The sequence below is a fragment of the Kitasatospora sp. NPDC088391 genome (assembly GCF_044753345.1).
Taxonomy (GTDB): domain Bacteria; phylum Actinomycetota; class Actinomycetes; order Streptomycetales; family Streptomycetaceae; genus Kitasatospora.
Genome location: NZ_JBIVNB010000003.1, coordinates 694,774 through 748,690, shown reverse-complemented (window position 1 = coordinate 748,690; position 53,917 = coordinate 694,774). Strand labels below are relative to the sequence as shown.

Here is a 53,917-nt window from a genome sequence, read left to right as displayed (position 1 = left end):
CCGGCCAGCTGCTCGCGCAGCTCCGGCAGGTGGGCGAGCTGCCCGACGATCTCGAACTGCACCGTCCACAGGCCGCGGTGCTCCTCGAAGGTGTCCCGGACCGCGTCCCAGCAGCGGACGAAGCGCTCCTTCGGGTCGGTCACCTCCGCCGACCCGGCCAGCGCGGCGCCGATCGACTCGCCCCAGTCCCCCATCGCCTCGATCAGGGCCTGGACCAGCAGGGCGTCCTTGGAGCCGTAGTGGTAGCCGATCGCGGCCAGGCTGACGTTCGCGCCGGTGGCGATGTCCCGGGCGGTGGTGCGCCCGTAGCCCTTCTCTTGCAGGCAGCGCCGGGCGCTGGCCAGCAGGTCTTCGCGGTTTCCCATGGTGGTGATGCTACGGCAGTCCAAGACGGATGTCTCGCTCGAACGTCTGAAACATTCGACTTAGACGCTTGTACTAGACAGGTGTGCAAGACGTCCGTACAGTCCTCCTCATGACCACCGACCACGGCCGCGCCGGCCGACGCGAATGGCTGGGCCTGGCCCTCCTCCTGCTGCCGACCCTCGTCCTCGCGATGGACATGGGCGTGCTGTTCTTCGCCGTCCCGTTCATCGCCACCGACCTGCACCCCAGCGGCACCCAGCAGCTGTGGATCATGGACATGTACTCGTTCCTGCTGGCGGGGCTGCTCATCCCGATGGGCGCGCTCGGCGACCGGATCGGCCGGCGCAAGCTGCTGATCGGCGGCACCGCGGCCTTCGCGCTCGCCTCGCTGGTCGCGGCCCGGGCCCACGGGGCGGACCAGCTCATCGCCGCCCGGGCCCTGCTGGGCGTCGCGGGGGCGGTCTTCGGGCCCTCCACGCTGGCCCTGCTGCGCAACATGTTCCACGACGCCAAGCAGCGGCAGGCCGCGATCGGCGCGTGGAGCGGCGTCATGATGGCCGGTGCCACCCTCGGCCCGGTGGTCGGCGGCCTGCTGCTCGACCACTTCTGGTGGGGCTCCGCCTTCCTGATCGCCGTCCCCGCGATGCTGCTGGTGATGCTCGCCGCGCCGTTCCTGCTCCCCGAGTACCGCGCCCCGCAGCAGGGCCGGTTCGACCTGCTCGGCGCCGCCCTGTCGATCGCCACCGTGCTGCCCGTCGTGCACGGCATCAAGACCCTCGCGGTGGACGGCTGGAGCGTCCGCCCGGCGCTGGTGCTGGCCGCCGGGCTGCTGGTCGGCCTCGGCCTGGTCGTCCGGCTGCGGACCGCCGCGCACCCGCTGATCGACGTCTCGCTGTTCCGGGTCCGCACCTACAGCGGCGCGATCACCGTCAACACCATCGCGATGTTCGCGATGATGGGCTTCACCCTGTTCACCTCGCAGTACCTGCAGCTGGTCAAGGGCTACAGCCCGCTCACCGCCTCGCTCTGGGCGCTGCTGCCCAGCGTCGGCGTCGGCGCGGCGGTCGGCGGCTTCGGGGCGCTGGCCGGGCGGGTCCGGCCCGCGGTGCTGCTGGTCGCCGGGTTCACCGCCAGCGCGGCCGGGTTCGTCGCGATGGCCTTCGTCGACCCGTCCAGCTCGCTCGCCCTGCCGCTGGTCGCGGCCGGCGTGATCGCGGCCGGGTCGGTCGGCACCGTCAGCATCACCGGCGAGATGGTGGTCTCCGCCGCCCCCGCCGACCGGGCCGGCGCGGCGAGCGCCACCTCGGAGACCGCGCAGGAGCTCGGCAGCTCGCTCGGCATCGCGGTGCTCGGCGCGGCCGGCGCCGCGATCTACCGGACCAGGATGGCGGGCGTCCCGGCGCCGGACGCCGCCCACGACACGCTGGGCGGGGCCGTCACCACCGCCACCCACCTGCCCGCCGACGCCGGGGCCGCGCTGCTGGCCACCGCCCGGGACGCCTTCGCCGACGGGATGCACACCGCCGCGGTGGCCGGAGTGCTGGTGATGCTCGGTGCCGCGCTCGCCGCCCACCTGCTGATGCGCCACCTGCCGGCCCCCGGCGGGCAGCCGGAAACGCCCCTCCCGGTGGTACAGACCACATGACTCGGATCACCTGTTTTTCGGCGGCTGTTTGCCGGTGGGTGTATACGTTCGCCGGAAAGGCCAGGCATACTGGCCGAGTCGGGCGAACCGCCCGGCACCGATGACACGACGCGAACCTCACGAAAGGACCGGTGGTCAGGCATGTTCCGTAACGGTCTCGAGCCCTGGCACATCGCCATCATGGTGGTGGTGCTGGTCCTGCTGTTCGGCTCGAAGAAGCTGCCCGAGATGGCCCGCGGCCTCGGCAAGTCGATGCGCATCCTCAAGGCGGAGACCAAGGCGCTCCGCGAGGACGACGCCCCCGCCGAGGCGCAGAACGGCACCGCCGCCTCGCAGGCCGAGCAGCCCCGCCAGGCCGTCGAGCCCACCAACATCACGAAGGCCACCGACGCTTCCAAGTCGACCACGGCCTGACGCCCGGTCGGCCCCGGCCGACGCGCGCGCCCCGGAGCCCCCGGCCCGTCCTCGGACGGCCGGGGGCTCCGCCGTTCCGGCGCACCCCGGTGGCCGTCCGTCCCGTCCCGGTATCTGCTGGTAGCGAACTGACGGCGGATCACCTGGGAGGCACGGATGGCGGCGGACCCCTCCGGCGAGCGGGAGCTCGCGGAGCTGCGCGAGCGGATCGCCGTCCTGGAGAGCAAGGGGAAACCCGTCCCCCGGCACCACCGGGTGCGGTCCTTCTTCGCCGCCCTGCTGATCGTGCTGGCGGTGGTGCTCACCCCGCTGGGCGTGGTCGCCGCGTGGAGCAGGTCGCAGGTCACCGACACCGACCGGTTCGTGGCGACGATGGCGCCGCTGGCCGCCGACCCGGCGGTGCAGGGCGCGGTGGCCGACCGGGTCACCGGCGCCGTGATGCAGCAGCTGCCGATCACCGACCTGCTGAACGAGGCCGCCCCCGCCGACCGGCCGCTCCTGGACGCGGCGCTGGCCCGGCTCGGCCCGGCGCTGACCGACGGGCTGACCGGCTTCGTGCACGACCAGGTGCTGCGGTTCGTCCGGTCCGACGCCTTCGCCACGGTCTGGACGACCGTGCTGCGCGACGCGCACGCCGCCTTCGACAAGGTGCTGACCGGCAAGGGCGGCGGTGCCGTCCAGGTGCAGGGCGACACCGTCAGCCTGGACCTGGCGCCGGTGATCGCGCAGGTCAAGGACCGGCTGGTGGCGAACGGGCTGGGGCTGGCCGCGAAGATCCCCGAGGTGCACACCGACTACACGCTGGTGCAGTCCGACGCGGTGAAGAAGGCGCAGACCGGGCTGCGGCTGCTCGACCTGGCCGGGTTCTGGGTGCCGGTGCTGGCCCTGCTGTGCGCCGTCGGCGGCGTCCTGCTGGCGGTGCGGCCGCGCCGGGCCACCGTGGCGGCGGCGCTCGGCGCGGCCGCCGGGGCGGGGCTGCTCGGCATCGGGCTGAGCGTCTTCCGGGCGATCTACCTGGACAAGCTGCCCGTCGGCGTCGACCAGGCCGCGGCGGCGGCGGTCTACGACACCCTGGTGCGCTTCCTGCGGGCCGCGGTCCGGATGCTGCTGGCGCTCGGCGTGGTGGTCGCGCTGGCCGCCTGGCTGACCGGCGCCGGGCGGCGGGCCGGCTGGGTGCGGCACCTGTGGCAGGAGGGCCTGGGCGCGGTCCGCCGGGCCGCCACCGGCCTGGGGATGCGGCTCGGCCCGGTCGGCCGGTTCGTCCACCGGCGGAAGGGCTGGCTGGGCTGGGGCGCCGTCGTGGTCGCCGCCGTCGTGCTGCTCACCTGGAACTACCCGACCGCGCCGGTGGTGCTCTGGATCGCGGTGGTGCTGCTCGCCGTCCTGGCGGTGCTGGAGTTCCTGGACGGCCCCGCCGACGACGCCCCCGCCGCCCCCGCCGCACCCGGCTCCCCCGGCTCCCCCCACGACGCGGCCGGCCCCGGGAAGGCGACTGCGGCGTGAGGGAGCTGGCCCGGACGTACCTCGCCCTGCTGGCCGGTCCCTCGGTGCTGCTGGTGGCCTACTTCACGGTGCCGCTGGGCTGGTTCGGGCCGCACCACTCGGCGGTCAGCTGGGTCGTGTTCGGCACCCTGCTGACGGTGCTCGGCATCGGCCTGCTGCGCGAGGTGCGGCTGCAGGTCACCGGGCACTCCCGGCACCCGGTGCCGCGCATCCTGTTCCTGCTGTGCAGCGCGCTGGTGGTGTTCTCCACCGCCTACCTGGGGATGTCCCGGCAGCCCGGCGAGCTGGAGGGGATGCACACCAAGGTCGACGGGCTGTACTTCACGGTGATCACCATGGCGACCGTCGGCTACGGCGACATCCACCCCGCCGGGCAGGCCGCCCGGATCGTGGTGATGCTCCAACTCCTGTACACCGTGGTGTTCCTGACCACCGGTGTGACGGCGCTGACCCGGCAGGTGAAGACCCGCGCGGTGCAGCGGGCCCAGCACCGGGGCTGACCCGGCGTCAGAAGCCGTCCTGGGCGGCGGACTGGGCGTGCACCACCGCGATCAGTCCGGTCAGCCGGGTCTGCCAGCCGACCAGCGTGGCGGGGTCGACCGCCTTGCGCCGCTGCAGGTCGCGGACCAGCCGCTGGGCGTCCTTGAGCGAGTCCTCGGCGTCCGACGGCTGCCGGTCGTTGACCGACCGGGTCGCCTCGTCGAGCAGCTTGGTCAAGTCGTCCTGCCGGTCGCGCTCCTTGGCGAAGTTCGTCTGGGCGACGTCGGCGCGCAGCTGGGCGATCTGCGCGACCACCGGGCCCTTGGACGAGGCGGACGGCTTCGGGGTGCCGGACGGCTTCGGCGAGGCGGAGGTGGAGGCGGCGGCCGGGGCGGACGGCGACGGGGCGGGCGCGGTCGCGGCCGGGGTGGTGACGGCGGCGGTGTGCGGGGGCTTCGGGGTGGAGCCGCCGCCGCTGAACGAGAACGCGGCGATGCCCGCCACGCAGGCGAACACCGCGGCGCCCACGCCCGCGTACAGCAGCGGGTTGCGGCCGCGCCGGGACTCGTCCGGCTCCTCGTCCTCGTACCGGGCCGAGGGCAGCAGCGACGGCCGGGGCTCCTCGACCGGCGGGAGCACCGAGGTGCGGTGCTGCTCGGTCCACGGCCGGTGCGGCGGGGGCGCGGAGGGGAAGCCGGCCGGGACGGGCGGCAGCACCTGGGTGGCGCCGAGCAGTTCGGCGGTGCGGTCGGCCGGGCCGCCGGACGGGACGGCGGCGAGCAGTTCGGCGGCGGCGGTCAGCGCGTCGGCGGGCCGCTCGGCCGGGTTCTTGGCGAGCAGCCGCAGGATCGCCACGTCCAGCGCGGGCGGCACGTCGGTGCGGCTCCCGGAGACCGCGGCCGGGTACTCGGTGACGTGCTTGAACGCGATCGCGACCGGGGTGTCGGCGGTGAACGGCGGTGCGCCGGTGAGCATTTCGACCAGCACGCAGCCGACGGCGTACAGGTCGGCGCGGGCGTCGACGTCGCCGGCGGTGGCCTGCTCCGGCGAGAGGTAGGCGGCGGTGCCCAGCACCGAGGCGGCCTGGGTGAGCTGCTGGCCGGAGGAGGAGCCGGCCCGGGCGATGCCGAAGTCCACCACCTTCACCCCGCCGTCGTGGGTGATCATGATGTTGCCGGGCTTGATGTCCCGGTGCACCAGGCCCTGCGCGTGCGCGGCGGCCAGCGCGTCCAGGACGGCGGCGGCGATGCCGACGGCGCGCTCGACCGGGAGTCTGCCCTGCTCGGCGACCAGGGCGCCCAGGGTGGCGCCGTGCACCAGCTCCATCACCAGGTACGGGGAGCCCTGGTCCAGGCCGGAGTCGAAGACCGTGACGATCCGCGGGTGCGAGAGCAGCGCGGCCAGCCGGGCCTCCCGGGCGAACCGCTCGGCGAACCGGGGGTCGTCGGCGAGGCCGCCGTTCAGCACCTTGACCGCGACCGGGCGGCCCAGCTGGTGGTCCAGGCCGCGGTACACGGTGGCCATGCCGCCCACGCCGAGTATCTCGCCGAGCTCGTAGCGCCCGTTCAGCGCCCGTCCGATCATCGGACACTCCCCTCATCGCCCCGGTCGGGCACCCGTGAACCATAGCGGTCGCGCCTGCCGGGCTTCCAAGGGCGGGCGGACCGGGGCCTCACGGGTGCTGCACCAGCAGCAGGGCGGCGAGCGCGGCCAGCGCGACGCGCAGCAGGGTGCGGGCCGACAGCGGGAGGGGGAGGCAGCCGCGCCGCCGGGTGCGGGGGAAGGTCATCGGGCCGTCAGCTCCGGACCGCCGGGGCCCGGCCGTTCACCGTCCGGCGGGACCGGGTCGCTCCGGACCGGGTCGAGGAACAGCGGGCCGTGGAGCGCGAACACGTCGGCCGGCGGGGCGGCGGCGCGGACGGCGGTCGGGGCTTCGGTCACCGGGGAAGGTCCTGGGCTCGGGGCGGGCGGGGCGCCGGGGGGGTGGGCTCCGGACGGACGGTGGACCCGGGGGAGTTCAGCCGTCCGTCCGGAGCGGGGTTCTCCGGTCGGCCGCGGACCCGGGGGAGCCTTGGGCCGACCGGAGCTGTTCCCGGACGGGGCGGGCCCGGGGGAGCCCGCCACCGTCCGGAGTCGGTTCCGGGCGGGCCGGCGGGCTCGGGGGCGCCCGTCGGCCGCCCGGAGGCGGTGCCCGGTCGGCCGGCGGGCCCGGGGGTGCCCGCCGCCGACCGGAGTCGGTGGGTCAGTCCTGGTCGTCCCCCTTGCCGGGGGTCCTGGACTGCGTGGGGTCGGTCCGCCCGCCCTTGCCCGCGGAGGGCGACGGGGACGGGGCGGGCTGCTGGTTCGCGGGCTGGGTGGGCACGGCGGTCGGCTTGCGGCCGTCTCCGCCCGCCCCGGCCGCCCGGGCGGCGAGCAGCGCGCAGTAGCCGGCGACCTTCTCCGGCCCGCCCGCCTCCTGCAGCAGCGCGGCCAGCGCCGGGTCGACCGCCGCTTCCTTGGGCCTGGTCCCCGCCGCGACCCGGGCGGCGAAGCCCCGGCAGAGCGTCGGCAGGTCGGGCAGCTGCGCGGCGCCCGCGGACGCCGACCCGGAGGGCCGTCCGGTGGGCTCGTGGCCGGTGGCCGTGCCGCTCGGCCTGGTGGCGCGGGCGCTCGGGGCCGCCGACGGCGTGTCCGGTCCGGCGGCCGGGTCGGTCCGTTGCCCGTCGGCCGGTTCGGAGGCGCTCGGCCGGGCCGGGGCGGGGCCGCCCAGGACGGTCGGCAGGTGGCCGGTACCGGCCGCGACGGCGACCGAGCCGACGGCGGTCACGCCCAGCGCGACGGCCAGGGCCTTCGCGCTGAGGGCCCGCGCGAGCGCGGTGTCCGCCATCTTTCGTCTCCGGTGCTGTCGGGGGGCCGGCTGGTGACGAGCCCGCCGGAACGCGGCCAGGGCCTCCTCCTCGCCGGGCAGCGGTCCTTCACCGTCCGGTCCGGGTGCCGCCGCTGCCGCGAGCAGGGCGGCGAGCCCGGTCCGGTCCGGCGCGGGCCGCTGCCCGGCGGAGGAGGGGTCCTGACCGGCCGCCGGGACGCCCGCGACACCGTCGAACAGCTGCTCGGCGGCGGCGCGGTCGATCCGGCGGGATCGGTTGGTGCTCATCTCATGTCCTTCAGCGTCGGCACCTGCGCCGGTGTCACACCCTGCGCGGAGATTTTTTCCGCGGTGCCCCGGCGGGGCAGCCCGGCGGCCGCTCCCCCGTTCTGCTCCAGCACCTTGGCCAGTCGGCGCAGCCCCCGGTGGGCGGCCATCCGGACGCTGCCGGCCCGCTTGCCGAGCACCCGGGCGGCGCTCTCCGCGTCCAGCCCGAGCACCACCCGCAGCAGCACCGCCTCGGCCTGGTCCGGCGGCAGCGACGCGATCAGCGCGAGCGCGTCGGAGGTGCCGACGGTGGCCAGCGCCCGGCCCTCGGTGTCCTCGGCGGCGGCGAGTTCGGCCAGGTACTCGACCGGCAGGTCGGCGAGCGGGCGGCGGCGCAGCCGGCGCAGGTGGTCCATCGCCCGGTTGCGGGCGATAGTGGCGGCCCAGCCGCGGAAGCCGTCCGCGTCGCCGCGGAAGCCCGGCAGGTCGCGGGCGATCTGCAGCCAGGTCTCCGACGCGATGTCCTCGGCGTCCCCGTCCGCCCCCGGCCGGCTGCCGATCAGCACCCGCAGGTAGCGCAGCAGGCCGGGCTGGACGGCGCGGAACAGGATCCGGAACGCCTCCTCGTCGCCGTCCTGGGCGGCCCGGACGGCCGGGGCCAGGTCCACCCGGTCGCCGGACGGGCGGCCGGGCGCGTTCGGACGGCCGGGCCGGTCGCCGTCGTCCGCCCCGTGGTGTTCAGCACTGTGCACCCGCCACATGATGGGCCATCCGGGTGCCCCGGCCCAGCCGCGGGGCGGCGCCCGGCCGGTGGCGGAGCCGTGGGCGCGGCGTGTGCGCGCGGTGCGGGGACGGTGCGCGACAGGTGGGCGGCGAGCGGGCGGCGAGCGGGCGGCCGGAACGGGCGGGACGGCGCGGCGCGAGGCGGGGCGGGGCCTTCCGGCGGCGGGACCCAGGGCCCGGGCCGGGCCGACTTTCGTCCCGTCGGCTGCTGTCGTTCGCCCGCGGCCGCGGCCCGCTCCCTCGCCATAGCGTGCAGATACGGGGCATTCCCCGCATTCCGCCCTGCCGCCGAGGAGGCCCGCGCCGTGACGCGCACCGCCCAGGAGCTGTACACCGCGGGACTCCGCGAACACTTCGGGCCCGCCCTGCGCGAGCTCGGCTTCCGGGGCTGGCGGCACTCCTTCGCCCTGCCGGACCCCGACCGGTGGGCGGTGCTCGGCGTGCACGCGGAGCCGGGCGACGGGCGGGTCCGCTACACCGTCAACCTCTCCGTCACCGACAAGGCCGCCTGGGACGGCCGCCGGGTCCGCCCCGACGCCAACTCCCCGAGCGGGCTGGAGCGTTGGCACTCCCCGATCGGCGAGCTGCTGCCGGTCGGCGGCGAGGTGTGGTGGGAGGTCGCGCCCGGGCCGCGCTGGCTGGTCGCGGTCGAGGACTCGGTGGCCGCCGTCCGCGGCTACGCGCTGCCCGAACTGCGCCGCCGGCTGCGCCCCGAGGAGCGCGAGCCGTACCTCGGCCGGGCCGGCCTGGACGGCGTCAACGGGGCGCTGGCCGCCGCCTCGGTCGCCCGCATCCAGCGGGCCGAACTCGTGGACGGCGTCCTGGAGTTGCACGGCGCGTGGAGCCGCCACGACCCGGTCGCCGAGGCGGTGCTGGCCGGTTCGGCGCGCGGCTTCCTGTCCGTCCGCGACCGGCGCTACCGGCGGGTGCGGGTGCTCGACACGCTCGGCCGGACGCTCTGGGAGTTCGAGGGCCACCGGCACGCCGACTGATCGGGGCCGGGGCGGCGTTTCGGCCGGGGAACCGCCGGGAACCGGACTGAGTCTGTGTCAGTAGGGGGGCGGGAGCGCCCCGGTGGGACTTCTCTGGGGGCGGGCATGACGAGGACGGGCGCGATACGCCACGACGAACGGCAGCTGGACTGGGACGGCTGCCTGAACGTCCGCGACCTCGGCGGCCTGCCGGTCCGCGACGGGCGGCGCACCCTGGCCCGGGCCGTGGTCCGGGCCGACAACCTGGACCGGCTCACCGCCGAGGGCCAGAACTCGCTGGTCGACTACGGCGTGCGCACCGTCGTCGACCTGCGCGACCCCGTCGAGTACCGGCCGCTGCTGCCCGCCCCGCACGGCGTCGACCTGGTCCGGGTCCCGCTGGACGCGCTGGCCGGGCCGGACTGGTGGGCCCGGTTCGGCGGCCTGGACGGCACCCCGCTGTCCTTCCGCCCCTACCTCGACCACTGCCGGCCCGCGATCGCCGCCCTGGTCGCCGCCGTCGCCCGGGCCCGCCCCGGCACCGTGGTGGTGCACTGCGGCGCGGGCCGCGACCGCACCGGCCTGGCCGCGCTGGTGCTGCTCGCCCTCGCCGGGGCCGAGCCCGCCGCCGTCGCCGAGGACTACCTGCTCTCCGCGCCCAACCTGCGCCCGCTGTGGACCCTGTTGGACCGCCCCGACGAGGAGGCCGGGATCGCCCGCGTCCTCGCCGACGCCGGGACCACCGCCGAACTGGCGCTGCACGCGGTGCTCGCCGAGTTCGACGCCGAGCAGTGGCTGCCCGCTGCGGACGTCGCCGCCGTCCGGGAGCGCCTGCTCGGCGCGTAGCAGCGCGGCGGCCGCGCGCACCGGCCTCCGGCCGTCCGTCGGTAAATGGTTCGTGCGGGCGGGCGGGCCCGGAGAATACTGCCGGGCATGGTGGATTTCTCGCTGTTCGACACCCGCGGCTACCCGACCGTCGACGTCCGCACCGGCTACGCCGGGTGGGTCGACAGCTACGAGCGGACGGTCGAGGACGCGATGGACGTCGACGTGCTGGCCCGGCTCGCCGTCCCGCGCTGGGACGCGGCCGGGACGGCCGTCGACCTCGGCTGCGGGACGGGCCGCACCGGCGCCTGGCTGCGCGCCCGCGGCGTCGGGGCCGTGGACGGCGTCGATCTCACGCCCGAGATGCTGGCCCGGGCCCGGGCGCGCGGCGCGCACCGGACGCTGACCGAGGGCGACCTCGCGGCGACCGGGCTGGCCGCCGGCTCCTACGACCTGGCCGCCTGCTCGCTGGTCGACGAGCACCTCGCCGACCTCGCCCCGCTCTACCGCGAGGCGCACCGGCTGGTCCGCCCCGGCGGCCTGTTCGTGCTGGTCGGCCTGCACCCGCTGTTCATCATGTCGGCGGGCATGCCCACCCACTACGACGGCCCCGACGGCCCCGTCGCCATCACCACCCACGTGCACCTGGTCAGCGACCACGTCACCGCCGCGCTCGGCGCGGGCTGGCGGCTCGCCGAGATGCGCGAGGAGGTGGTCGGCGAGCGCTGGATCGCGCTCAAGCCCAAGTGGGAGCGCCACCGCGGGCGGCCGGTCTCGGCCGCCTACGTCTGGCGCAAGGAGGGCTGAGCGGGGGGCCGTGCGGGGACTGTGCAGGGGCCGGTCAGAAGCCCGAGTTGGGGGCGGTGACGACCCTGGTCCGGCCGTCCGCCCGGGCGGCCAGGCCGGCCTCCAGGCGCAGCGCCCGGGCCGGGCCGAGCAGGGCCAGCGCCTCGGGGACGGCGGCCCAGCGGTGGTCGTCGAGCTCGCCGGCCGGCAGGACGATCGGCGCGTCGGCCGGAAAGGTGCCGAGGTCGAAGAGGAAGTGGCAGGCGGGGTGGTCGAGTTCACCCGCCGGGTTGGTCCAGGCGACCACCAGCAGCTCGCCGGCCTCCCGGTCCAGCCCGGTCTCCTCGCGCAGTTCGCGGGCCGCGCACTGCCGGGGGTTCTCGCCGAGGTCGACGGTGCCGCCGACGAACTGCCAGGCGTCCCGGTAGCCGGCCTTGACGATCAGGACCCGGCCCTCGGGGTCGGTGATCAGGCAGCCGGCGGCGGCGTACACCCGGTGCAGCGAGGCGAGCCACTCCTCGCGGGAGGCGAACTCGGGGGCTTCGGACGCGGGGGCGTCGGCCATGCTGGCTCCTTCGGCGGGGGCGGGGCGGGACGGGCCCACTCTCCCACCCCCGCCGGGGTTCAGTGCGCCGAATGCCGCTCCGCGCCGCGGTGCCGGTGGCCGGGCAGCTCGGCGTGGGCGGCGGGCCCGTCGGCGGGGCCGGGCGTCATCGGCGCGCGGCGGCCGCCGTGGCTGAACGCGTCGTCCCCGAAGTGCGGGCCGCCGCGGGTCTCCTCCATACCGGCATGCCGGGGTGGCGGGGCGAGGCCCGCCGGATCGGTCTCCATCGCGCGGCTGTCCAGGAGTTCCTGGGCGCCCCTGCGGAACATCGCCGTCCTGTCGGTCGGTAGCTCGGTCATCGCCGACCTCCCTTCATTCGTCCGATATGCCCGGTATGGGGCGTGATACACCCCGGGTGCGCCCGCCGTTCGGGAAAAGGCCCGGGGCGCGCGGCGGACGGTGTGGGACCATGCCGCGTGGCCACGGTGATACAAGCCGACGAATCCCAGGGACCGCGGGCGGCGGCGCCCGTCCGGCCGGTCCGACAGGTCGACCGCGTCCGGCACCCCGCCGCGCTGATCCGCCTGCTGGCCGGGCTGTGCTGGATCGCCCTGGTCCTGCTGCTGGCCGGCTACGCCCGGTCCGCCGCGCTCGGCCTGGACAGCGACGTCGCCCGGGTCGCCGAACTCGTCCCCTGGCCCCCGGTCAAGCTCGCCGCCGCGCTCTGCGGCGGCGCCCTGCTGACCGTGCCGCTCGCCTTCGCCGCCGACCGGCTGCTGCGCGGCGACGGCCGCCGGGTCGCCGACGGCGTGCTCGCCGCCGTGCTGGCCTACGGGCTCTCGCTCGGCCTGGACCTGCTGGCCGGCGACCTCACCACGCTCACCCACGCCCTGCCCGGGCAGCTCGGCCGGACCGCCCCCGTGTACGGGCACCTCGCCCCCGTCCTGGCCTTCATGACCGCCGTCGGCACCGACGGCCTGCGCCGCTGGCGCACCGCGCTCGGCGTCACCCTCGGCCTGTCCGCGCTGTCCGGGCTGATCACCGGGTACGCCACCCCGCTGTCGCTGGTCCTCGCCCTGCTGCTGGGCTGGACCACCGCGCACGCCACCCGCTACGCCGTCGGCGAGCCGGTCGGCTGCCCCACCGAGGCGCAGATCGCCGCCGCGCTGGCCGGCTCCGGCGTCCGGCCCGACATCGTGCTGCCGGTCGGGCCGAGCCGCTACCTGGTCACCCAGCACGGCGACCGCCCCGACCTGGACGTCCACCTGCTCGACCGGCACGCCCAGGCCAGCGGGCTGCTCGGCGCGCTCTGGCTGGCGCTCCGGCTGCGCACCGCGCCCCGCCCGCTCGGCCTGCGCCCGCTGCGCGACGGCCTGGAGCACCAGACCCTGCTCGGCCACGCCGCGTCCGCCGCCGGCGCCCGCACCCGGACCCCCGTCGCCGCCACCGAACTCGGCCCCGACGCCGCCCTCGTGGCGTACCGCCGGATCGACGCCCGGCCGTTCGCCGACCTGTTCGCCGAGGCCGCGGAGGACGACGACCTGGAGGACGGGGCGCGGCCCACCGGCGCGGAGCTGCGCGACGCCTGGCAGCAGTTGGCGCTGCTGCAGCGGCGGCGGATCGCCCACCGCACGGTCTCCCCGGAGAACGTGCTGCTGGACGCGGAGGGGCGGGTCCACCTGGTCGGGCTGGCCCGCGGCGAGATCGCGGCGAGCGACCTGCTGCTGCGCCTCGACGTGGCCGGGCTGCTCGCCGTCCTCGCCCTGTCCGCCGGGCCGGAGCGGGCGGTGCGCTCCGCGATCGACGTCCTCGGGCCCGGGCCGGTCGGTGCGGCGCTGCCGCTGCTGCAGCCGATCGCGCTGGCCCGCGGCACCCGGGCCGCGCTCGCCCGGCGCAAGGGCCTGACCGTCGAGCTGCGGGCCGAGGCGCAGCGGCAGCTGCCGCAGGCCGCCACCGAGCCGGTCCGGCTGGAGCGGGTGCGGCCGCGCGTCCTGCTGACCGTGGCGGCGGTGATCGCCGCCGGGTACGCGCTGGTGCAGTTCCTGCTGGAGGTCGACACCAACCCGGTCGCCGTGGTCGCCGACGCGGACCCGCTCTGGCTGGCCGGGGCGGCGTTCTTCGCCGCGCTCAGCTACCCCGTGGCGACCTTCGCGTTCAGCGGCTTCGTCCCCGAGCGGCTGTCCTTCCGCTCGACGCTGGCCGCGCAGGTGGCCGGATCCTTCGTCAAGGTGGCCTCCCCCGGCGGCGTCGGCGGGCTCGCCCTGAACACCCGCTACCTGCAGCGCGCGGGCATCCCGACCGCGCAGGCGATGTCCAGCATCGGCGTCAGCCAGCTGTTCGGCCTGGTCCTGCACATGCTGCAACTGGCCGTGTTCGCCGCCCTGGTCGGGGCGGACGGCTCCCGGTTCGACGACGGCTCCGCGCTGCCCGACGGCTGGGTGCTCGGCCTGGCCGGGGCGGTCGCGGCCGCCGTCGGGTTCTCGATCGCCGCCGTGCCCGCGCTGCGGCGGCGGGCCCAGACCCTGCTGCGGCCGCTGCGCGCCGAGGTGCTGCCGCGGCTGCTCGACCTGGCCCAGCACCCGGGCCGGCTCGCCAGCGGCGTGGCCGGGCAGCTGCTGGTGTCGATGTGCTTCGTGATGTGCCTGTACTGCTGCACCCGCGCGGTCGGCCAGTACCCCGGGTTCAACGCCGTGGCGGTGGGCTTCCTGGCCGGCAACGCGGCGGGCAACGTCGCGCCGACCCCCGGCGGCGTGGGCGGCGTGGAGGTCCTGATGTCCTTCACGCTGGCGGAGGCCGGGCACTTCGACTCCACCGGGGCGCTGGCCGCCGTCGTCCTGTTCCGGGTGCTCACCTTCATGCTGCCGGTGCTGCCCGGCTGGGCCGCGTTCGCCTGGCTGCAGCGCCGCCGGGCGATCTGACCGGCGGCGCGCTCCGGGCCCCGCTCAGTCCCGGTGGTCCTCGTCGTCGTCCACCGCGACCTCCCGCACCTGCTCCACCGCGTCCCCCTCGTCCGCGGGCTCGGCCCCCAGCAGCCGCTGCTGCCGCAACACCTCCAGGTCGTCCAGCTCCGGCTCCACCGCCGACCGCTCCTGGTCGGCCCCCTCCGGCAGCACCGGGGCCTGCTCGTCGTCCTCGGGAATCTCCGGGTTCTCAGCATTCAGGCGCATACCGCCAGTATCCGGCCGAACCCCCGCGAACTCGACCCTTGCGCCCGGCGGGTTGCGCATCCGCGCCCGGTCCGGGGCCGGTCCGGGCCCGGAGCCGACATCCGGCGTTAATGCCCCCTCATCGCTCCTGCATATCTCTTGCAATAGTGTGGCTGTCGCAACTGACTGTCCGTCGAACGAGAAGGGCCGCTCAGCCATGGGTGCCTACACGCTGCCTGACCTGCCGTACGACTACTCCGCCCTGGAGCGGGCGATGTCCGCCGAGATCCTGGAGCTGCACCACTCCAAGCACCACCTCGCCTACGTCAACGGGGCCAACCAGACCCTGGAACAGCTCGCCGAGGCCCGCGACAAGGAGCAGTTCGGCAACCTGGTCGGCCTGCAGAAGACCCTGGGCTTCCACCTCTCCGGCCACGTCCTGCACTCACTGTTCTGGGAGAACCTCTCCCCCGAGGGCGGCGACCGGCCCGAGGGCGCCCTCGCCGACGCGATCACCGAGCACTTCGGCTCCTTCGAGGCGTTCCGCAAGCAGCTCACCGCCGCCACCGTCGGCGTCCAGGGCTCCGGCTGGGGCATCCTCTCCTGGGAGCCGCTGGGTGGGCGCCTGATCGTCGAGCAGGTCTACGACCACCACGGCAACGTCGGCCAGGGCACCACCCCGCTGCTCGCCTTCGACGCCTGGGAGCACGCCTACTACCTGCAGTACAAGAACGTCCGCCCCGACTACGTCACCCGCCTCTGGGACGTCGTCAACTGGCAGGACGTCAGCACCCGCTACGCCGCCGCCCAGGGCTGACCCCCGCTCCCCCGCCCGCCGGGCCGCCCCGGGCCCGGCGGGCGCTAGCGTGGACGCATGGGCGCGGTGGAGGAGTTCGAGGCGAACCGGCGGCGGCTGTTCTCGCTGGCGTACCGGATGCTCGGGTCGGCCGCCGAGGCCGAGGACGTGGTGCAGGACGCGTACCTGCGGTGGCACGCCGTCGGGGAGGGTGAAGTCGCGCTGCCCGGGGCCTGGTTGGCGAAGGTGACGACCAACCTGTGCCTGAACCGGCTGGGTTCGGCGCGGGCCCGGCGGGAGGAGTACCCCGGGACGTGGCTGCCGGAGCCGGTGGCGACCGGGGGCGGGGCGCTCGGGCCGATGGAGCGGGCCGAGCAGCGGGAGGCGGTCTCGTTCGCGGTGCTGACCCTGATGGAGCGGCTGTCGCCGCCGGAGCGCGCCGCCGTGGTGCTGCGCGACGCCTTCGGCTACGGCCACCGGGAGGTCGCCGGGGTGCTGGACTGCTCCGAGCCCGCCGCCCGGCAGCTCTACAGCCGGGGGCGCAGGCACCTCGCGGACGCCCCGCGCGCCACCGGCCCCGGACCCGACCCCGGGCAGAACGCCGAACTGCTCGGCAGCTTCCTGGCCGCCGCGGCCGAGGGCGCGCTGGACCGGCTGGAGGCGCTGCTCGCCGCGCACGTGGTGGTCTGGTCCGACGGCGGCGGGCGGGCCCGGGCCGCGCTGCGCCCGGTGCGCGGGCGCGGCGACGCCGCGCGCTTCCTGGCCGGCCTGTTCCAGCGGTTCGCGGCGGGCGTCCGGTTCGAGGCCGCCGAGGCCAACGGCGGCGCGGTGCTGCTCTGCTGGGAGGGCCCGGAACTCACCTCGGTGGGCGCGGTCGAGGCCGGGCCGGACGGCATCACGGCCGTCCGGGTCCTGCGCAATCCGGAGAAGCTCGCCCATTTCGCGGCCCGGCACCGGGAGCTGTCACAGAACGGGTGACCGTCCGGTCCTCCCTGGAGAGAACCCACTCCGGAGAGGAACCCCCGACCATGGACGAGAAGGTGCTGCTGGTGACCGGCGCGACCGGCACGCTGGGCGGCGAGGTGCTGCGGCTGGCCGCCGGCCGCCCGGTGCGCGCCCTCACCCGGCGCGACGCGCCGCCGGAGCGCGACGGTGCCGACGGCGTCGACTGGCGGACCGGCGACCTGACCGCCGGCACCGGCCTGGACCGGGCGCTGGCCGGGGTCGACGCGGTGATCCACTGCGCGAGCGACCCGGCCCGGCCCGGGAACGACCTGCCCGCGCTGCGCCACCTGCTGGCGGCGGCCGACCGGGCCGGGGTCCGCCACCTGGTGTACGTCTCGATCGTCGGCGTCGACCTGGTGCCGTTCCGGTACTACCGGGCCAAGCTGGCGTGCGAGCACCTGCTGGCGGCCGCCGGGCCGAACTGGAGCGTCCTGCGCGCCACCCAGTTCCCGCAGCTGCTCGACAGCATGCTGGCGGGGCTGTCCCGGCTGCCGGTGCTGCCGATGCCGGCCGGCACGCCGGTCCAGCCGGTCGCCCCGGCCGAGGTGGCCGCCCGCCTGCTGGAACTGGCCGCGGGCGACCCGGTCGGCCGGGCGGCGGACTTCGCCGGTCCCGAGGTGCACGACGCGACGGACCTGGCGGCGAGCTGGGCCCGGGCCGTCGGCCGCCGCCGGCGCGTGCTGCCGGTCCGGCTCCCGGGGCGGCTGGGCGCCGCGCTGCGGGCCGGCGGCCTGACCGCGCCGGAGCACCGGGCCGGGACCGCGACCTGGGGCGACCACCTGGCGACGAAGGCGGGTTGACCACCGGCCCCGGACCCCGACCCGGGCACGGGCCCGGACGCGGACGTGCCCGGAGGGGGCCCGCCCCGGGATGGCGGGCCCCCTCCGGGGGTTCGGGGGGGGGCAGCTCCCGGACCGGGACCGGGACCGGACCGGGAGCTGCCCGAAGGGACTACTGGAAGGCCGGGCGGGCGGCGGCGGCCCAGTCGGCGAACGGCCGGGCCGGGCGGCCGAGCAGCTTCTCCACGTCGGGGCTGACCAGCTGCTCCTCGGCGAGCGGCGAGCCGAGGATGTCCAGGGTGCCGTCGATGACGGCCTCGGGCATGAACTGCGCGAGGTGCTCGCGGGCCTGCTCCCGGCTGAGCTCGACGAAGGCGACCTCCTCGCCGATCGCCGCGGCCAGCGCCGCGGCCTGCTGCCGGGGGCTGACTGCGGCCGGGCCGGTGAGGGTGTAGACCTGCCCGTGGTGGCCGTCCTCGCGCAGCACGACGGAGGCGACCGCGGCGAGGTCGGCCGGGTCGACGACCGGGAGGGCGACGTCGGCGAAGGGCGCGTAGACGCTGCGCTGCCCGCGCACCGACTCGGCCCAGGCGTAGGCGTTGGAGGCGAAGCCGCCGGCCCGCAGGACGGTGTACTCCAGGCCGCTGGCGGCCAGCGCGGCCTCGAACTCGCGGAGCCGGAAGTGCGAGGGCGCGTCGGGGCGGGTGCCGTTGATCTGCGAGGAGAGCAGGACGACGCGCTTCACGCCGGCCTCGCGGGCCAGGTCCAGCAGGTCGGAGGCGGGCGCGCCGGGGCCGTTCAGCTCGCCGGCCAGCAGGATGAACAGCGCCTCGGCGCCGTCGAGGGCGGACTCCAGGCTGGCGAAGTCGGCGAGGTCGGCGGTGGCGTGCAGCACGCCGTCGGGGAAGCCGCCGGGCTGTTCCTTGCGGGACACCGCGGTGACCTTCGTGCCCGCGGCGGCGAGCAGCTCGACCAGCGGGCGGCCGACGTTTCCGGTGGCACCGGTGACAACGATCATGACTGTGCTCCTCAAAGTCTTTGCGTGCAAAGGGAGTTCGAATCAAGAGAAGGGGGCTGACGCGGGGTTCGCCGGGAACCGCTCCGCCGCGTCTCCGACGTTAGCATCGTGAAGATAGTAGGTACCTAGGGGAAACCGACCCCGGCGCGCCGAGGCCGGGCCGACGAATCAGACAACTCTGTACGGTTTTTCTACAGGGTTCTGCAAAGTCCTCTTCTCGGCCCGCGCGGGCGTCGGGATGCTGAAGTCATGACTGACACCGCGAACTCCCCCGCCCCCGCCGCCACCGACCCGCGGCCCGGCTTCTTCGCCGCCGCCGACGTGCTCGGCAAGGTCCTCGCCGACATCCGCGCCGACCAGTACGACCTGACCACCCCGTGCCCGGAGTACAGCGTCCGCGACCTGGCCAACCACGTCGTCTCGGTGCTGCGCCGGATCGCCGTGATGGGCGCCGGCGGCTCGTTCATGCTGGTCCCGCACTTCGCCGACGACGTCGCCGACGGCGGCTGGGCCGCCGCCTGGGAGGCCGCCGACGCCGACTTCAAGAAGGTCTGGGGCGACCCGTCCGTGCTGGGCCGCACCATCGGACTGCCGTGGGGCCCGGTCCCGGGCGCCGTCGCCTCGGTGATGTGGACCAACGAACTGGTCCTGCACGCCTGGGACATCGCCACCGCGACCGGCCAGCAGGTGCCGTGGCCGGACGAGGCGCTGGCCGCCCCGCTGGCGAACATGAAGCGCGCCGTGCCCGCCGAGCCGCGCGGCGGCCAGGTGCCGTTCGGCCCGGTCGTCCCGGTGCCGGACGACGCGCCCGCCATCGACCGCCTGGTCGGCTGGTACGGCCGCCGCCCCTGATTCACCGTCACTCCGCCTTCCCGTTCGGCCAGGAGGGCCGTCGGACTCCGGTCCGACGGCCCTCCTCCGTCGTGCGGGGCCTCAGGCCCCGACGCCCTGGGCGAAGCGGAACCAGCGGTACGGGTCGTACTGCGCCTTGGCCGCCAGCAGCCGCGGGTAGTTCTCGGCGTAGTAGGACTGGCGCCAGTCGGTCAGCTGGGCATCCATCCAGTTCTGGTAGGACTCGCCGTTGGAGAGCGGGTTGATGGTATTGAACCCGTTGTCCACCCAGCTCTGCCCGGCCGCCCGGTTGGCCGGGTTGTCCTTCGTCGGGTCATTGATCAGCACCCGGTAGTTCACCGAGAACAGCGCGTCCCGGTGGACGTACGCGGTGTCGGTGCGGCCGAGGTCGTTCGCGGCCCCGCCGAAGAAGTGGAAGTCCAGGTAGCGGGCCTGCCCGGCGTACCGGTTGGCGTCGAACGCGGAGAGCACGCTCGCCCAGCCGGCCGCGCTGTACGGGGTCTTCCCGAGCCGGGTGCGCTCCAGGCCGAACGCGGGCCGGCCCAGGGTGCCGGTGGTCGACTTGTTGGGGCGCTGGCACTGGTCGACCGTCAGGGTGGAGCAGCCGAAGATCATCATCATCAGCTGGCGGTACGTCAGCACCGCGTCCTGGCGGGCCACCGCCGCGCCGGTCAGCGCGAGCAGCCGGGCCGTCTCGGTGGCGAGTTCGGCCGGGGTGCCGCGGGAGGCCAGCATCACGTTGAGGTTCGGAACGGTGCCGGGCGCGGCGTCCGGCTGCACCAGGTAGCCGCCGCCGCCGATCGTCCGGGGCGCGTTGACCAGCCACTGGTTGACGCCGTACAGCACGTCGGCGGCCCGGTCGTACGGGAAGATCAGGTTGGTGATCGCCATCTGGTCGCCCACGTGCGGGGTGACGGTGTACTTGGTGACGATGCCGAAGTTGCCGCCGCCACCGCCGCGCAGCGCCCAGAACAGGTTGGGGTTGGAGGTGGCCGAGGCGGTCACCACGCTGCCGTTGGCGAGCACCACCTCGGCGGAGACCAGCGCGTCGCAGGCCATGCCGGTGGGGCGGGTCAGGAAGCCGTAGCCGCCGCCCTGGATGAAGCCGCCGGCCGAGACGGTCGGGCAGCCGCCCTCGCTGACCACCAGGCCGTAGGGCGAGAGCGCGTCGAGGATCTGCACGTTCATCGCGCCGGGGCCCATGGTGGCGGTGGCGCCGCCGTTGTTCACGGTGACCGAGTTCATCCGGGAGACGTCGATCACCAGGCCGGGGCCGGTGGAGAAGCCGCCGAACGAGTGGCCGCCGGAACGGACCGCGGTGGGCAGGCAGTTGTCCTGCGCGAAGGTCAGCGCCGTGGCGACGTCGGCGCTGCTGGCGCAGTACGCGATGCCGCGCGGGCTGATGGTGTCGAACTGGCCGAGCTCCAGCTGCTTGGCCACCGGGTAGGCGGCGTCGCCGGGCCGGACCAGGGTGCCGGACAGGTGCGAGGACAGCGTGCTCCACGGGACGTACCAGGAGGAGCTGTCGGCGGTGTCGGCGACGGCGGTGACCGCGACGGCCGGTGCGGCGACCGCACCGACCGCCGCGGCCGCACCGGCCCCGAGCAGAGACCTGCGAGATATCACTGTGATCCCAGGGTTGCGAGGAGGAAAGGGGATTGACGGAGGATCAGGAGGCGGTCAGGAGACCTTCTTGCCGCGCAGACCCTGCCGGACGACGCCCTTGAGGAAGGACCGGCCCAGGTCGCGCATCTCCTTGGGACCGGAGGTGCTCGCCCACCACATGAACTTCATCATCGTGGGGGTGGTGGCCCGGTAGAACCGGTGGCTCTCGTCGTCCTTCCAGCCGAACGGCGTGTTGACCGACTCGCAGTCGCGGATGCCCTGGAAGACGATGTCGGCGGCGGTGTCGCCGTCGATCTCGCCGGCCTCGAAGCGCTCGCAGGTCTCGGCGGTCAGGTCGATCAGGTGCTTGAACGCGTGGCTGTCCGGCCACCACAGCCCGGTGTACGGGGCGTTCTCCATCTCCTTGAAGTGGCGGTCGTCGCCGTCGAACTCGAAGTTCTGCCGGGCCATGATCTGGCGCATGGTGGCCGGGGTGGTGAAGCAGGCCCAGACCCGGAACACCGCGTTCCAGAGCCGGAAGTGCGAGAAGGCGATGTAGGAGCTGTTGACGATCTTGTCGTTGTAGTCCAGCAGGCCCTGCTCCAGCTTCTCCACGTAGGCGAAGCGCTCCTCGGTGAAGTCGTTCTCGCGCAGCGCGTCCAGCACCCGCCAGGCCAGGGCGTCCACCACCTCGAAGGTGTTGGACAGGCCGCGCGAGTACAGCGGGTCGATGAAGCCCGCGGCGTGCGACATCAGGCACCAGCGGGCGCCGACGGTGCGCTTGGAGGAGTACTGGATGCGGTCGGTGGAGACCCACTCGCGGACCCGGCGCGCACCCTCGAACTGGCGCTTCACCGCCGGGTACATGTCCAGGTACTTGTTGAACTCCTGCTCCGGCGTCAGGTCGGTCGGCTTCGGGTACAGCCGCTCGTCGAAGGTCAGGCCGACGCTGCACAGCGGGTTGCGGGAGTCCTGGTAGTTGTCGAACGGGATGATCCAGAACCAGCCGCGCTCGATCAGGTGGTGCAGGGTGCCGCCGTGGAACGGCGACTCCTCCGGCGGGCGCAGCGCCTGCGGGTAGTTGCACACGTCGTCGTACGGCTTGACGCCGATGTAGTGCGTGAACAGCGAGCGGGCGTGGTGCTTGACCCGCGACGGGGTCTCCCGCAGGTCGAACTTCTGGGCCAGCGGGGAGCGGAAGCCGCTCGCGTCGATCAGGTACTTGGCGCGGAACACCTCGCCGTTCTTGCCGGTGATCGTCACGCCGTCGTCGTCCACGTCGACGTCGGTCGCCCACCAGTTCTGCCGCAGCTCGCAGCCGTACTTGGCGGCGACGCCCAGGTAGTACGAGTCGGTGTCCTGGCGGTAGAGGTGGATCGCCTCGGTGAGCATCTTCGGGATCACGAACATGGTCGCCTCGCGCGGGTCCGGCTCCCGGTCGGGGGTGTGCCGGACGAAGCCGAAGGACTGCTTGCGGCCGTGGTGCGGGCCGATGTTCTCGGTGATCGCCTTGACGTCGAGCATGTACTTGATCTCGGGCACGTCGTAGCGGGTGGCCAGGATGTTCAGCCACTCGACGAGCTGCGGGTTCTGCGACTCGCCCACGGCGAACCGCGGGTGCTGGCCGGCGTCTATCAGGGCGACCTTGACGCCCTGGCGGGCCAGGATCGCGCCCATCACGGACCCGGCCAGGCCGGAGCCCAGGATCGCCACGTCGCACGGGATGGGCTCGGCGGCCTCGGGGGCCGGCTTCTTCGCTGCTTCGGTGTCGGTCGGCACGACGGCACTCCTTCGTCGGGTTCGGTTCGGGCGCGGGCGCTGCGTCCCGCGGTCGGGGGCGGTCGGGTCAGCCGGCACGGCGGGGCTCGCCGAACCAGGTGCCGAGCGCCTCGGCCAGGCCGGCCGGCGAACCGTCCTCGGACGCCCAGGCCACGTAGCCGTCGGGGCGGACCAGCAGGGTGAGCGCGGCGCGCTCGTCGGCGGCCTCGGCGGTGACCACGTCGACCCGGTCGGCCCACGGCGCGGCGACGTCCCGCAGCTCCGTGCCGCCGGTCAGGTCGAGCAGCAGCGGGCGGGCCGCGTGCAGCAGTTCGTAGCGGCTGCTCGCCGCGGCGTCGACGGTCAGCGCGGCGTCCGGGAGGCGGCGGCCGACCAGCGGGTGGTCGCCCTCGGCGGAGCCGTAGTCGATGTCCAGGCCGGTGACCATGCCGACCAGGTGGGTGCGGACGTCCTCCAGCTCGACCAGTTCGGCGAACAGGCCGCGCAGCGGGTCGGCCTCCGGGCCGCCGAGGTACAGGGTCCGCTGGACCAGGGTGTTCCAGACGATCCGGGAGCCGACCAGGTGGCGCTCGGCGTGGTAGGTGTCGAGCAGGCCCTCGGGGGCGTGGCCCTTCAGCTCGGCGGCGAGCTTCCAGCCCAGGTTGACCACGTCGCCGACGGCGGCGCTGATGCCCTGCGCGCCGATCGGCAGGTGGATGTGGGCGGCGTCGCCGGCCAGGAAGACCCGGCCCTGCCGGTAGTGCTCGGCGTGCCGGGAGGCGTCGGTGAAGTAGCTGGTCCACAGCGGCTTCGCGGCGCTGATGTCCTCGCCGGTGACCCGCTGGAACGCCTCGGCGACCTCGGTGAAGGTCGGCGGCTCCTGGGTCGGGCGGACCCCGGCGCCGCGCTCGTACACCACCACGCGGGTGGCCTGCGGGCCGAGCGGCAGCACCACGACCATGCCGGCCTCGCCGACCTCGCCGGTCGGGCGGAGCTTGAGCTGCACGCCCGCGACGTCGGCCATCTTCATCTCCATGGTCGCCGAGGCGCCCGGGAAGTCGATGCCGGCCTGCTTGCGGACGGTGGAGCGGGCGCCGTCGCAGCCCACCAGGTACTTGGCGCGCAGGGTCAGCGGGCCCTCCGGGCCGGCCACCTCCACGGTGACGCCCTCGGCGTCCTGGGCCAGGCCGGTCAGCTCGTGGCCGCGGCGCAGGTCGGCGCCCAGGCCGACCGACCACTTGTGGACGATCGCCTCGGTGCGGGACTGCGGGACGCCGCGGACGCCGAAGTTGCCGCCCTCGACGATCCGGTAGTCGATCGGCAGGCCGCCGAAGTGGCCGAACGGAATGGTCTCCAGTTCACCGAACTCCTGGAGCAGGCCGCGCTGGTCGAATTCCTCGATGGTGCGGGCGGAGAATCCGAGAGCACGGGACTGGAGCATCGGCTCGGTCAGCTTGTCCAGGACGATGACCGAAATTCCCTGCAGACGCAGTTCGCCTGCCAGCATCAATCCGGCAGGACCGGCCCCGGAAATGATGACCTCGGCGTCGAGCGGTTCCATTATTTCCCCTCCGACTGGTGTTTCTCCCAGTATTCCGAGGGGCCCGGCGAGACTGAATAGCCGCCGATACAGGACTCTGACAAGTTCGTCAGAGCGGGCCCAACGCAGTGAGGAGGACGCCGGAATTCCGGCATCCTCCTCACGGTGCGCTGTTCGATCAGTACAGGCCCATCGCCTTCGTGACCGCGATCTCGATCACCGCCATCCGCGGCACCCGGGGCGGCAGCGCCCCGTAGCGGTCGGCGTAGCGGCGCATGCCCTCCAGCACCCGGGCCGGATCGGTGTGGACCTCGGCGGTCCCCTCCAGGGTGATCCACCGGGGACCGGCCAGCTGGCAGACCGACACGGGGGCGGACGGTCCGCCGGCGATCACGTTCCGGGCCTTGCGGCGGTCCTCCACCGTCATCACCCGGGCGGTGCGGGTGACCGGGTCCCAGGTGAAGCGGACCGGCGCCACGTGCGGGGTGCCGTTCGGACGGATCGTGGTGAAGGTGCACAGGTGGTTCTCGGCGAGGAAGTGCTCGGCCGCCCGGGAGAGTCGGAGCGTGGTGGGCATCGCGCCGTCCTCCCGTCAGCCGCGCGGCACCGGCGGCTCGCCGGTGGCCTTGGTGAAGGGCAGCAGGACCGCGGTGACCACGAGGGCGACCGCCGCGAACACCCCGCCGACCAGGAAGGCGTCGTGGAAGACCTCGGTGCGGGCCTGGTTGACCAGCTCCGGGACGCCGTGCGCCTTCTCGGTGAGCTCGGCGACCCGGCGGAAGGCCCAGGTGGCGGCGACCGCGAGGCCGAGGGCGCCGCCGACCTCCTGCGCGGTGTTGATCAGGCCGGCCGCCAGGCCGGACTCCTTCTCCTCGCTGCCGGCGAAGGCCGAGACCTGCACCGGGACGAAGGAGGCGCCGAGGCCGAGGCCCATCAGGGCGAAGGCGGGCAGGATGTCGGTCAGGTAGGAGGCGTCCGCCGGGGCGCGGAACAGCAGCAGCATGCCCGCGGTGGCCAGGGCCAGGCCGACCATCAGGACCGGCTTGGCGGCGACCTTGGTGACCACCTGGGAGGCGACGCCGGCGCCGACCGCGGTGAGCAGGGCGAGCGGCACGTAGGCGAAGCCGGTGCGCATGGCGGAGTAGTTCAGGACCTGCTGCAGGAAGAGCGAGGCGAAGAAGAACAGGGTGACGCAGGTGCCGAGGAGCAGGATGGCGATCACGTTCGCGGCCCGCAGCGACTTGCGGCGGAAGATCGAGAACGGGATCAGCGGGTCGGCGGCGCGGCGCTCGATCACCACGAAGGCGACCAGCAGGGCGATCACCAGGGCGAAGCCGCCGTAGATCCGGGCGTAGGGCAGGTCGCCGTCGGAGACGGTCTGGCCCAGGGTGAAGATCAGCAGGATCAGGGCCGCGGTGAGCGAGACGGCGCCCGCCACGTCGAAGGAGCGGGCCCGCTCGGAGGACTTGCTCTCGCCGATCACCTTGGGGGCGATCAGGGCGCCGATCAGGCCGATCGGGACGTTGATGAAGAAGACCCAGCGCCAGCCGGGGCCGTCGGTGAGGATGCCGCCGAGGGTGACGCCGACGACCGCGGCGAGGCCGGAGAGCGCGCCCCACGCGCCGAGCGCCTTGTTGCGCTCGGCGCCCTCCTCGAAGTTCACGGTGAGCAGGGAGAGCGCGGAGGTGGCGATGAAGGCCGCGCCGAGACCCTGGGCGCCGCGGGAGGCGATCAGCATCCAGGCGTTCTGGCCGATACCGGCGACCAGCGAGGCCAGGGCGAAGAGGACCAGGCCGACCTGCAGCATCCGGCGGCGGCCGATGGTGTCGGCGAGCCGGCCGGACAGCAGCAGGAAGCCGCCGAGGACCATGCCGTAGGTGGTGACCACGTACTCCAGCGTGGTCTGGGAGATGTGCAGCTCGTCCTCGATGGTCGGCAGGGCGACGTTGACGATCGAGACGTCGAGGAAGGTCATGAAGCCGGCCAGGCAGAGGAACGCCAGGATCAGGCCGGGGCGGCGAACCGGCCCGGCCGCGGGGGCGGCCGGGGTCCGCAGGGTCTCTTGCACGGACATCTCACTCCTTGGAGACGCGTAGGGCTGGGTCTGGGGATGGAGCGGGGTCGCTTGCTATTGGAAAGCTAGCACCCTTGGTAAAGTAGGTACCTAGAGGAAAGTGACTAGCGGGAGGATGTGAGGCCGTCATGCAGGACGAACCCACGACGGGCGGGGCGATGACGTTGCGGGCCGGGCACGGTCCGGCGGGCGGCGGCGTGCAGGCCTGTCCGATCACGCCGGTGCTCGACATCGTCTTCAGCCGCTGGACGACGCCGATCCTGTGGACGCTGAACCAGTTCGGGCGGCAGCGCTTCGTCGAGCTGCACCGGAACATCGGCGCCATCACGGCGAAGGTGCTCACCCAGCGCCTGCGCCAGCTGGAGCGGGACGGCCTGGTGGTGCGCACCTACCACCCGGAGGTGCCGCCGCGGGTCGAGTACGAGATCAGCGAGCTGGGCCGCAGCCTGGCCCCGCTGTTCGCCGCGCTCACCGACTGGTCCTCGGAGCACCTGGTGGAGGTGGAACGCGCCCGCGCCGCCTTCGACGGCGCCGACGCCTGACCGCGGCCCGCGCACGCCCCGCCCCCTAGCGCGCCGAGGCGGCGGCCAGGCCCCGCATCGCGCCCTGGAAGAAGATCAGCGGGGCCTCCGGCTCCTCCGCGCTGGCCAGGCCGATCACCTCGCCGAGCAGTATCGAGTGGTCGCCGCCGTCGTACTCGGCGGCCAGCCGGCACTCCAGGTGCGCCAGCGCCCCGTTCAGCACCGGCTGGCCGGACGGGGCGCGGTGGTGGTCCACCTCGTCCAGCCGGGCGGTCTGCTTGCCCGCGAACGCCCAGGCCAGCCGCTCCTGCTGGTGCGTCAGGAAGTTCACCGTGAAGCCCTGGGAGCGCTGGACCACCGGCAGCAGCCGGGAGTTCTCGTGCAGGCAGATCAGCACCAGCGGCGGCTCCAGGGAGACCGAGGTGAAGGAGTTCACCGTGGTGCCGGCCGCGCCCTCGTCGTCGCCCGCGGTGATCACGGTGACGCCGGTGGCGAAGTGCCCGCAGACCTGGCGCAGCGCCGCGCCGTCGATCTCCGGGGGCAGGGGTTCGAGTTGCGTCTCGTGGATCACGACAGACCTCCTGGTCAGACCCGCGGCTCTACGGCGTCCGCGAGGGATTCGGATCGATCGGTGTCGGCCCGCCCCGCCCGGCGCACCGGGACGGAAGGGGTTTCGGCCGCGGGGCGGCGGGACAGCAGCGGCCCGGCCATCGCGGTGGTGACCAGCGCCATGATCACGAGCATGGTGAACATCCGGCCGTCCAGGACGCCCAGGCTGACGGCGGCGTTCAGGATGATCAGCTCGGTCAGGCCGCGGGTGTTCATCAGCAGCCCGAGGTCGAACGACTCCCGCCAGGAGAACCCGGCGAGCCGGGCCGGCAGCAGCGCGCCGGCGAACTTGCCGACGCAGGCCACCAGCACGATCGCGGCCAGCGCGAACCAGTCGCCGGAGGTCAGCGCGCCGAGGTCGACGCCCAGGCCGGTGATGATGAAGAACACCGGCAGCAGCACGACGCTGACGTTCTCCAGCGGGCGGCGGGCGTGCTCGATCAGCACCCGGGCGGGCTCCCGGGGCATCACGAAGCCGAACAGGAAAGCGCCGAAGATGGCGTGGATGCCGATCCAGGTGGTCGCCCAGGCCGACACCATCGCGCCCGCGCAGAGCACCGCCAGCAGCAGCGACCAGCGCTCGGCGGCGGCGAGCCGCCACATCAGCCGGGCCGCGGCGGGCCGCACCACCAGCAGCATCACCGCGAGGTAGACCACGCTGTACGCGCCGATCCGGACCAGGCCCGCGTAGTCGCCGTCCGAGGTGACCAGCGCCGACACCCAGGCCAGCAGGCACCAGGCCAGCAGGTCGTCGATGGCGGCGGCGCCCAGCGACAGCGTGCCGACCCGGCTGCCCATCAGCCGGTTCTCGGTGATGATCCGGGCCAGCACCGGGAAGGCGGTGATGGACATCGCGGTGCCGAGGAAGGTGGCGAAGGCGGAGAACGGGATGGTCCTGCCGGCCACCGTCATGTGCTCCGGGTAGAGGAACACCGCGAGGCCCGCGCCGAGGCCGAAGGCCAGCGCGATGGAGAGCAGCGACACCCCGGCGGCCATCTTGGCGTGCGGCCTGATCAGGCGCTGGTCGAACTCCCAGCCGACCAGGAACATGAACAGCACCAGGCCGACCTGGGAGACGGCGGACAGCAGCGGCCGCACGTCGGTCGGGAACAGCTTGTGGGTCAGGTCGCCGGGGAGCAGGCCGAGCAGGCTCGGGCCGAGCGCGATGCCGGCCAGGATCTCGCCGACCACCACCGGCTGCCGCACCCGCCGCACCAGCCGGCCGAACAGCGCGCCGACCAGCAGCACCACGCCGATGTCGGCGAGCATGGTGGCCAGCCGCAGGTCCGTGCCGGAGGCGGCGGAGGCGAGCATCACGACGGCCTCCCCGCCGGTGCCCCTCTGGTCCAGAGCACCTTGAACTCCAGCGCCGCCAGCCGCCAGCCGGCCCCGGTGCGGACGGCCAGCGCGGTGGCCAGCGTCCCGGCCTGGAACATCGGGTCGCCCTCGGTGCCCGGGTGGTGGACGTGGCTGGCGATCACGTTGGCGCGCAGCACCGCCCGGTCCGGGCCGGAGCGCTCCAGCACCGCGGAGGAGCCCAGGTGCTGGTGGGCGGCGAACTTGTCGAGCGAGGCCCGGTGCCACTCGACCATGCCGTCGATGCCGCGGTGGCCGCTGATCGGGAACGCCACCCGGGCGTCCTCGGTGAACAGCGCGCGCATCCAGTCGTCGTCGATCTTGTCGTCGTCCAGGCCGATCAGATAGCGGTCCAGCAGGGCCCGTATCTCGGATTCTTCTTCCCATGGAGGCTGCATTCTCCGAGGATGCACCGAGGTCTCCCGCGCGCGACAGCCGCTTTTCACATTCCTGACAGAGTGCGGAACCCTCCGTGACACGGCCGCTCCGACCTTGGCAAATACACCGGCAGTCCTGAAAGGACGGGCCTTTCCGATCGCCCCGCGGACTTGTCAGACTTTCATTCGACCGCCGTTCCAGTCGACGAAAGCGATGAGAGAATGCCGAAGATCTCCGCCGATGGCCAGCACCTCACCGTCCTGAACGTTTTTGCGACCGACGCACCGGAGAAGCAGGAGAAGCTGCTCGCCGCGATGCGCGAGATCGTGGACGCGGCGACCTACGAGGGCTGGATCTCCAGCACCGTGCACTCCGGCCAGGACAAGTACGGCACCTGCAACTTCATCCAGTGGCGCAGCACCGAGGACCTGGAGACCCGCTACCAGGGCGAGGAGTTCAAGCACCGCACCCTGCCGCTGTTCGGTGAGATCACCACCTCGATCCGGCTGCTGCAGAACGAGATCGCCTACACCCAGCAGAAGGACTCCGCGGACGGTCTCACCGAGATCTCCCCCGACCGCGACGACTACACCGTGGTCGACCTGATCGGCGTCGAGGAGGCCGACCAGGAGGAGCTGATCGAGGTGCTCGGCGCCGGCCAGGAGTGGCTGTCCGGCGTCCCCGGGTACCGCACCCACACCGTGCTCCGCGGCCTGCGGGCCCGCGGCCTGGAGGGCAAGTTCGTCGTCCAGTACGCGCAGTGGGACAGCGAGGAGGCGTTCCGCGCCCACCGCGACCTGGCCGAGGACGCCAAGTCCCCGGAGCGCCAGAAGGCCGACGCCCGGGTCGCCGAGCTCGCCACCTGGACCGACCAGAACACCTACCGGGTGGTCCACACCCGCGCCGCCGGGGTCTGACCCCGGACGGCGGGTCGGCCCGCCCCGAAACCGGCCGCTGCCTGGTCCCCCCTCCAGGCAGCGGCCTTTCGGCGCATCACCGCCCGGTGGTGCGCCGCACTCCATCACGGAACTGAGGACGCACAGTGACCCTGCAGATCACCGAAGTACGCCACACCGCGCACGAGATCGAGATCGCCGTCCCGGCGGAGACCGTCCACCGGCTGCTCGCCGAGGTGGTGGAGTGGCCGCGGATCTTCCCGTCGGTGCTGGCCGTCGAGCACGAACCGGCACCGGCCGGCGAGCAGCGGCTGCGGATCTGGGACGTCGTCGACGGGGCGCCGCGGGAGCGGCCGCTGCGCCGGATCGTCGAACCGGACGCGCTGCGGATCAACTTCCAGGAGTTGCGGGCCGAACCGCCGGCCACCGCGCTCGGCGGGGCCTGGCTGGTCGAGCCGGTCGACGGCGGCCGCAGCCGGGTCCGGCTGCTGCACGAGTTCCAGGCCGCCTCGGAGGCTGACCTGGAACTGCTGCACGCCCGGGTCGAGGAGTTCGGCCGGACCGAACTCGCCGGTCTGAAGCGGAACGTGGAGTTCGCGCACGCCGCGGAGGCCGCCACGTTCTCCTTCGAGGACACCGTCGAGATCCACGCCGAACCCGGACAGGTCTACGACTTCATCGACCGCGCCGACCTGTGGGCCGAACGCCTGCCCCACGTCGCCGCCGTCCGCCTCACCGAGGACACCCCCCACCTCCAGACCCTCGAGATGGACACCCGCGCCAAGGACGGCTCCACCCACACCACCAAGTCCCACCGCGTCACCACCCCCGGCGAACGCATCGCCTACAAGCAGGTCACCCTCCCCGCCCTCCTCGCCCTCCACACCGGACGCTGGACCTTCACCACCACCGGCAACGGCACCACCACCGCCACCTCCCAACACACCGTCACCCTCCACACCGACCGCGTCACCCAGATCCTCGGCCCCCACGCCACCCTCGCCGACGCCCGCACCTACGTCCACGACGCCCTCTCCACCAACAGCCGCGCCACCCTCCAGCACGCCAAGACCCACACGGAGGGCTGACGTTGACGACCACCCGACCCCCGCACGGGGCGCGGGACCCGCTGGACATCTGGCTGCTGCCGCCGCCGGACTCCCCGCGGGACATCCCCGCCACCGAGCTGAACGCGTACGAGCGGCACCGCGCCGAGTCCTACCGGCGCCCCGACGACCGGCGGATGTACCTCGCCGCGCACGTCGGCCTGCGCCGGGTGCTCGCCGTCTACACCGGCATCGACCCGGACCGGCTCCGGCTGGGCGGTGAGCGGTACGACGGCAACGGCGCCCGGCAGGGGCGGCCGCGGGTGCTCGGCGTGCCGGGCGCGCCCGAGTTCTCGCTGTCGCACAGCCACGGGCTGGCCCTGGTGGTGGTCTCCGCCGAACGGGTCGGCGCGGACGTCCAGCGGCTGCCGTCGCCGGCCACCGTGGCGGCCTGCCTGCCCTCGCTGCACCCGGCCGAGCGGGCCGAGCTGGACGCGCTGCCGGAGGCCGAGCGGCCCTCGGCGTTCGGCCGGCTCTGGGTCCGCAAGGAGGCCTACCTGAAGGGCCTCGGCACCGGGCTGGCGCGCGGCGCGGACGCCGACTACCTGGGCGAGGCGGGCCTCGCGGCCCGCCCCGCCGGCTGGGTGGTCGGCAACCTGCCGCTCTGCCTGTCGCACATCGCCGCGGTGGCGCTGCGCGGCAACGGCGACCGGCCGATCGTGATGCGGTCGGTCCCGCCCGAGTACCTGTACGCGGCCCACGGCGCGGTGGAGCTGATCGGCGGCATGCCGCCCGGTCTGCGCACCGTGCTGCGGGCCGACCCCGCTTCGGCCCGGGCCACCGCGCCCTGACCGGAAACGCCCGAAGGGGCGCGGAGTTCGGGTGAACTCCGCGCCCCCTCGACGTGGCCGGTCGGATCTGACGCGCGCTCAGGCCACCGCCTGCCAGCTGCGCGGCCCCTCGAAGCCGGGCACCCGCTCGGGCCGCCACCACAGCGGCTCCGGCACGCAGCCGGCCTGCTCGGCGACCAGGCGGGCGGCCCGGTCGACGGCGCACCGGGCCAGCAGCACGGCGGTCAGCACCGCCAGTTCCTCCTGGCTCGGCGAGCCGTGCTCGACCCGCAGCAGCGACTCGACGTGCAGCACCTCGTCGCCCGCGCCCCCGCCGGGGCCCAACAGGGCGCTCACTGGGGCGGGTTGCCGTGCTTGCGGCGCGGCAGCTCGGCGTGCTTGGTGGTCAGCATGGCCAGCGACCTGGCCAGCATCAGCCGGGTCTCGCGCGGGTCGATGACCTCGTCGATCAGGCCGCGCTCGGCCGCGTAGTAGGGGTGGACCAGTTCGCGCTTGTACTGGTCGATCTTCTCCCGGCGCATCTCGTCCGGGTCGGCGGCCGCCGCGATCTCGCGGCGGAACACCACGTTGGCCGCGCCGTCCGCGCCCATCACGGCGATCTCGTTGCCCGGCCAGGCCAGCGCCACGTCGGCGCCGATCGAGCGGGAGTCCATCACGATGTACGCGCCGCCGTACGCCTTGCGCAGCACCACCGACACCCGGGGCACGGTGGCGTTGCAGTACGCGTACAGCAGCTTCGCGCCGCGGCGGATGATGCCGTCGTGCTCCTGGTCGACGCCGGGCAGGAAGCCGGGGACGTCCACCAGGGTGACCAGCGGGATGTTGAAGGCGTCGCAGAACTGGACGAACCGCGCGCCCTTCTCGCTGGCCTTGATGTCGAGGACGCCGGCCATCGCGATCGGCTGGTTGGCGACGATGCCGACGGTGCGGCCGTCGATCCGGGCCAGCGCGCAGACGATGTTCTGCGCCCAGAAGGCGTGCACCTCCAGGTACTCGCCGTCGTCGACGAGCTCCTCGATCACGGTGCGGATGTCGTAGGAGCGGTTGCCGTCCGCCGGGACCAGGTCGAGCAGCGCGTCCGCGGGCCGGTCCGCCGGGTCGGAGGCCGCCGCGACCGGCGGCAGCTCCCGGTTGTTGGCGGGCAGCAGCGACAGCAGGTAGCGGACCTCGGCCAGGCAGCTCTCCTCGTCGTCGTGGACGAAGTGCGCGACACCGGAGGTGCCGGCGTGCACGTCGGCGCCGCCGAGGCCGTTCTGGCTGATCTCCTCGCCGGTGACGGCCCGCACCACGTCCGGGCCGGTGATGAACATCTGCGAGATGTCGCGGACCGCGAACACGAAGTCGGTCAGCGCCGGGCTGTAGGCCGCGCCGCCCGCGCACGGGCCGAGCATCACGGAGATCTGCGGGATCACGCCGGACGCCTTGGTGTTGCGCTGGAAGATGCCGCCGTAGCCGGCCAGCGCGCTGACGCCCTCCTGGATGCGGGCGCCCGCACCGTCGTTGAGCGACACCAGCGGCGCGCCGGCGGCGATCGCCATGTCCATCAGCTTGTGGATCTTCTGCGCGTGGGCCTCGCCCAGCGCGCCGCCGAACACCCGGAAGTCGTGCGCGTACACGAAGACCGTGCGGCCGTCGACGGTGCCCCAGCCGGTGATCACGCCGTCGCCGTAGGGTTTGCGGCGCTCCAGGCCGAAACCGGTGGCCCGGTGCCGGCGCAGCGACTCCACCTCGGTGAAGCTGCCCTTGTCCAGCAGCAGGTCGATCCGCTCACGGGCGGTCAACTTGCCCTTCTTGTGCTGCCGTTCGGTCGCCTGCGGGTCCTCCCCCTCGCGGGCGGCGATCCTGCGTCTGGTCAGCTCCTCCAGCGGACCGGGCGACTCGGTGGTGAGTACGGCTTCCATCAGCTTTTCTCCATTTCCGAGACGGATGTCGGGACGGGTGTCGTTGTGGGTGTCGATGCGGTCGAACGCGCCGGGGGGACGGGGACCGTGACGGAGCGGCCCCGTCCCGCCGACAGCAGGGGGAGGGCGGCCAGCGCGACGGCCAGGCCCCCCAGACAGAGACCGACCCGCACACCCAGCCGCTCGGCCACCAGGCCGAACAACAGCGCGCCGAGCGGGGTCGACCCCTGCAGGATCAGGGTGTAGAGCGCCATCACGCGGCCCCGGAGGGCCGGCGCGCTGCCGAGCTGCACGCGGTGGTTGGCGGCCTGCGCGAAGTACACGGCCGCGAACCCGGTCAGGACGAGGGCACCGGCCGCGACGGCGGCGCTCGGCGCCAGGCCGGTGCCGACCTCCAGCAGGCCCAGCGCCAGCGCCGCGCCGGCCACCGCGCGCGCCGCCGGACGTCCGGTGCGCATCGTGGTGGCCAGCGCGGCGGCCAGCGACCCGGCCGCGAACGCCGTTGACAGCAGCCCGAACGCGGCCGGGTCGTCGTGGAACCAGCCCTTGGCGAGCAGGGGCAGGCTCAGCTGGAAGGTGAACGCGAACACGCCGGCGGCGGCCAGCAGGCCCAGCACGGCGAGCAGGTCGGGCCGTTCGCGGACGTACCGCAGCCCGTCCACCACCCGCCCGGCCCGGCCGGGCCCCGGCCCGCGCAGCAGCTCTGCGGGCCGGATCAGCAGCAGCCCGGCGACGGTGCCGGCGTAGCTGACGCCGTTGAGCAGCATCACGCCGCCCGGGCCGAGCGCGCCGATCAGCACCCCGGCCAGCGCCGGTCCGGCGACCCGCGCCACGTTGAAGTAGGCGGCGCTCAACGCCGAGGCGTTGGGCAGCAGTTCGGGGCCGACCAGCTCGCTGACGAAGGACATCCGGGTCGGCACCTCGACGGCGTTGACCACGCCCAGGCCGAGCGCGCAGGCGTACACCGCGCCCAGCCCGGCGGCGCCGGTCAGCACCGGCACCGCCAGGGCCAGCGACAGCGCCGCCGAGGCCAGGTTGGCCGCCACCAGCAGCCGCCGCTTGTCGTGGCGGTCGGCGAGCCGGCCGCCGTACAGCGTCAGCAGCGCCATCGGGGCGAACTGCAGGGCGGTGACCGTGCCCAGGGCGGTGGCGGAGTCCCCGGTGAGCGAGAGCACCAGCCAGTCCTGGGCGGTGGCCATCATCCAGGTCCCGGCCACCGACACCACCTGGCCGACCGCGAACAGCCGGAAGTTGCGCACCCCCAGCGAGCGGAACGGCGCGGCGGCGGCCCCGCGGGCGGCCCTGCGGGCGGTTCGGAGGACGGTGGTGGACCTGGGCATCGATCAGCCGCCCGCCGCCGCGCCGGCCGCGCGTCCGGCCAGGCACTCCTCGAAGAAGGACAGCGCCTGCAGGTGGTAGGCCCGGGCGGTCCAGCCCAGGCTGATGTTGTGCCCGGCGTCCCGCTGCCGGTGCACCGAGACCGCCGGGGCGGACGCGAACTGCGCGGCCAGCTCGGCGAGTTCGCCGTCGTCGTGGCGCCACCAGAGCTCCACCTCGGCGAAGGTCAGCCGGACCGGCACCCGGACCCGGGCGGCCAGCTCGGCGAACCGGCCGGGCCACTGGGCGGCCTCGGCGCGCTCGCGCGGCGGCATCGGGTGGACCATCGCGTCGGCGTCCCGGAAGGTGTTCGGCGGGTAGTAGCGCAGCGCGCCCCAGTTCCGCCGCCAGTGGGCCTTCTGCGGGGCGGTGTTCAGCAGGTCGGGGTCGACCGCGTAGTCCCGGCCCAGCCCGGACACGTCCAGGCCGAGCAGCGGCGGCGCGTCGGCCGGGGCCGGCTCGGCGGCGTAGGTCAGCGCCAGCTTGCCGCCGAAGGAGTGCGCCAGCAGGAACACCCCGGCGCCGACGGCGTGTTCGCGGGCGTACCGGGCCATCGCGGCGTGCAGGTCGCCGCCCTGCTCGGCCAGCGAGCGGCCGCCGGGGGCGGCGGCCGCGGAGTCGCCGTAGCCGGGCCGGTCCACGGCCAGCACCGCGTACCCGAGGTCGGCGCCCAGGGTGAGCAGCGACAGGTCGGGGTGGGCCTGGCCGTGGAAGTAGCCGGCGCTGGTGCCGCCGCCGTGCACGGCGAGCACGGTGGCTCGGGGCGGGCCGACCGGCTCGGCGAGCAGCGCGGACAGCGTCAGCTCCCCGCCGGGCAGGGCGATCCGCCGGACACCGGGCCGGGGCGGGGCGGCGACGGTGGTCATGCCGTCTCCGCCGGGCCGAACCAGCGGGTCAGGGCCGCTTCGAGGTCCTCGGCGCCGGTGCCGGCCCAGGCCACGTAGCCGTCGGGGCGGACCAGGACGGCGCTCGCCCCGGCCACCGCCCACGGGTCGCGCAGGGTGCCGGTGACGGTGTCGACCCGGTCCTTCCAGGCGGCGGCGACGGCGCGCGGCGCCTCGTCGTCGGCGAGGTCGAGCAGCACGCCCTGGCCGCGGTGCAGCAGCGCGGGGGTGCGGACCTCGCCCGCGGCGGTCTCCAGCACCCGCGGGGGCAGCCGGCGGCCGGTCAGCGGGTGGGCGTCCTCGGCCGCCGGGTAGGCGATGTCGAGGTGGCCGACCCGGCCGGCGAGCAGCCGCTTGACCGAGTCGTGCCGGCCGATCAGCTCGGCCATCAGCTCGCGCAGCGGCTGCGCCTCGGGGCCGCCGAGGTAGATGCTGCCCTGGGCCCGGGTGTTGGCGAGCAGCCGCTCGCCGACCGGGTGCCGCTCCGCGTGGTAGCTGTCGAGCAGCGCCCCGTCGCCGTGGCCGCGCAGCACCGCGGCGAGCTTCCAGCCGAGGTTGGCGGCGTCCTGGACGCCGGTGCTCAGGCCCTGGCCGCCGGCCGGGAGGTGGATGTGGGCGGCGTCGCCGACCAGCAGCACCCTCCCCCGCCGGTACTCGGTGACCTGTCGGGTGGCGTCGGTGAAGTTGCTGACCCAGTCCGCGCCGCCGCCGGAGATGTCCTCGCCGGTGAGGCGCTGCCAGGCGGCGGCGACCTCGGCGAAGTCGGTCTGCTCGGTGCGGTCGGCGGGCGGGGTGCCGTGCTCGCAGACGATGATCCGGTCGACGTCCTCGGCCAGCGGCGCGGCCATCACCATGCCGCCGGGCACCCGCTCGCCGAGCGGGCGGGGCTTGACGGCGCAGCCGACCACGTCGGCGAGGTACATGCCGCGGGTGGCGGGGGTGCCGGGGAAGTCGAACCCGGCGGCCCGGCGGACGGCGCTGTGGCCGCCGTCCGCGCCGACCAGGTAGCTCGCCCGCAGCCGGTGCTCGACGCCCTCGTGGGCCAGGGTGGCGGTGACGCCGTCGGCGTCCTGCTCCAGGCCGAGGAACTCCCAGCCGCGGCGCAGTTCCGCGCCGAGTTCCAGCGCCCGCTCCTCCAGCACCTGCTCGGTGCGGGACTGCGGGATGCCGCGGGCGCCGAAGTGCCCGTCGGGCAGCACCGTGTAGTCGAAGACCACGCCGCCGAAGTGGCCGAGCGGGCTGGTCTCCAGGCCCTCGAAGCGGTCGGCGAGGCCGCGCTGGTCGAAGGTCTCCAGGGCGCGGGCGGTGAAGCCCAGGCCGCGCGACTGGCCGGTGGGGGCGGGCAGCTTCTCCACCACCAGGACGCGGGCGCCGCCGAGGCGCAGTTCCGCGGCCAGCATCAGTCCGGCCGGTCCGGCGCCGACGACGATGACGTCGGCGTCGATCTCCCCGTTCATCTCTTCCTCCTGATACGTGGTCAGTGGTGTGCGGCGGGCGGGCCGAACCAGCGGCCGAGGGCCTCGGCGAGGCCGTCGGGGTGCTCCCCGGCCCAGGCGACGTGGCCGTCGGGGCGGACCAGCAGGGCCTCGCGGGCGGGCAGCGGGCCGTCGGCGGCGGGTGCCGCGTCGGCCAGGTCGACCCGGCCGGCCCAGGGGCGGACGGCCTCGCGCAGGTCGAGGCCCGCGGGCAGCAGCAGGCCGCGGCCGGTGCGGAGCAGTTCGGCGCTGCGGACGGCGGTGCCGTCGGGGCGGTGCAGCGCGGTGTCGGGCAGGCGGGCGCCGAGCAGCGGGTGCCCGGTGCCGGCGGTGCGGTAGGCCAGGGCGGTGCCGGAGATCACGCCCGCCAGGTGGGCGCGGACGGGTTCCCGCCGGAGCAGTTCGGCGAGCAGCGCCCGGAACGGCTCGGTCCCGGGGTCGCCGAGCAGCAGCGCGCCCTGGGCGTCGATGTTGGCGAGCACCTGGCGGCCGACCCGGTGCCGTTCCTCGTGGTAGCTGTCGAGCAGGTCCTCGCCGGCGTCGCCGCGGACCGCGGCGGCGAGTTTCCAGCCGAGGTTGAAGGCGTCCTGCAGGGCCAGGTTGAGGGCCTGGCCGCCGCTGGGCATCTGCCGGTGGGCGGCGTCGCCGGCGAACAGCACCCGGCCGTGCCGGTAGGCGGCGAGCTGGCGGTGGGCGTCGCCGAAGGCGTTCAGCCAGTGCGGTTCGCCGCCGGAGATGTCCTCGCCGGTGACGGACCGCCAGACCTCGGCGACCTCGGTGAACGCCGGGTCCTTGCCGTCCCGGTCGGCGACCGGCCGCCCGAACCGGTGGACCATCACCCGGGTGAGTCCGGCCCGGGTGGCGGCGATGGCCAGGCCCCGGGGCAGCCGCTGGAAGCGGCGGTCGGGGATGTCGAGGCCGGTGACGTCGGCGCGCAGCAGTTCGTGCTCGGCGTCCCGGCCGGGGAAGTCGGGGTCGGTGAGGCGGCGCACGGTGCTGTCCTCGCCGTCGCAGGCGACCAGCCAGCGGGCGGTGACGGACACCGGCCCGTCGGGGGTCTCGGCGTCGACCCGGACGGTGTCGGGGCCGGGCCGCACGGCGGTGACCCGGTGGTGGCGGCGCAGGTCGGCGCCGAGCGCCACCGCCCGGTCCTGGAGCAGCTGTTCGGTGCGGCCCTGCGGGACCTTCCACTGCCCGGGGTGGGGCCCGGGCAGGGTCAGGTCCAGCGGGAGGCCGCCGAAGTGGCCGCGGGGCTCGTTCGGCGGGGTGCCGAGTTCCTCCAGCAGGCCGCGGGCGTCGAGGATCTCCATGGTCCGGGCGTGCAGGGTGGTGGCCCGGGACTCGGTGGTCGGCCCGTCCCGCTCGTCCAGGACGGTCACCCGGGCGCCGCCGAGGCGCAGTTCGGCGGCGAGCAGCAGCCCGGCGGGGCCGCCGCCGACCACGGCCACATCGGTGTCGGCCGGCGCGGCGGCCGGGTCCGGGCTCCGGGTCATGACCGGGTGCCGCCCTCCGCGAAGGCCTTCGCGTGCTGGAGGGTGGCGCGGCTGTTGGTGGAGAGGGCGTCGTGGACGTAGGTGCGGGCGTCGGCGAGGGTGGCGTGGGGGCCGAGGATCTGGGTGACGCGGTCGGTGTGGAGGGTGACGGTGTGCTGGGAGGTGGCGGTGGTGGTGCCGTTGCCGGTGGTGGTGAAGGTCCAGCGTCCGGTGTGGAGGGCGAGGAGGGCGGGGAGGGTGACCTGCTTGTAGGCGATGCGTTCGCCGGGGGTGGTGACGCGGTGGGACTTGGTGGTGTGGGTGGAGCCGTCCTTGGCGCGGGTGTCCATCTCGAGGGTCTGGAGGTGGGGGGTGTCCTCGGTGAGGCGGACGGCGGCGACGTGGGGCAGGCGTTCGGCCCACAGGTCGGCGCGGTCGATGAAGTCGTAGACCTGTCCGGGTTCGGCGTGGATCTCGACGGTGTCCTCGAAGGAGAACGTGGCGGCCTCCGCGGCGTGCGCGAACTCCACGTTCCGCTTCAGACCGTCCAGTTCGGAGCGGCTGTTGCGGTCCACCGCCTCGTCGATCCACAGCAGGTCGTGCGGGTCGTCGTTGATCGCCCGGTAGTCGTGCAGCAGCCGGACCTTGCACTTCCCGCCGTCCAGCGGCTCGATGATCCAGGTGCCGGCCATCGCGGCGACCGGCGGCGCCGGGATCTCCTGGCGGAAGCCGATCCGCAGCGCCTGCGGGTCGAGGTCGCGGTGCGAGGTCCAGTTCTTCGGCTGGCCGTTGGCGGTGGCCGAGATGTGGATGCGCTCCTGGCCCTCGCCGAGGTCCTCGCGGTCCACGTGGATGGTGGGCGGGAAGATCCGCGGCCAGTTCTCGACCTCCGCGATCAGCCGGTAGACGGCCTCCGCGGGGGCGTCCACCGTGATGTCGTGCTCGACCTGACGGGTCGTCATTGCTGGGTTCCCCTCCGAGTTCGGTGCTGCCGGGTGCAGAAGCGGATCAGAAGTTGCCGAGGCCGCCGCAGACGTTGATGGCCTGCGCGGTGATCGACGAGGCCGGGTCGGAGGCGAGGTAGGCGACCATGCCGGCGACCTCCTCCGGAGTGGAGTAGCGGCCCAGCGGGATCTTCGACTGGAACTTCTGCAGGATCGCGTCCTCGGTGGTGTCGTAGGCGGCCGCGTAGCCCGCCCGCACCCGGTGCGCCATCGGCGTCTCGACGTAGCCGGGGCAGACCGCGTTCACGGTGATCCCGGTCGGCGCGAGCTCGTTGCCGAGCGCCTTGGTGAAACCGACCACGCCGTGCTTCGACGCGGAGTACGGGGCGCCCAGCACCACGCCCTGCTTGCCGGCGGTGGAGGCGATGTTGATGATCCGGCCCCACGGCTTGTGCCGCAGCCCGCCGGTGGTCAGCACCTCGCGGGTCAGCCGGAAGACGCTGGTCAGGTTGGTCTCCAGGACGTCGGCCCACAGCTCGTCGGCGATGTCGGCGGTGACGCCGCCACCGGACCGGCCCGCGTTGTTGACCAGCACGTCGACGCCGCCGAAGCGGTCCACCGCGGCCTGCACGAAGGCCGTCGCGGACGCCTGGTCGCGGACGTCGAGCACCGCGCCGTCGGCCTCGAACCCGTCCTGCTGCAGCTGCTTGACGGTGGCGGCGACGTTGTCGGCGTCACGGGCGCCGATGAACACCCGGTGCCCGGCGGCGGCCAGCGCCCGGGCGGACGCCAGGCCGATGCCGCTGGTGGCGCCGGTGACCAGGGCGACCCGGCCGTGGGCGGAAGGGGAGCTGGACATGCTGTTCCTCTCGGGAGAGCCGCGCCGGGTCCGGCGGTGTGGGGCCCGCCGGACCCGGACGACGGCGGAAGGGAGTGTCGGGAGTGCCGACCGCCGCCCGGAGGGCTGTGCTCGGGAAGTGTGGCGGCGGCCGTTCGGAAATGACTCAGGCGGCGGTGAAGTGCCGGTTGACCGCGTCGATCAGGGCCCGCGGGGTGTCGACCTCGCTCAGCAGGTCGTCGTCGAGCGCCACGCCGAACTCGCGCTCGATCCGGCTGCCGGTCTCCAGCAGGGCCAGCGACTCGTAGCCGAGCACCTCGAACTGCACGTCGAGGATCTCGCCGTCCAGGTCGACGCCCTCGTCGGCGCCGGCCGCCTCCAGCAGGATGCGACGCAGGTCCTCAAGGGTGAACTCACGGGTGGAAGTGGACATCTGACGCCCTTTCTGACGATGTGAATGGGTTTCGGTGCGGTGGATCAGTCGGTGGCGCGGACCACGACCGCGGAGTTGAAGCCGCCGTAGCCGCGGGCCAGCACCAGCGCGGTGCGCACCCGGGCGGTCCGGGGCTGCGGGCCGACCAGGTCCAGGCCCAGCGACTCGTCCGCGTTGACGTTGACGGTCGGCGGGATCAGGCCCTCCTCGATGGCCAGCAGCGCGGTCGCGATGTCCAGCGGCGCGGCGCCGGAGTACAGCCGGCCGGTCATGGTCTTCGGGGCGGTCACCGGGACGCCGCAGACGCCGAACACCGCGCACAGCGCCTCGGCCTCGACCCGGTCCAGCTCCGGCACGCCCGCCGCGTCCGCGAACACCACGTCCACGTCCTCGGGGCGGGTGCCGGCGTCGGCCAGCGCCAGCTCGATCGCCTTGCGCAGCGCGGGCTCCCGGCCGCTGCCCGGCTTCGGGTCGAAGGTCGCGCCGTAGCCGGCGATCTCCCCGTACACCCGGGCGCCGCGGGCCTGCGCCGACGCCGCCGACTCCATGATCAGGATCGCGCCGCCCTCGCCCGGCACGTAGCCGGACGCCTCGGTGTCGAAGGGCAGGTAGGCGCGGGCCGGTTCGTCGCTGGTGGTCATCCGGCCCGCGGCCTGCTGCGCGACCCAGCCCCACGGGCAGATCGAGGCGTCCACCGAGCCGGTGACGATCACCGGGGTGCCCTTGCGGATCAGCCGGCGGCCGTGCGCCACCGCGTCGATCCCGCCCGCCTCGTCGCTGACGATGACGCCGCTCGGGCCCTTCATGCCGTTGCGGATCGAGATCTGACCGCTGTTCACCGCGTAGAACCAGGCGAAGGACTGGTACGCGGACACGAACTGGCTGCCCTGGCCCCAGAGCTTCTCCAGCTCGTTCTGGCCGAACTCGAAGCCGCCCGAGGAGGACGCGGTGACCACGCCCATGTCGTACGCGGGCAGGTCCTTCGGGTCCAGCCCGGCGTCCTTCAGCGCCCAGTCGGCGGCGACCAGCGCCAGCCGGGTCATCCGGTCGGTCTGCGGGATCAGCCGGCTCGGCAGGTGGTCCTCGGCGACGAAGCCGGGCACCTCCCCCGCCAGCGTCGACGGGTACGAGGCCGGGTCGAACCGGGTGACCCGGCCGATGCCGCTCTTCCCGGCCCGGGTCGCCGCCCAGTAGTCGGCCGTGCCGAGGCCGTTCGGGGCCGCGATGCCGATGCCGGTCACCACCACCGGGGTACTCATGCCAAGCTCCTCTCGGGCCGCGCCAGCACCATGGCGCTCTGGAAGCCGCCGAACCCGCTGCCCACCGTCAGCACCGCGTCGGTCCGCTGCTCGCGGGCCGTCAGCGGGACGTAGTCCAGGTCGCAGTCCGGGTCGGGGGTGTGCAGGTTGGCCGTCGGCGGCACCACGTGGTGCTCCATGGCCAGCGCGGAGGCGGCGATCTCGATCGAGCCGATCGCCCCCAGCGAGTGCCCCACCATCGACTTGATGGAGCTGACGGGGGTGGCGTACGCGTGGTCGCCCAGGCTGCGCTTGAACGCCGCGGTCTCGTGCCGGTCGTTCTGCTTGGTGCCGGAGCCGTGCGCGTTGATGTAGTCGATCGCGGTCGGGTTCATCCGGGCCTCGCCCAGCGCCGCGTCGATCGCCTCGGCCATCTCCGCGCCGTCCGCCCGCAGACCCGTCATGTGGTACGCGTTCGAGCGGGTCGCGTAGCCGGCGATCTCCGCGTAGATGTGCGCGCCGCGGGCCTTCGCGCTCTCCAGCTCCTCCAGTACGAACACCGCCGCGCCCTCGCCCAGCACGAAGCCGTTGCGGGAGGCGTCGAACGGCCGGGAGGCGTGCGCCGGGTCGTCGTGCCGCGGAGTGGTGGCCTTGATCGCGTCGAAGCAGGCCATGGTGATCGGCGAGATCGGGGCGTCCGAGGAGCCCGCGATCATCACGTCGGCGGTGCCCTCGCGGATCAGCTCCACCGCGTGGCCGACCGAGTCGATGCCGGAGGTGCAGCCGGTGGAGACCACCGTGCTCGGGCCCTGCGCGCCCAGGTCCCAGGAGACCTCGGCGGCGAAGGAGCTCGGCACCAGGTAGTTGTAGAGGTGCGGGACGGCGTAGGTGTGGTCCACCAGGTGCAGCCGGCCGCCGTCGCTGACGACGTTGTACTCCTGGTCCAGGCCCATGGTCGCGCCGACCGCGCTGCCGATGGTCACCCCGACCCGGTACGGGTCCGCCCAGTCCGCGGTGATGCCGCTGTCCGCCACCGCGCCGCGCGCCGCGACCACCGCGAACTGCGCGGCCCGGTCCATCCGGCGGATCTCCTGCGGCGTCAGGCCGTGGTCGGCCGGCTCGAAGTCGATCTCCGCCGCGACCTTGGACCGGAACGGCGCCGGGTCGAAGAAGGTGATGCCGCGGGTCGCGGTGCGGCCCTCGCTCAGCAGGTCCCAGAACGCCTTGCGCCCGACGCCGCCGGGCGCGATCACCTCGATGCCGGTGATCACCACGCGACGGCCGCTCATGCGGACGCCTCCCACTGGTAGAAGCGCTGCGCCATCGCGTCCGACGGGGACTTCCAGGTCTTCGGGTCGTAGGCGTCGATGAACGGCTTCAGGTCCTGGCTGATGCCGGTGAACCGCGGGTCCGTCTTGGCGCCCTCGATCCGCTCGCCGCCGTTGTCGGTGTCGAAGTCCTGGAGGTGGAAGTACAGCCCCCGGTAGTGGAACAGCTGCCGCCGGCGGGTGCCCATCCGGTGCGGCATGTCCGTGCGGTCGAACTCCCCGAAGAGCGCCGCGACGTCCAGGCTCGCCTCCGGGTCCATGCGGGCGACAATCAGCGTACTGTGCACCGTATTCCCCTTCTCGAAATCAGCGCACCTGGATACGGTGCGACCATTTGACACTCATTCTCCGAGCCCTTCTGCGCGCTTTCAACGACTCAATCGTCAGGGCATTGTCAGGGCTTCGAAAAAATCACCGGGAACGTTCCCGGAGAATTCACGCGAACGCTTACTTGATCTCGCAGAGCGCGGCGCCGCTGGAGACCGAGGCACCCACTTCGGCCTGGAGGCCGGTGACGGTGCCGGCCTTGTGGGCGTTGAGCGGCTGCTCCATCTTCATCGCCTCCAGGACGACGATCAGCTCGCCCTCGGCGACCTGCTGGCCCTCCTCGACGGCGACCTTGACGATGGTGCCCTGCATCGGCGAGGCCAGCGTGTCGCCGGACGCCGCGCCCTTCCGGGCCGCACCGCCCGCCCGCCGCTTGGTCTTCTCCGCCGCCGCCGGAACGGGCGCGCCCACCCCGAGCGAGGAGGGCAGCGAGACCTCGATCCGCTTCCCGCCGACCTCGACCACCACGTGCTCGCGCGGCGCGAGCTGCCCCTCCTCGCCGCCGGTCGCGGTGAAAGCGGTGATCCCGTTCTCGAACTCGGTCTCGATCCACCGGGTGTGCACCCCGAACTCCTTCGCCTCGCCCAGCAGTTCGGGGGCGAAGGCGGGGTCGGTGACGACGGCGCGGTGGAAGGGGAGGGCGGTGGCCATGCCGTCGACCTTGAACTCCTCCAGGGCGCGGTGGGCGCGCTGGAGGGCCTGCCTGCGGTCGGTGCCGGTGACGATCAGCTTGGCGAGCAGGGAGTCCCAGGCGGGGCCGATGACCGAGCCGGACTCGACGCCCGCGTCCAGGCGGACACCGGGGCCCGAGGGCGGGGCGAAGTGGGTGACGGTGCCGGGGGCGGGCAGGAAGTTGCGGCCCGGGTCCTCGCCGTTGATCCGGAACTCGAAGGAGTGCCCGCGGACCTCGGGGTCGTCGTACCCCAACTCCTCCCCCTCCGCGATGCGGAACATCTCGCGGACGAGGTCGAGGCCGGTGACCTCCTCGGAGACGGGGTGTTCGACCTGGAGGCGGGTGTTGACCTCGAGGAAGGAGATCAGGCCGTCCTGGGAGACCAGGAACTCGCAGGTCCCGGCGCCGACGTAGCCGGCCTCGCGCAGGATCGCCTTCGAGGCCCGGTACAGCTCGGCGTTCTGCTCGGGGGTGAGGAACGGCGCGGGGGCCTCCTCGACGAGCTTCTGGTGGCGGCGCTGCAGCGAGCAGTCGCGGGTGGAGACGACGACCACGTTGCCGTGGGAGTCGGCCAGGCACTGGGTCTCCACGTGCCGGGGCTTGTCGAGGTACTGCTCGACGAAGCACTCCCCGCGCCCGAACGCCGCCACCGCCTCGCGGACCGCGGACTCGTACAGCTCCGGGATCTCCTCCAGGGTGCGGGCGACCTTCAGGCCGCGGCCGCCGCCGCCGTAGGCGGCCTTGATCGCCACCGGCAGGCCGTGCTCGGCGGCGAACGCCACCACCTCCTGCGCGCCGGAGACCGGCTCCGGGGTGCCCGCGACCAGCGGCGCGCCGGCGCGCTGGGCCACGTGCCGGGCGGTGACCTTGTCGCCCAGGTCCCGGATCGCCTGCGGCGGCGGCCCGATCCAGGTCAGCCCGGCGTCCAGGACGGCCTGCGCGAAGTCGGCGTTCTCCGACAGGAAGCCGTAGCCCGGGTGGACCGCGTCCGCCCCCGAGTCCGCCGCGGCCTTCAACACCTTCGCGATGTCGAGGTAACTGGTCGCGGGGGTGTCACCGCCCAGCGCGTACGCCTCGTCGGCCGCCCGCACATGCAACGCGTCCCGGTCCGGCTCCGCGTACACCGCAACACTGCCGATCCCCGCATCCCGACACGCCCGGGCAACACGAACAGCGATTTCCCCGCGATTGGCGATCAATACCTTGCGCACTGTGGTGGACACATTGACTCCTCTCGGAGCCACAAGCCTGTTCGATCACCCCGGCCCGGGCAATGGCGACCGTTGCAGGAATGCGCCGGAATCACCAGGGACGGTCGCGCGCAGGCCGGTGGCGGAAAGGACTCCGCCAAGCCACCGTCAAGCGCGCGACCGGGAATTCCCCGGGAAATTCAAAGCCGGACCGGGGCGAGCAGTTCCCGGTACCACGGCGCGGCCCGCCGGAACCCGGCCGCGAACGGGGCGCCGGGCTCCAGGCCGAGCCCGGCCCAGAGCCGGCCGCACTCGAAGACGTGGTCCTTCGTCAGCAGGTCCAGCCGGTCCGGGTCCAGGCCGTCCGCGGCCAGCGCCGCCCGGGCCGCCCGCTCGTCCACCTCCCGCTCCGGCCGGGGCAGGCCGGCCGCCTCGGCGACCGCCGCCAGCAGGGCGCGCACCGGCACCGGCTCGGGGTGCCCGGCGTGGTGCACCGCCCCGCGGCCGACGGTCGGCGCGAGCGCCGCCCCGACCAGCAGCCGGGCCAGGTCGCGGACGTCGATCAGGGTGCTCCGGGCCGGCCAGCCGTCGACCGCCCCGGGCAACGCCCGCAGCAGCCGGGCCAGGCCGGGGCCGACCCAGCGGTCGCCGTCCCCGTAGACCAGGTGCGGGCGCAGCACCACGCCGCCCTCGGCGAGCACCGCGTCCTCGGCCAGCGCCCGGCTGCGCGAGGTGGGCGAGCCGGGCCGCCGCTCCAACTCCTCCGGCCTGGCGTCCCGGAACACGCCCCGGCCGTACACCGAGGCGGTGCTGAGCTGGACGATCCGGCCGACCCCGGCCCGCCGGGCCTCGGCGACCAGCGCGGCGGTGCCGCGGGCGTTGACGGCGTGGTTGGCCGCCTCGTCCCCGCCGATCTGCGCGGCGCAGTGCACCAGCACGTCGACGCCCGCGCAGACCCCGCGCAGGGTGCGCGGGTCGGCCAGGTCGGCGGCGACGGTCTGCAGTCCGTCGTCGGCGGCCGGGACGGGGCTGCGGTGCCGCAGCACCCGCAACCCGACGGCCTGGCGGCGCAGTTCGCGGACCACCCGGCGGCCGACGAAGCCGGAGCCGCCGGTGACCAGCACGGTGGGGGTCACGGCGTTCACCGGGGCCGCGGGAGCAGGCGGAGGTCCGAGCGGAAGACGGTGCCGCCCTCCTGCACCCCGCGCACCCGGACGGTCCGTCCGCCGCAGTCGCCGTCCGGCCCGACCTCGGCCTCGATCCAGCACGGCGCGTCGAGCTCGACGTACTTGGTGAAGTCGGTGGTGGCGGCGGTCAGCACGGCGTCGGTCAGCCCGGTGGCGGCGTACGCGGCCTGCCGGGCGGCCTCCAGCAGCACCATGCCGGGGACGTGGTCGACGGGGTGGTCGAAGAAGATCGGGTGCCCGGTGTCGACCCGGAGCTGCCAGCGGTCGCGGTCGCCGGGCAGCGGGCGGGCCAGCACCACGTGGCCGACGCCGGGACGGCCGACCTCGGTGTGCGGGAGCGCGCCGAGCGGCAGCGGGACGGGCGCCCCGAGCGGGCGGCCCTCGCGCAGCCGCCGGTAGACCACCGGGCTCAGACATCGGAAGCCGGCCGTGGCGGTGGCCATCGGGCGGCCGTCCCGGACGGCGGTGATGTGGTAGCGCATCTCGCTGAGCGCGCGGCCGCGCCGCACGATGTCGCTGCAGCTGGTGCGGAGTTCGACCTCGGTGGGGACGCCCTCGGCCAGGAACAGGTCCGGCCCGGCCTCGAAGGACATGTCCCACATCAGGAACTGGTGGCCGAACGGCACGTCGAACTCGGCGTGCGCGAGCAGCGCGCCGGCCTGCCGGACGGACTCCACCAGCAGCATCGGGTCCTGGTAGCCGCGCTCCTGGGCGAACAGCGCGTGGCCCCGCGGCCACTGCGCCCGGACCACGAACTCCGGTACGCCGTCGGCGCGTTCTTCTTCGACGGTGTCCCAGTTGGTGAGCAGCACCTCCGCCACGGCGGCGCGGTGCACGTACTCCCGGGGAACAGTGCAGGTCAGTGCGGTGCGCGGAAGTTCTTGGACCTTACCGGTGAGACTGGGCATGTGCGTGGCACTCCTGTCATGGGCAGGCAGGGGCAGCGGACACTTCGCGGGCCGCCCCCTCGACCAACGTCTGTGACGCCAAGATACAGACAAGTTGGTCCGGTTTATCAAGCCCTCATCGGAGATCCTCATCCGGACGGTCGCCGACCGCGTCGCCGAACCGGCCGGGAGCTGCCACTTTGCCGAGGAACCGCGAGCAAACATGACGGCCTGTACGATTCAGTTGCACCGGACCCCGCGCGGCCCCAACTGCCTTACAGGCGAACGTGACAGCGAATGATGCACGGATGTCCCGGTTTGCCCGGCCAAGGTTGACGGCCCGTTACCCGGAGGGGTCGGATCGGCTACATCAACCTCACCCGTACTTCCGTTGACAATCAGACAGGTCTGTTTGATATCTTCGCAGTGGCGAGTGCACAACTGACCGTGAAGACGAGGGCGTGCCCGAGGAGGACCAGATGAACCGGCCGGCCGTGGACATACTCGAACCACCGACCGGGCGCCGGCCCCGGCCCTACCCCGCCACCCCACCCGCCCCGCCGGCCGCCAGAGGCAGCCAGGCGCTCCGGGTCCTGGTGGTGGAGAACGACAGCCGTGCGGCGGACGCCCTGCTCCAGGGGCTGACCAGACAGGGCTACGCCGCGTACGGCGTCGGCACCGGCGCCGAGGCCCTGCGCGGACACCCCGACGCGGAGCTCATCCTGCTCGACCTGGACCTGCCCGACCTGGACGGCCTGGAGGTCTGCCGCGGCATCCGCGCGGTCAGCAACACCCCGATCATCACCGTGACCGCGCGCAGCTCCGAGCTGGACCGGGTGCTCGGCCTCCAGGCCGGGTCGGACGACTACCTGGTCAAGCCGTACGGCTTCCGCGAACTGCTGGCCCGGATGGACGCGGTGATGCGCCGGGTGCACGCCCAGCCGCCGGCCAGCCCGGTGATCACCCACGGGGCGCTGTGGATCGACGTCGGAGCCCGGGTCGCCACCCTCGGCGGCGTCCCGGTCGACCTCACCCGGAAGGAGTTCGACCTGCTGCACCTGCTGGCCTCGCAGCCCGGCACGGTGATCTCCCGCCGCCAGATCATGGCCCAGGTCTGGGACGACGCCTGGTCCCCGCGCGGCCGCACGGTCGACACCCACGTCGGCACGCTGCGCGCCAAGCTGGGCACCGAGTGGATCATCACGGTGCGCGGGATCGGCTTCCGGCTCGGCCTGGGCGAGGCCCCGACGGCGTCCTAGGCAGCGTCCTGGGTCCGGTCCCCGTCCCGGACCGAGGTCCGGAACCGAGGGGTGTCGCACTTCCCCGGCGCGAACCCCAGGTAGTACCCCCGCTCCCCTTGCGTCCCGAGCACAACACTGTCACCGTTCGAGCGAGGGACGATAGGATACAGACCGATCTGTTGAAATTTCTCGAGCGAGCTCGGGCGAGCGAGATGGGACGGCGGCGACATGGCGCAGCAGGAACGCGGTAAGCGGTCACGGCAGTCGATCCTGGAAGCGGCCGCCCGCGTCTTCGACGAACGCGGCTACGAGGCCGCCAGCACCAACGAGATCCTGGCCCACACCGGGCTGACCCGCGGCTCGCTGTACCACCACTTCCCGTCCAAGGAAGCCATCGCGCTGGCCCTGGTCGACGCCCACGCGGAGGCCCTCGCGCCGCCCGACCATCCGGTACGCATCCAGGCGATGATCGACCTGACGCTCCGCTTCGCGGACCGGCTGCGGACCGACCCGGTCCTGCGGGCGAGCGTGCGCCTGACGATCGAGCAGACCTCGTTCGGGTACCCGCCGCTGACTGCCTACGAGCAGTCGGTCGAGACGATCCTGGGTCTGCTGCAGGAGGCCGAGGCGCAGAACGAACTGCTCCCCGGCACCGACATCCATGCCGCGACGGCCACCGTCGTCGGCTCCTTCACCGGCCTGCAGATCATGTCCCGGGCCTACTCGGACCGCCAGGACCTGCCCGAACGGGTCGGCGCCTTCTGGGACTTCCTGCTCCCCGGCCTGGTCATCCCCGGCCTGATCGGCCGCCTCCGGACGACGCCGCCGATCCCGGTGGCCGTCGCCTCCTGACCACTCTCCCACCCCCCGTGCGGGCGCCCCGCGGCCATCGGCCGCGGGGCGCCCGTGCGTCCGGGGGCTCAGCTCGCGCCGGCCGGCTCGGCCTCGGCACCCGCGCCCGCACCGAGCACCGTGACGGCGGCCCCCGGCGGCACCCGGACCTGGACCCCTCCCGGGGTGTCGCACAGCGGGCGCAGCAGCCGCCACATCCGCTCCGAGGCGGCGGCCTCCCACCAGGCGGCGTCGGCCCGGCCCAGTGACTCCAGGCCGGCCGCCACCACCACCATCAGGTCCGCCAGGTCCTCGCCCGCCGACCGTCCGTCGTGCGCCTTCACCAGCCGGGTCCGCACCTCGGCCAGCAGCTCGTCGCGCAACTGCGGCGGTCGTTCCGACCCGTCCACCGCCAGCCGCAGCCCGGCCCGGACGATCTCCTCCCCGGCCACGGCGCCGAACAGCGCGACCAGGAACCGCTCGGGAGCCCCCTCGGGCTCCCCCGCGAACGCCTCCTCCATCAGCACCAGCACCCGCGCCCTGGCCTGCGCGTAGACCTCCGCGACCAGCTCCGCGGTGGAGGAGAAATGGTGGTACAGCGCGCCGCGGGTCACCCCCGCCCGGGCACAGATGTTGACCAGGCCGGCATCGGCGAGCGCGCCGTCGGCGATCAGCTCCGCCGTGGCCTCGACCAGGGTCTGCCGTGTCTGGCTGGACCGCGTCTGCATCAGGGCACCTGCCTTCTCTCCCGGACCACCTGTCCACACGCACGGCAAAGCCGCCGTAGGCCGTGCCGACCTGCGCGCCCCCGCGCCAAATCATACAACCATGCCTGTTTTATCGGACCCCCCGTATGCAGAACAAGCCCGCCGGACCCTTGTTGACCCCTCAACCAACCATGCCGTACTGGGAGTTGTCATATGACCCGCCCGCAAAGCGGAGCCCGCCCCCGCCACATAATCAAACAACCTTGCACGTAAAACCCTCGCACCCCCGTCGAGCCCGACAGCCCCCCGCCCGGCCCCACCCCGGCACCGCCCCGACTCCACCGGCACCGCCCCCGGAGAACGCGAAAGCCCGGACCACGAAGATCGTGGTCCGGGCTTTCACCGTCCGAGCCGCCTATGGGATTCGAACCCATGACCTACGCATTACGAGTGCGTTGCTCTGGCCAACTGAGCTAAGGCGGCGCCGCGGCCGCTGCGACCGGCCCCGTGGGGTCAAGGTTCGCATCGGCAACGCGGGCCAGTCTACACAGTTTCCGGAGGTGATCCGCACGAGGAGCGGGGCGGGCGGGGTCAGGCGGAGGAGACCGCGAGCTTGGCGGCGAAGCCCGCGAAGAGGACGGCGACGGAGGAGGTGAGACCGGCCGAGAGGCGCTTGCGGCGGCGGAAGGCGGTGGCGAGCGTGGTGCCGGTGAAGATCAGCAGGGAGAGGTAGAGGAAGGAGAAGGTCTGCAGGACGCCGCCGAGGAGCGCGAAGGACAGGACGGGGGCGCTGTAGGAGGTGTCGACGAACTGGGTGAAGAAGGAGAGCAGGAAGAGGATCGCCTTGGGGTTGAGCAGGCTGATCACCAGGGCCCGCCGGAAGGGCCGCTCGGTGTCCTCGCCGGCCGCGCCGTCCGCCGCGTCCGCCGCCGCGGTCTCCGCCCGCTCGCGCCACATCTGCCGGGCGGCCCGCAGCATGCCGAGGCCGATCCAGAGCAGGTACGCCGCACCGCCGAACTTGACCACCGCGAAGACCGCGGGGTTGGCCCGGAGCAGCGAGGCGGCCCCGAGCGAGGTCAGGCTGATCAGGACGAGGTCGCCGAGGAAGACGCCGCAGGCGGCGCGGTAGCCGGTGCGGACGCCCTTGCGGGCGGCGACCGAGAGCACGTAGAGGGAGTTGGGTCCGGGCAGCAGGACGATGACCAGTGCGCCGAGGACGTAGGTGGTCAGGTCGTGGACTCCGAGCACTGCGGTCTCCAGGAGGCGGGCGGGAGCGGGTACGCCGAAGGGGCTGCGCCATGGTAGCTGCCAGCCCCTTCGTACGTGGACACTCCTGACATGACTGTTCGGACACAGTCCCGGCGGACCGGCGGACGGACAGACCGCCGCACCGGCCGGCCCGTCAGTCGGTGCAGACCTTCCCGTTGGCCGGGGCCTCCCCGCCGAGCAGGTAGCGGTTGACCGCGTCGTCGATGCAGGTGTTGCGCCGCTGGTACGCGGTGTGGCCGTCGCCCTCGTAGGTGAGCAGCCGCCCGGACTCCAGCTGCCCGGCCAGCGACTTCGCCCAGGCGTAGGGGGTGGCCGGGTCGCGGGTGGTGCCGACCACCAGGATCGGGTCGGCCCCGGCCGCCCGGACGGTGTGCGGGGCGCCGGTCGCCCTGACCGGCCAGTACGCGCAGCCGAGCGCCATCCAGGCCATGTCCCGGCCGAAGTGCGGCGCGGCCTGCTCGAACGCGGGCACCGCTGCGGCGACCCCGGCCGGGTCGGCGAACGGGGCGGGCAGGTCGAGGCAGTTGACCGCCATGTTGGCGAACATCAGGTTCTCGTAGCTGCCGTCCTTGGAGCGCCCGTAGTACTGGTCGGCGAGCTTCAGCAGCCCGGACCCGTCACCGGCCTGGGCGGTGGTGAGCGCCGAGCGCAGGTACGGCCAGAGTGCCTCCGCGTACATCGCCTGGGCGACGCCGGTGAGCGCCAGCGCCTCGGTCAGCGGCCGGGTCTCCTCGGTCGGCAGCGGCTGCGCGTCGAGCTTCTTGAACAGCGCGGTCAGCCGGTCCCCGGCCTCCTGCTCGGTGCGGCCGACGGGGCAGTCGGTGCGCTTGACGCAGTCCTTCGCGAACGCCTTCCAGGCGGTCTCGAAGCCCCCGGCCTGGGCCAGGTTGCCGGCCGCGGCGTCCAGCGACGGGTCCATCGCGCCGTCCAGCACCACCTTGCCGACCTTGCTCGGGAACAGCCCGGCGTAGGTGGCGCCCAGGAAGGTGCCGTAGGACTTGCCGACGTAGTTGAGCTTCTTGTCCCCGACCAGCGCCCGCAGCACGTCCATGTCCCGGGCCGCCTCGACGGTCGAGACGTGGCCCAGCAGGTCGCCCGCCCTGCTCGCGCAGCCGGCCGCGAACTCCTTGTCGACGGCCACCAGGGCGTCGGTCTCGGCCCGGTCGTCGGGGGTGAGGTCGGTGGCGGTGTAGGTGTCCATCCGGTCCCCGGCCAGGCAAGTGATCGGCGCGGACTTCCCCACCCCGCGCGGGTCGAAGCCCACCAGGTCGTAGCCGGAGCGGACGCCGGAGTCGTAGCGGGCCGCGATGCTCTGCACGTACTCGACGGCGGAGCCGCCCGGGCCGCCCGGATTGAGCAGCAGCGAGCCCAGCCGGTGCGCCTTGTCGGCCGCCGGGCGGCGGATCGCGGCCAGCACCACGTCGTGGCCGTCGCCCGGGTGCGCGTAGTCCAGCGGCACCTTGAAGGTGCTGCACTCGAAGTCCGGCTCGCACGCCTTCCAGCTCAACTGCTGCGCGTAGTAAGGGGCGAGAGCGGCCGACGGCTCGACGGGCAGCGGCTCCAGCGGGGTCGCGCCGGCCGCCGGCGAGGACGAGGCGCCGGGCAGGCTGTCGGCGGACTTGCCGGGGGCGGCGTCCGGCGCCGGATGGCCCGAGGTGCAGCCCGCGAGCAGCAGCGAGGCCGCGGCCACCAGCGCGGCGGCGGGCACCAGCCCGGTCCGGGCGACTCTCATCAGTTGGGTCCTCTCCCCTCGGTGCGGGCGGGCCGGCCCTGCCGACCCGACGCCCCCGGCCGACACCGGGAGGCCCGAGCCTAGCCGCCACCGCCGCACCCTCCGTGCACGCCCGCCCCGACCGCCCCGCACCCACCCCCGCCCGGCCGATCATCACACCGCCGATCGCACCAACCCGACCCGCCGAACGGCCGCACCCCGAACGACCGCACCCCGAACGACCGGCCCCCGAACGACCGGACCGCCACTCACGGCTTGGCGAGCTTCTCCGCCAGGTACTGCACCGCGACCCGCACCAGCCGCAGCCGCTCCCGGTCCGCCGTG

At 74.0% G+C, this 53,917-nt stretch carries 54 protein-coding genes and 1 tRNA gene (2 of these 55 running past the window's edge); 18 read left to right on the top strand and 37 right to left on the bottom strand.

Annotation, left to right across the window (positions count from 1 at the left end):
- Positions 1-365, bottom strand: partial view of a TetR/AcrR family transcriptional regulator gene (locus ACIQBJ_RS12110; protein ID WP_400707701.1) — the 5' portion only. It extends 223 nt beyond the left edge of the window; the window shows 365 of its 588 coding nt (coding positions 1-365); the start codon lies at positions 363-365; its stop codon lies beyond the left edge, outside the window.
- Positions 366-475: 110 nt separating this feature from the next.
- Between ACIQBJ_RS12110 and ACIQBJ_RS12105 the strand changes: the two genes are divergently transcribed.
- From ACIQBJ_RS12105 to ACIQBJ_RS12090, 4 genes are all read left to right on the top strand, one after another.
- Complete coding sequence (locus ACIQBJ_RS12105; protein WP_400707698.1) at positions 476-2,011, top strand: MFS transporter; 1,536 nt, start codon at positions 476-478, stop codon at positions 2,009-2,011.
- A gap of 141 nt (positions 2,012-2,152) precedes the next feature.
- Entirely contained in the window at positions 2,153-2,425 is a 273-nt protein-coding gene (gene tatA, locus ACIQBJ_RS12100; RefSeq protein ID WP_400707695.1) for a Sec-independent protein translocase subunit TatA, read from the top strand.
- Positions 2,426-2,581: 156 nt separating this feature from the next.
- Positions 2,582-3,928, top strand: coding sequence for a hypothetical protein (locus ACIQBJ_RS12095; RefSeq protein ID WP_400707692.1), 1,347 nt, complete (start codon positions 2,582-2,584; stop codon positions 3,926-3,928).
- Positions 3,925-4,428 carry a potassium channel family protein gene (locus tag ACIQBJ_RS12090; RefSeq protein ID WP_400707689.1) on the top strand — a complete coding sequence of 168 codons (504 nt, stop codon included), beginning with the start codon at positions 3,925-3,927 and terminating at the stop codon, positions 4,426-4,428. Before ACIQBJ_RS12095 ends, ACIQBJ_RS12090 begins: the two co-directional genes overlap by 4 nt.
- A gap of 7 nt (positions 4,429-4,435) precedes the next feature.
- On the opposite strand, the gene ACIQBJ_RS12085 is transcribed toward ACIQBJ_RS12090, so the two are convergent.
- The 4 genes from ACIQBJ_RS12085 to ACIQBJ_RS12070 form a co-directional block, all read right to left on the bottom strand.
- The gene (locus tag ACIQBJ_RS12085; protein ID WP_400707686.1) at positions 4,436-5,992 is read right to left on the bottom strand and encodes a protein kinase; all 1,557 of its coding nucleotides are present in this window, start codon (positions 5,990-5,992) and stop codon (positions 4,436-4,438) included.
- A 201-nt stretch (positions 5,993-6,193) separates the two neighbouring features.
- Positions 6,194-6,349, bottom strand: a complete 156-nt coding sequence (locus tag ACIQBJ_RS12080) for a hypothetical protein (protein ID WP_400707683.1) — start codon at positions 6,347-6,349, stop codon at positions 6,194-6,196.
- A 301-nt stretch (positions 6,350-6,650) separates the two neighbouring features.
- The gene (locus ACIQBJ_RS12075; protein WP_400707680.1) at positions 6,651-7,541 is read right to left on the bottom strand and encodes a hypothetical protein; all 891 of its coding nucleotides are present in this window, start codon (positions 7,539-7,541) and stop codon (positions 6,651-6,653) included.
- Positions 7,538-8,281 (bottom strand): RNA polymerase sigma factor, encoded by a 744-nt coding sequence (locus ACIQBJ_RS12070; RefSeq protein ID WP_400707677.1) that lies wholly within the window; start codon positions 8,279-8,281, stop codon positions 7,538-7,540. Before ACIQBJ_RS12070 ends, ACIQBJ_RS12075 begins: the two co-directional genes overlap by 4 nt.
- Before the next feature lie 327 nt (positions 8,282-8,608).
- On the opposite strand from ACIQBJ_RS12070, the gene ACIQBJ_RS12065 reads away from it, so the two are divergent.
- The 3 genes from ACIQBJ_RS12065 to ACIQBJ_RS12055 all read left to right on the top strand — a co-directional run bounded on the left by ACIQBJ_RS12065 (position 8,609) and on the right by ACIQBJ_RS12055 (position 10,906).
- Positions 8,609-9,295 carry a DUF4304 domain-containing protein gene (locus ACIQBJ_RS12065; RefSeq protein WP_400707674.1) on the top strand — a complete coding sequence of 229 codons (687 nt, stop codon included), beginning with the start codon at positions 8,609-8,611 and terminating at the stop codon, positions 9,293-9,295.
- A 105-nt stretch (positions 9,296-9,400) separates the two neighbouring features.
- Positions 9,401-10,120, top strand: a complete 720-nt coding sequence (locus ACIQBJ_RS12060; protein ID WP_400707671.1) for a tyrosine-protein phosphatase — start codon at positions 9,401-9,403, stop codon at positions 10,118-10,120.
- A gap of 87 nt (positions 10,121-10,207) precedes the next feature.
- On the top strand, positions 10,208-10,906 hold the full coding sequence (locus tag ACIQBJ_RS12055) for a class I SAM-dependent DNA methyltransferase (protein WP_400707668.1): 699 nt from the start codon (positions 10,208-10,210) through the stop codon (positions 10,904-10,906).
- Between the two features lie 34 nt (positions 10,907-10,940).
- Here ACIQBJ_RS12055 and ACIQBJ_RS12050 read toward each other — a convergent pair whose 3' ends face one another.
- Both ACIQBJ_RS12050 and ACIQBJ_RS12045 read right to left on the bottom strand, forming a co-directional pair.
- Positions 10,941-11,450, bottom strand: a complete 510-nt coding sequence (locus ACIQBJ_RS12050; protein WP_400707665.1) for an NUDIX domain-containing protein — start codon at positions 11,448-11,450, stop codon at positions 10,941-10,943.
- A gap of 59 nt (positions 11,451-11,509) precedes the next feature.
- Positions 11,510-11,788 (bottom strand): hypothetical protein, encoded by a 279-nt coding sequence (locus ACIQBJ_RS12045; protein ID WP_400707662.1) that lies wholly within the window; start codon positions 11,786-11,788, stop codon positions 11,510-11,512.
- Between the two features lie 117 nt (positions 11,789-11,905).
- Between ACIQBJ_RS12045 and ACIQBJ_RS12040 the strand changes: the two genes are divergently transcribed.
- On the top strand, positions 11,906-14,347 hold the full coding sequence (locus ACIQBJ_RS12040; RefSeq protein WP_400707660.1) for a lysylphosphatidylglycerol synthase domain-containing protein: 2,442 nt from the start codon (positions 11,906-11,908) through the stop codon (positions 14,345-14,347).
- A gap of 24 nt (positions 14,348-14,371) precedes the next feature.
- On the opposite strand, the gene ACIQBJ_RS12035 is transcribed toward ACIQBJ_RS12040, so the two are convergent.
- The gene (locus ACIQBJ_RS12035; RefSeq protein ID WP_400707657.1) at positions 14,372-14,596 is read right to left on the bottom strand and encodes a hypothetical protein; all 225 of its coding nucleotides are present in this window, start codon (positions 14,594-14,596) and stop codon (positions 14,372-14,374) included.
- Positions 14,597-14,792: 196 nt separating this feature from the next.
- On the opposite strand from ACIQBJ_RS12035, the gene ACIQBJ_RS12030 reads away from it, so the two are divergent.
- Genes ACIQBJ_RS12030 through ACIQBJ_RS12020 form a run of 3 tightly spaced genes read left to right on the top strand, consistent with a single transcriptional unit; the run spans position 14,793 to position 17,176 of the window.
- Positions 14,793-15,392: a superoxide dismutase gene (locus ACIQBJ_RS12030; RefSeq protein ID WP_400707654.1), complete on the top strand. Its 600-nt coding sequence runs from the start codon at positions 14,793-14,795 to the stop codon at positions 15,390-15,392.
- Positions 15,393-15,449: 57 nt separating this feature from the next.
- Positions 15,450-16,349: an RNA polymerase sigma factor SigJ gene (gene sigJ / locus ACIQBJ_RS12025; RefSeq protein WP_400707651.1), complete on the top strand. Its 900-nt coding sequence runs from the start codon at positions 15,450-15,452 to the stop codon at positions 16,347-16,349.
- A 50-nt stretch (positions 16,350-16,399) separates the two neighbouring features.
- The gene (locus tag ACIQBJ_RS12020) at positions 16,400-17,176 is read left to right on the top strand and encodes an SDR family oxidoreductase (RefSeq protein ID WP_400707648.1); all 777 of its coding nucleotides are present in this window, start codon (positions 16,400-16,402) and stop codon (positions 17,174-17,176) included.
- 151 nt (positions 17,177-17,327) lie between these two features.
- On the opposite strand, the gene ACIQBJ_RS12015 is transcribed toward ACIQBJ_RS12020, so the two are convergent.
- The gene (locus tag ACIQBJ_RS12015) at positions 17,328-18,173 is read right to left on the bottom strand and encodes an NAD(P)H-binding protein (protein ID WP_400707645.1); all 846 of its coding nucleotides are present in this window, start codon (positions 18,171-18,173) and stop codon (positions 17,328-17,330) included.
- Positions 18,174-18,422: 249 nt separating this feature from the next.
- Between ACIQBJ_RS12015 and ACIQBJ_RS12010 the strand changes: the two genes are divergently transcribed.
- Positions 18,423-19,025, top strand: a complete 603-nt coding sequence (locus ACIQBJ_RS12010; protein ID WP_400707642.1) for a TIGR03086 family metal-binding protein — start codon at positions 18,423-18,425, stop codon at positions 19,023-19,025.
- Between the two features lie 81 nt (positions 19,026-19,106).
- Here the strand turns inward: ACIQBJ_RS12010 and ACIQBJ_RS12005 are convergent, their stop codons facing one another.
- The 5 genes from ACIQBJ_RS12005 to ACIQBJ_RS11985 form a co-directional block, all read right to left on the bottom strand.
- The gene (locus ACIQBJ_RS12005; protein WP_400707639.1) at positions 19,107-20,651 is read right to left on the bottom strand and encodes an FAD-dependent oxidoreductase; all 1,545 of its coding nucleotides are present in this window, start codon (positions 20,649-20,651) and stop codon (positions 19,107-19,109) included.
- Between the two features lie 54 nt (positions 20,652-20,705).
- A complete protein-coding gene (locus ACIQBJ_RS12000; RefSeq protein WP_400707636.1) occupies positions 20,706-22,409 on the bottom strand; it encodes an NAD(P)/FAD-dependent oxidoreductase in 1,704 nt (567 codons plus the stop codon).
- A 67-nt stretch (positions 22,410-22,476) separates the two neighbouring features.
- A complete protein-coding gene (locus tag ACIQBJ_RS11995) occupies positions 22,477-23,949 on the bottom strand; it encodes an FAD-dependent monooxygenase (protein ID WP_400707633.1) in 1,473 nt (490 codons plus the stop codon).
- Between the two features lie 157 nt (positions 23,950-24,106).
- The gene (locus tag ACIQBJ_RS11990; RefSeq protein ID WP_400707630.1) at positions 24,107-24,505 is read right to left on the bottom strand and encodes a pyridoxamine 5'-phosphate oxidase family protein; all 399 of its coding nucleotides are present in this window, start codon (positions 24,503-24,505) and stop codon (positions 24,107-24,109) included.
- Between the two features lie 15 nt (positions 24,506-24,520).
- Positions 24,521-26,002, bottom strand: coding sequence for an MFS transporter (locus ACIQBJ_RS11985; protein WP_400707627.1), 1,482 nt, complete (start codon positions 26,000-26,002; stop codon positions 24,521-24,523).
- Positions 26,003-26,160: 158 nt separating this feature from the next.
- Here ACIQBJ_RS11985 and ACIQBJ_RS11980 point away from each other — a divergent pair, with 158 nt between their 5' ends.
- On the top strand, positions 26,161-26,544 hold the full coding sequence (locus ACIQBJ_RS11980) for a winged helix-turn-helix transcriptional regulator (RefSeq protein ID WP_400708143.1): 384 nt from the start codon (positions 26,161-26,163) through the stop codon (positions 26,542-26,544).
- Positions 26,545-26,569: 25 nt separating this feature from the next.
- On the opposite strand, the gene ACIQBJ_RS11975 is transcribed toward ACIQBJ_RS11980, so the two are convergent.
- The 3 genes from ACIQBJ_RS11975 to ACIQBJ_RS11965 are packed head-to-tail and all read right to left on the bottom strand — an operon-like array spanning position 26,570 to position 28,886.
- The gene (locus tag ACIQBJ_RS11975; protein ID WP_400707624.1) at positions 26,570-27,094 is read right to left on the bottom strand and encodes a flavin reductase family protein; all 525 of its coding nucleotides are present in this window, start codon (positions 27,092-27,094) and stop codon (positions 26,570-26,572) included.
- A 14-nt stretch (positions 27,095-27,108) separates the two neighbouring features.
- The gene (locus ACIQBJ_RS11970; protein WP_400708141.1) at positions 27,109-28,446 is read right to left on the bottom strand and encodes a cation:proton antiporter; all 1,338 of its coding nucleotides are present in this window, start codon (positions 28,444-28,446) and stop codon (positions 27,109-27,111) included.
- Positions 28,446-28,886, bottom strand: a complete 441-nt coding sequence (locus tag ACIQBJ_RS11965; RefSeq protein ID WP_400707621.1) for a nuclear transport factor 2 family protein — start codon at positions 28,884-28,886, stop codon at positions 28,446-28,448. The genes ACIQBJ_RS11970 and ACIQBJ_RS11965 overlap by 1 nt, the downstream gene beginning before the upstream one ends.
- Positions 28,887-29,087: 201 nt before the next feature.
- Between ACIQBJ_RS11965 and ACIQBJ_RS11960 the strand changes: the two genes are divergently transcribed.
- The 3 genes from ACIQBJ_RS11960 to ACIQBJ_RS11950 all read left to right on the top strand — a co-directional run bounded on the left by ACIQBJ_RS11960 (position 29,088) and on the right by ACIQBJ_RS11950 (position 31,659).
- Positions 29,088-29,783 carry an antibiotic biosynthesis monooxygenase gene (locus tag ACIQBJ_RS11960; protein ID WP_400707618.1) on the top strand — a complete coding sequence of 232 codons (696 nt, stop codon included), beginning with the start codon at positions 29,088-29,090 and terminating at the stop codon, positions 29,781-29,783.
- 125 nt (positions 29,784-29,908) lie between these two features.
- Positions 29,909-30,850 (top strand): aromatase/cyclase, encoded by a 942-nt coding sequence (locus tag ACIQBJ_RS11955; RefSeq protein WP_400707615.1) that lies wholly within the window; start codon positions 29,909-29,911, stop codon positions 30,848-30,850.
- 2 nt (positions 30,851-30,852) lie between these two features.
- Positions 30,853-31,659: a 4'-phosphopantetheinyl transferase family protein gene (locus tag ACIQBJ_RS11950; RefSeq protein WP_400707612.1), complete on the top strand. Its 807-nt coding sequence runs from the start codon at positions 30,853-30,855 to the stop codon at positions 31,657-31,659.
- 78 nt (positions 31,660-31,737) lie between these two features.
- Here ACIQBJ_RS11950 and ACIQBJ_RS11945 read toward each other — a convergent pair whose 3' ends face one another.
- The 15 genes from ACIQBJ_RS11945 to ACIQBJ_RS11875 form a co-directional block, all read right to left on the bottom strand.
- Positions 31,738-31,995, bottom strand: a complete 258-nt coding sequence (locus ACIQBJ_RS11945) for an acyl-CoA carboxylase subunit epsilon (protein ID WP_400707609.1) — start codon at positions 31,993-31,995, stop codon at positions 31,738-31,740.
- Positions 31,992-33,560: an acyl-CoA carboxylase subunit beta gene (locus tag ACIQBJ_RS11940; protein WP_400707606.1), complete on the bottom strand. Its 1,569-nt coding sequence runs from the start codon at positions 33,558-33,560 to the stop codon at positions 31,992-31,994. Before ACIQBJ_RS11940 ends, ACIQBJ_RS11945 begins: the two co-directional genes overlap by 4 nt.
- Positions 33,560-34,900 (bottom strand): MFS transporter, encoded by a 1,341-nt coding sequence (locus ACIQBJ_RS11935; RefSeq protein WP_400707603.1) that lies wholly within the window; start codon positions 34,898-34,900, stop codon positions 33,560-33,562. The genes ACIQBJ_RS11940 and ACIQBJ_RS11935 overlap by 1 nt, the downstream gene beginning before the upstream one ends.
- Before the next feature lie 3 nt (positions 34,901-34,903).
- Positions 34,904-35,803 (bottom strand): alpha/beta hydrolase, encoded by a 900-nt coding sequence (locus tag ACIQBJ_RS11930; RefSeq protein ID WP_400707600.1) that lies wholly within the window; start codon positions 35,801-35,803, stop codon positions 34,904-34,906.
- Complete coding sequence (locus tag ACIQBJ_RS11925) at positions 35,800-37,278, bottom strand: FAD-dependent monooxygenase (protein ID WP_400707597.1); 1,479 nt, start codon at positions 37,276-37,278, stop codon at positions 35,800-35,802. Before ACIQBJ_RS11925 ends, ACIQBJ_RS11930 begins: the two co-directional genes overlap by 4 nt.
- Before the next feature lie 20 nt (positions 37,279-37,298).
- Positions 37,299-38,789, bottom strand: a complete 1,491-nt coding sequence (locus tag ACIQBJ_RS11920) for an FAD-dependent monooxygenase (protein WP_400707594.1) — start codon at positions 38,787-38,789, stop codon at positions 37,299-37,301.
- A complete protein-coding gene (locus tag ACIQBJ_RS11915; protein ID WP_400707591.1) occupies positions 38,786-39,730 on the bottom strand; it encodes an aromatase/cyclase in 945 nt (314 codons plus the stop codon). Before ACIQBJ_RS11915 ends, ACIQBJ_RS11920 begins: the two co-directional genes overlap by 4 nt.
- Positions 39,731-39,776: 46 nt before the next feature.
- Entirely contained in the window at positions 39,777-40,571 is a 795-nt protein-coding gene (gene fabG / locus ACIQBJ_RS11910) for a 3-oxoacyl-ACP reductase FabG (RefSeq protein ID WP_400707588.1), read from the bottom strand.
- A gap of 145 nt (positions 40,572-40,716) precedes the next feature.
- On the bottom strand, positions 40,717-40,983 hold the full coding sequence (locus tag ACIQBJ_RS11905; RefSeq protein WP_400707585.1) for an acyl carrier protein: 267 nt from the start codon (positions 40,981-40,983) through the stop codon (positions 40,717-40,719).
- Positions 40,984-41,027: 44 nt separating this feature from the next.
- Complete coding sequence (locus ACIQBJ_RS11900) at positions 41,028-42,242, bottom strand: ketosynthase chain-length factor (protein WP_400707582.1); 1,215 nt, start codon at positions 42,240-42,242, stop codon at positions 41,028-41,030.
- Complete coding sequence (locus ACIQBJ_RS11895) at positions 42,239-43,510, bottom strand: beta-ketoacyl-[acyl-carrier-protein] synthase family protein (RefSeq protein WP_400707579.1); 1,272 nt, start codon at positions 43,508-43,510, stop codon at positions 42,239-42,241. The genes ACIQBJ_RS11900 and ACIQBJ_RS11895 overlap by 4 nt, the downstream gene beginning before the upstream one ends.
- Entirely contained in the window at positions 43,507-43,836 is a 330-nt protein-coding gene (locus ACIQBJ_RS11890) for a TcmI family type II polyketide cyclase (protein WP_400707576.1), read from the bottom strand. Before ACIQBJ_RS11890 ends, ACIQBJ_RS11895 begins: the two co-directional genes overlap by 4 nt.
- A 160-nt stretch (positions 43,837-43,996) precedes the next feature.
- Positions 43,997-45,760, bottom strand: a complete 1,764-nt coding sequence (locus ACIQBJ_RS11885) for an acetyl/propionyl/methylcrotonyl-CoA carboxylase subunit alpha (protein ID WP_400708139.1) — start codon at positions 45,758-45,760, stop codon at positions 43,997-43,999.
- A 179-nt stretch (positions 45,761-45,939) separates the two neighbouring features.
- Positions 45,940-46,875, bottom strand: coding sequence for an NAD-dependent epimerase/dehydratase family protein (locus tag ACIQBJ_RS11880; RefSeq protein ID WP_400707573.1), 936 nt, complete (start codon positions 46,873-46,875; stop codon positions 45,940-45,942).
- Between the two features lie 5 nt (positions 46,876-46,880).
- Positions 46,881-47,834, bottom strand: coding sequence for a ScbA/BarX family gamma-butyrolactone biosynthesis protein (locus ACIQBJ_RS11875; protein ID WP_400707570.1), 954 nt, complete (start codon positions 47,832-47,834; stop codon positions 46,881-46,883).
- 458 nt (positions 47,835-48,292) lie between these two features.
- Between ACIQBJ_RS11875 and ACIQBJ_RS11870 the strand changes: the two genes are divergently transcribed.
- A complete protein-coding gene (locus ACIQBJ_RS11870; RefSeq protein ID WP_400707567.1) occupies positions 48,293-49,072 on the top strand; it encodes a response regulator transcription factor in 780 nt (259 codons plus the stop codon).
- 210 nt (positions 49,073-49,282) lie between these two features.
- Positions 49,283-49,906: a ScbR family autoregulator-binding transcription factor gene (locus ACIQBJ_RS11865; protein WP_400707564.1), complete on the top strand. Its 624-nt coding sequence runs from the start codon at positions 49,283-49,285 to the stop codon at positions 49,904-49,906.
- Positions 49,907-49,974: 68 nt separating this feature from the next.
- Here ACIQBJ_RS11865 and ACIQBJ_RS11860 read toward each other — a convergent pair whose 3' ends face one another.
- The 5 genes from ACIQBJ_RS11860 to ACIQBJ_RS11840 all read right to left on the bottom strand — a co-directional run.
- A complete protein-coding gene (locus ACIQBJ_RS11860) occupies positions 49,975-50,613 on the bottom strand; it encodes a TetR family transcriptional regulator (protein WP_400707561.1) in 639 nt (212 codons plus the stop codon).
- Positions 50,614-51,001: 388 nt separating this feature from the next.
- A tRNA-Thr gene (locus ACIQBJ_RS11855) sits at positions 51,002-51,075 on the bottom strand.
- Positions 51,076-51,183: 108 nt separating this feature from the next.
- A complete protein-coding gene (gene leuE / locus ACIQBJ_RS11850) occupies positions 51,184-51,840 on the bottom strand; it encodes a leucine efflux protein LeuE (protein WP_400707558.1) in 657 nt (218 codons plus the stop codon).
- Between the two features lie 154 nt (positions 51,841-51,994).
- A complete protein-coding gene (locus ACIQBJ_RS11845) occupies positions 51,995-53,593 on the bottom strand; it encodes an alpha/beta hydrolase (RefSeq protein WP_400707555.1) in 1,599 nt (532 codons plus the stop codon).
- Positions 53,594-53,841: 248 nt separating this feature from the next.
- Positions 53,842-53,917, bottom strand: the 3' portion of a protein-coding gene (locus ACIQBJ_RS11840; RefSeq protein WP_400707552.1) for a hypothetical protein. The gene runs 1,004 nt beyond the window's last position; the window shows 76 of its 1,080 coding nt (coding positions 1,005-1,080); the start codon falls outside the window, past its right edge; it ends in the stop codon at positions 53,842-53,844.

What these genes read in the sequence shown, in the direction of transcription:
- ACIQBJ_RS11865 (WP_400707564.1), top strand. Translation starts at nt 49,283, where the DNA reads ATGGCGCAGCAGGAACGCGGTAAGCGGTCACGGCAGTCGATCCTGGAA.
- ACIQBJ_RS12045 (WP_400707662.1), bottom strand. Translation starts at nt 11,788, where the DNA reads ATGACCGAGCTACCGACCGACAGGACGGCGATGTTCCGCAGGGGCGCC.
- ACIQBJ_RS11995 (WP_400707633.1), bottom strand. Translation starts at nt 23,949, where the DNA reads ATGGAACCGCTCGACGCCGAGGTCATCATTTCCGGGGCCGGTCCTGCC.
- ACIQBJ_RS11960 (WP_400707618.1), top strand. Translation starts at nt 29,088, where the DNA reads ATGCCGAAGATCTCCGCCGATGGCCAGCACCTCACCGTCCTGAACGTT.
- ACIQBJ_RS11930 (WP_400707600.1), bottom strand. Translation starts at nt 35,803, where the DNA reads ATGACCACCGTCGCCGCCCCGCCCCGGCCCGGTGTCCGGCGGATCGCC.
- ACIQBJ_RS11925 (WP_400707597.1), bottom strand. Translation starts at nt 37,278, where the DNA reads ATGAACGGGGAGATCGACGCCGACGTCATCGTCGTCGGCGCCGGACCG.
- ACIQBJ_RS12105 (WP_400707698.1), top strand. Translation starts at nt 476, where the DNA reads ATGACCACCGACCACGGCCGCGCCGGCCGACGCGAATGGCTGGGCCTG.
- ACIQBJ_RS12020 (WP_400707648.1), top strand. Translation starts at nt 16,400, where the DNA reads ATGGACGAGAAGGTGCTGCTGGTGACCGGCGCGACCGGCACGCTGGGC.
- ACIQBJ_RS11940 (WP_400707606.1), bottom strand. Translation starts at nt 33,560, where the DNA reads ATGGAAGCCGTACTCACCACCGAGTCGCCCGGTCCGCTGGAGGAGCTG.
- ACIQBJ_RS11965 (WP_400707621.1), bottom strand. Translation starts at nt 28,886, where the DNA reads ATGCAGCCTCCATGGGAAGAAGAATCCGAGATACGGGCCCTGCTGGAC.
- ACIQBJ_RS12030 (WP_400707654.1), top strand. Translation starts at nt 14,793, where the DNA reads ATGGGTGCCTACACGCTGCCTGACCTGCCGTACGACTACTCCGCCCTG.
- ACIQBJ_RS12095 (WP_400707692.1), top strand. Translation starts at nt 2,582, where the DNA reads ATGGCGGCGGACCCCTCCGGCGAGCGGGAGCTCGCGGAGCTGCGCGAG.
- ACIQBJ_RS11985 (WP_400707627.1), bottom strand. Translation starts at nt 26,002, where the DNA reads ATGTCCGTGCAAGAGACCCTGCGGACCCCGGCCGCCCCCGCGGCCGGG.
- ACIQBJ_RS11905 (WP_400707585.1), bottom strand. Translation starts at nt 40,983, where the DNA reads ATGTCCACTTCCACCCGTGAGTTCACCCTTGAGGACCTGCGTCGCATC.
- ACIQBJ_RS12070 (WP_400707677.1), bottom strand. Translation starts at nt 8,281, where the DNA reads ATGTGGCGGGTGCACAGTGCTGAACACCACGGGGCGGACGACGGCGAC.
- ACIQBJ_RS12075 (WP_400707680.1), bottom strand. Translation starts at nt 7,541, where the DNA reads ATGAGCACCAACCGATCCCGCCGGATCGACCGCGCCGCCGCCGAGCAG.
- ACIQBJ_RS11875 (WP_400707570.1), bottom strand. Translation starts at nt 47,834, where the DNA reads ATGCCCAGTCTCACCGGTAAGGTCCAAGAACTTCCGCGCACCGCACTG.
- ACIQBJ_RS11860 (WP_400707561.1), bottom strand. Translation starts at nt 50,613, where the DNA reads ATGCAGACGCGGTCCAGCCAGACACGGCAGACCCTGGTCGAGGCCACG.
- ACIQBJ_RS12050 (WP_400707665.1), bottom strand. Translation starts at nt 11,450, where the DNA reads ATGGCCGACGCCCCCGCGTCCGAAGCCCCCGAGTTCGCCTCCCGCGAG.
- ACIQBJ_RS11895 (WP_400707579.1), bottom strand. Translation starts at nt 43,510, where the DNA reads ATGAGCGGCCGTCGCGTGGTGATCACCGGCATCGAGGTGATCGCGCCC.
- ACIQBJ_RS11870 (WP_400707567.1), top strand. Translation starts at nt 48,293, where the DNA reads ATGAACCGGCCGGCCGTGGACATACTCGAACCACCGACCGGGCGCCGG.
- ACIQBJ_RS11845 (WP_400707555.1), bottom strand. Translation starts at nt 53,593, where the DNA reads ATGAGAGTCGCCCGGACCGGGCTGGTGCCCGCCGCCGCGCTGGTGGCC.
- ACIQBJ_RS11900 (WP_400707582.1), bottom strand. Translation starts at nt 42,242, where the DNA reads ATGAGTACCCCGGTGGTGGTGACCGGCATCGGCATCGCGGCCCCGAAC.
- ACIQBJ_RS12035 (WP_400707657.1), bottom strand. Translation starts at nt 14,596, where the DNA reads ATGCGCCTGAATGCTGAGAACCCGGAGATTCCCGAGGACGACGAGCAG.
- ACIQBJ_RS12055 (WP_400707668.1), top strand. Translation starts at nt 10,208, where the DNA reads ATGGTGGATTTCTCGCTGTTCGACACCCGCGGCTACCCGACCGTCGAC.
- ACIQBJ_RS11935 (WP_400707603.1), bottom strand. Translation starts at nt 34,900, where the DNA reads ATGCCCAGGTCCACCACCGTCCTCCGAACCGCCCGCAGGGCCGCCCGC.
- ACIQBJ_RS12010 (WP_400707642.1), top strand. Translation starts at nt 18,423, where the DNA reads ATGACTGACACCGCGAACTCCCCCGCCCCCGCCGCCACCGACCCGCGG.
- ACIQBJ_RS12015 (WP_400707645.1), bottom strand. Translation starts at nt 18,173, where the DNA reads ATGATCGTTGTCACCGGTGCCACCGGAAACGTCGGCCGCCCGCTGGTC.
- ACIQBJ_RS11920 (WP_400707594.1), bottom strand. Translation starts at nt 38,789, where the DNA reads ATGACCCGGAGCCCGGACCCGGCCGCCGCGCCGGCCGACACCGATGTG.
- ACIQBJ_RS12085 (WP_400707686.1), bottom strand. Translation starts at nt 5,992, where the DNA reads ATGATCGGACGGGCGCTGAACGGGCGCTACGAGCTCGGCGAGATACTC.
- fabG (WP_400707588.1), bottom strand. Translation starts at nt 40,571, where the DNA reads ATGTCCAGCTCCCCTTCCGCCCACGGCCGGGTCGCCCTGGTCACCGGC.
- tatA (WP_400707695.1), top strand. Translation starts at nt 2,153, where the DNA reads ATGTTCCGTAACGGTCTCGAGCCCTGGCACATCGCCATCATGGTGGTG.
- sigJ (WP_400707651.1), top strand. Translation starts at nt 15,450, where the DNA reads ATGGGCGCGGTGGAGGAGTTCGAGGCGAACCGGCGGCGGCTGTTCTCG.
- ACIQBJ_RS11915 (WP_400707591.1), bottom strand. Translation starts at nt 39,730, where the DNA reads ATGACGACCCGTCAGGTCGAGCACGACATCACGGTGGACGCCCCCGCG.
- ACIQBJ_RS11970 (WP_400708141.1), bottom strand. Translation starts at nt 28,446, where the DNA reads ATGCTCGCCTCCGCCGCCTCCGGCACGGACCTGCGGCTGGCCACCATG.
- ACIQBJ_RS12060 (WP_400707671.1), top strand. Translation starts at nt 9,401, where the DNA reads ATGACGAGGACGGGCGCGATACGCCACGACGAACGGCAGCTGGACTGG.
- ACIQBJ_RS11990 (WP_400707630.1), bottom strand. Translation starts at nt 24,505, where the DNA reads ATGCCCACCACGCTCCGACTCTCCCGGGCGGCCGAGCACTTCCTCGCC.
- ACIQBJ_RS11980 (WP_400708143.1), top strand. Translation starts at nt 26,161, where the DNA reads ATGACGTTGCGGGCCGGGCACGGTCCGGCGGGCGGCGGCGTGCAGGCC.